The 56185-nt window shown below is 62.2% G+C and carries 53 protein-coding genes (1 of these 53 only partly in view); 22 read left to right on the top strand and 31 right to left on the bottom strand.

What is annotated here, in order from left to right; all coding sequences use genetic code 11:
- The first annotated feature begins 7 nt into the window (after positions 1-7).
- Together C7A17_RS01395 and C7A17_RS01390 are read left to right on the top strand one after the other, a co-directional pair.
- Complete coding sequence (locus tag C7A17_RS01395; protein ID WP_003245164.1) at positions 8-364, top strand: PilZ domain-containing protein; 357 nt, start codon at positions 8-10, stop codon at positions 362-364.
- 109 nt (positions 365-473) lie between these two features.
- On the top strand, positions 474-1256 hold the full coding sequence (locus C7A17_RS01390; protein WP_106736325.1) for a TatD family hydrolase: 783 nt from the start codon (positions 474-476) through the stop codon (positions 1254-1256).
- Between the two features lie 356 nt (positions 1257-1612).
- Here the strand turns inward: C7A17_RS01390 and C7A17_RS01385 are convergent, their stop codons facing one another.
- Complete coding sequence (locus tag C7A17_RS01385) at positions 1613-2746, bottom strand: aminotransferase class V-fold PLP-dependent enzyme (protein ID WP_106736324.1); 1134 nt, start codon at positions 2744-2746, stop codon at positions 1613-1615.
- Between the two features lie 75 nt (positions 2747-2821).
- Between C7A17_RS01385 and C7A17_RS01380 the strand changes: the two genes are divergently transcribed.
- Positions 2822-3445, top strand: a complete 624-nt coding sequence (locus C7A17_RS01380) for a TetR/AcrR family transcriptional regulator (RefSeq protein WP_106736323.1) — start codon at positions 2822-2824, stop codon at positions 3443-3445.
- Positions 3446-3532: 87 nt separating this feature from the next.
- Positions 3533-4501, top strand: coding sequence for a GTP 3',8-cyclase MoaA (locus C7A17_RS01375; protein WP_106736322.1), 969 nt, complete (start codon positions 3533-3535; stop codon positions 4499-4501).
- Between the two features lie 116 nt (positions 4502-4617).
- On the opposite strand, the gene C7A17_RS01370 is transcribed toward C7A17_RS01375, so the two are convergent.
- Together C7A17_RS01370 and C7A17_RS01365 are read right to left on the bottom strand one after the other, a co-directional pair.
- Entirely contained in the window at positions 4618-6000 is a 1383-nt protein-coding gene (locus tag C7A17_RS01370) for a DUF1329 domain-containing protein (protein WP_106736321.1), read from the bottom strand.
- 33 nt (positions 6001-6033) lie between these two features.
- The gene (locus tag C7A17_RS01365) at positions 6034-7950 is read right to left on the bottom strand and encodes a DUF1302 domain-containing protein (protein ID WP_106736320.1); all 1917 of its coding nucleotides are present in this window, start codon (positions 7948-7950) and stop codon (positions 6034-6036) included.
- 262 nt (positions 7951-8212) lie between these two features.
- Between C7A17_RS01365 and C7A17_RS01360 the strand changes: the two genes are divergently transcribed.
- Positions 8213-8836: a TetR/AcrR family transcriptional regulator gene (locus tag C7A17_RS01360; protein WP_106736319.1), complete on the top strand. Its 624-nt coding sequence runs from the start codon at positions 8213-8215 to the stop codon at positions 8834-8836.
- An 18-nt stretch (positions 8837-8854) separates the two neighbouring features.
- Here the strand turns inward: C7A17_RS01360 and betB are convergent, their stop codons facing one another.
- The 3 genes from betB to C7A17_RS01345 all read right to left on the bottom strand — a co-directional run bounded on the left by betB (position 8855) and on the right by C7A17_RS01345 (position 13090).
- Positions 8855-10327: a betaine-aldehyde dehydrogenase gene (betB, locus tag C7A17_RS01355; protein WP_106736318.1), complete on the bottom strand. Its 1473-nt coding sequence runs from the start codon at positions 10325-10327 to the stop codon at positions 8855-8857.
- Between the two features lie 20 nt (positions 10328-10347).
- Complete coding sequence (locus C7A17_RS01350; protein WP_106736317.1) at positions 10348-12099, bottom strand: N-acyl-D-amino-acid deacylase family protein; 1752 nt, start codon at positions 12097-12099, stop codon at positions 10348-10350.
- A gap of 79 nt (positions 12100-12178) precedes the next feature.
- A complete protein-coding gene (locus C7A17_RS01345) occupies positions 12179-13090 on the bottom strand; it encodes a LysR family transcriptional regulator (protein ID WP_106736316.1) in 912 nt (303 codons plus the stop codon).
- 381 nt (positions 13091-13471) lie between these two features.
- Between C7A17_RS01345 and argE the strand changes: the two genes are divergently transcribed.
- Both argE and C7A17_RS01335 read left to right on the top strand, forming a co-directional pair.
- Positions 13472-14647 carry an acetylornithine deacetylase gene (gene argE, locus C7A17_RS01340; protein ID WP_106736315.1) on the top strand — a complete coding sequence of 392 codons (1176 nt, stop codon included), beginning with the start codon at positions 13472-13474 and terminating at the stop codon, positions 14645-14647.
- A 53-nt stretch (positions 14648-14700) separates the two neighbouring features.
- Positions 14701-15978, top strand: coding sequence for an MFS transporter (locus C7A17_RS01335; RefSeq protein ID WP_106736314.1), 1278 nt, complete (start codon positions 14701-14703; stop codon positions 15976-15978).
- Positions 15979-16082: 104 nt separating this feature from the next.
- On the opposite strand, the gene C7A17_RS01330 is transcribed toward C7A17_RS01335, so the two are convergent.
- A complete protein-coding gene (locus C7A17_RS01330; RefSeq protein ID WP_158704628.1) occupies positions 16083-17009 on the bottom strand; it encodes an alpha/beta hydrolase in 927 nt (308 codons plus the stop codon).
- 358 nt (positions 17010-17367) lie between these two features.
- Between C7A17_RS01330 and C7A17_RS01325 the strand changes: the two genes are divergently transcribed.
- The 3 genes from C7A17_RS01325 (at position 17368) to C7A17_RS01315 (ending at position 19247) form a co-directional block, all read left to right on the top strand.
- A complete protein-coding gene (locus tag C7A17_RS01325) occupies positions 17368-17970 on the top strand; it encodes a DUF4823 domain-containing protein (protein WP_106736312.1) in 603 nt (200 codons plus the stop codon).
- Positions 17971-18056: 86 nt separating this feature from the next.
- Positions 18057-18626 carry a DUF1285 domain-containing protein gene (locus C7A17_RS01320; protein ID WP_106736311.1) on the top strand — a complete coding sequence of 190 codons (570 nt, stop codon included), beginning with the start codon at positions 18057-18059 and terminating at the stop codon, positions 18624-18626.
- A gap of 90 nt (positions 18627-18716) precedes the next feature.
- On the top strand, positions 18717-19247 hold the full coding sequence (locus C7A17_RS01315) for a GNAT family N-acetyltransferase (protein WP_106736310.1): 531 nt from the start codon (positions 18717-18719) through the stop codon (positions 19245-19247).
- 12 nt (positions 19248-19259) lie between these two features.
- On the opposite strand, the gene C7A17_RS01310 is transcribed toward C7A17_RS01315, so the two are convergent.
- A complete protein-coding gene (locus C7A17_RS01310) occupies positions 19260-21032 on the bottom strand; it encodes a S8/S53 family peptidase (protein ID WP_106736309.1) in 1773 nt (590 codons plus the stop codon).
- A 172-nt stretch (positions 21033-21204) separates the two neighbouring features.
- On the opposite strand from C7A17_RS01310, the gene C7A17_RS01305 reads away from it, so the two are divergent.
- A complete protein-coding gene (locus C7A17_RS01305; protein ID WP_106736308.1) occupies positions 21205-22344 on the top strand; it encodes an acetyltransferase domain-containing protein in 1140 nt (379 codons plus the stop codon).
- 46 nt (positions 22345-22390) lie between these two features.
- On the opposite strand, the gene C7A17_RS01300 is transcribed toward C7A17_RS01305, so the two are convergent.
- The 7 genes from C7A17_RS01300 to C7A17_RS01270 form a co-directional block, all read right to left on the bottom strand.
- Positions 22391-25342, bottom strand: a complete 2952-nt coding sequence (locus tag C7A17_RS01300) for an HD domain-containing phosphohydrolase (protein ID WP_106736307.1) — start codon at positions 25340-25342, stop codon at positions 22391-22393.
- 70 nt (positions 25343-25412) lie between these two features.
- Positions 25413-26477, bottom strand: coding sequence for an FUSC family protein (locus tag C7A17_RS01295; protein ID WP_106736306.1), 1065 nt, complete (start codon positions 26475-26477; stop codon positions 25413-25415).
- Positions 26474-27805: a deoxyguanosinetriphosphate triphosphohydrolase gene (locus C7A17_RS01290; RefSeq protein ID WP_106736305.1), complete on the bottom strand. Its 1332-nt coding sequence runs from the start codon at positions 27803-27805 to the stop codon at positions 26474-26476. The genes C7A17_RS01295 and C7A17_RS01290 overlap by 4 nt, the downstream gene beginning before the upstream one ends.
- Before the next feature lie 72 nt (positions 27806-27877).
- Positions 27878-29041 (bottom strand): EAL domain-containing protein, encoded by a 1164-nt coding sequence (locus C7A17_RS01285; RefSeq protein WP_106736304.1) that lies wholly within the window; start codon positions 29039-29041, stop codon positions 27878-27880.
- 100 nt (positions 29042-29141) lie between these two features.
- Positions 29142-29444, bottom strand: coding sequence for a P-loop NTPase family protein (locus C7A17_RS01280; protein ID WP_106736303.1), 303 nt, complete (start codon positions 29442-29444; stop codon positions 29142-29144).
- The gene (locus C7A17_RS01275; RefSeq protein WP_106742668.1) at positions 29441-29800 is read right to left on the bottom strand and encodes a phage holin family protein; all 360 of its coding nucleotides are present in this window, start codon (positions 29798-29800) and stop codon (positions 29441-29443) included. Before C7A17_RS01275 ends, C7A17_RS01280 begins: the two co-directional genes overlap by 4 nt.
- Positions 29801-29808: 8 nt before the next feature.
- The gene (locus tag C7A17_RS01270; RefSeq protein WP_106736302.1) at positions 29809-30126 is read right to left on the bottom strand and encodes an ElaB/YgaM/YqjD family protein; all 318 of its coding nucleotides are present in this window, start codon (positions 30124-30126) and stop codon (positions 29809-29811) included.
- A gap of 370 nt (positions 30127-30496) precedes the next feature.
- Between C7A17_RS01270 and C7A17_RS01265 the strand changes: the two genes are divergently transcribed.
- Complete coding sequence (locus tag C7A17_RS01265; RefSeq protein WP_106736301.1) at positions 30497-31705, top strand: ammonium transporter; 1209 nt, start codon at positions 30497-30499, stop codon at positions 31703-31705.
- A gap of 249 nt (positions 31706-31954) precedes the next feature.
- Here the strand turns inward: C7A17_RS01265 and C7A17_RS01260 are convergent, their stop codons facing one another.
- The 3 genes from C7A17_RS01260 to purM are packed head-to-tail and all read right to left on the bottom strand — an operon-like array spanning position 31955 to position 34382.
- Complete coding sequence (locus tag C7A17_RS01260; RefSeq protein ID WP_106736300.1) at positions 31955-32671, bottom strand: DUF3108 domain-containing protein; 717 nt, start codon at positions 32669-32671, stop codon at positions 31955-31957.
- An 8-nt stretch (positions 32672-32679) separates the two neighbouring features.
- Positions 32680-33324 carry a phosphoribosylglycinamide formyltransferase gene (gene purN, locus C7A17_RS01255; protein ID WP_106736299.1) on the bottom strand — a complete coding sequence of 215 codons (645 nt, stop codon included), beginning with the start codon at positions 33322-33324 and terminating at the stop codon, positions 32680-32682.
- Positions 33324-34382: a phosphoribosylformylglycinamidine cyclo-ligase gene (purM, locus tag C7A17_RS01250; RefSeq protein WP_106736298.1), complete on the bottom strand. Its 1059-nt coding sequence runs from the start codon at positions 34380-34382 to the stop codon at positions 33324-33326. Before purM ends, purN begins: the two co-directional genes overlap by 1 nt.
- 245 nt (positions 34383-34627) lie before the next feature.
- On the opposite strand from purM, the gene C7A17_RS01245 reads away from it, so the two are divergent.
- The 3 genes from C7A17_RS01245 (at position 34628) to hda (ending at position 37534) form a co-directional block, all read left to right on the top strand.
- On the top strand, positions 34628-35668 hold the full coding sequence (locus C7A17_RS01245) for a DUF2066 domain-containing protein (RefSeq protein WP_106736297.1): 1041 nt from the start codon (positions 34628-34630) through the stop codon (positions 35666-35668).
- A 73-nt stretch (positions 35669-35741) separates the two neighbouring features.
- Positions 35742-36833 (top strand): AI-2E family transporter, encoded by a 1092-nt coding sequence (locus tag C7A17_RS01240; protein WP_106736296.1) that lies wholly within the window; start codon positions 35742-35744, stop codon positions 36831-36833.
- Positions 36830-37534, top strand: coding sequence for a DnaA regulatory inactivator Hda (gene hda, locus C7A17_RS01235; RefSeq protein WP_106736295.1), 705 nt, complete (start codon positions 36830-36832; stop codon positions 37532-37534). The genes C7A17_RS01240 and hda overlap by 4 nt, the downstream gene beginning before the upstream one ends.
- Positions 37535-37561: 27 nt before the next feature.
- Here the strand turns inward: hda and C7A17_RS01230 are convergent, their stop codons facing one another.
- From C7A17_RS01230 to arsC, 4 genes are read right to left on the bottom strand one after another with little or no spacing between them, the layout of a single operon-like run.
- Complete coding sequence (locus tag C7A17_RS01230; protein WP_106736294.1) at positions 37562-38254, bottom strand: alpha/beta fold hydrolase; 693 nt, start codon at positions 38252-38254, stop codon at positions 37562-37564.
- Positions 38254-38664, bottom strand: coding sequence for a DUF2069 domain-containing protein (locus C7A17_RS01225; RefSeq protein ID WP_106736293.1), 411 nt, complete (start codon positions 38662-38664; stop codon positions 38254-38256). Before C7A17_RS01225 ends, C7A17_RS01230 begins: the two co-directional genes overlap by 1 nt.
- Positions 38665-38666: 2 nt before the next feature.
- Complete coding sequence (wrbA, locus tag C7A17_RS01220) at positions 38667-39263, bottom strand: NAD(P)H:quinone oxidoreductase (protein ID WP_106736292.1); 597 nt, start codon at positions 39261-39263, stop codon at positions 38667-38669.
- Entirely contained in the window at positions 39260-39613 is a 354-nt protein-coding gene (gene arsC, locus C7A17_RS01215; RefSeq protein ID WP_106742666.1) for an arsenate reductase (glutaredoxin), read from the bottom strand. Before arsC ends, wrbA begins: the two co-directional genes overlap by 4 nt.
- 270 nt (positions 39614-39883) lie before the next feature.
- On the opposite strand from arsC, the gene C7A17_RS01205 reads away from it, so the two are divergent.
- Positions 39884-41101 carry a YihY family inner membrane protein gene (locus tag C7A17_RS01205; RefSeq protein ID WP_106736291.1) on the top strand — a complete coding sequence of 406 codons (1218 nt, stop codon included), beginning with the start codon at positions 39884-39886 and terminating at the stop codon, positions 41099-41101.
- Between the two features lie 483 nt (positions 41102-41584).
- Here C7A17_RS01205 and C7A17_RS01195 read toward each other — a convergent pair whose 3' ends face one another.
- Both C7A17_RS01195 and C7A17_RS01190 read right to left on the bottom strand, forming a co-directional pair.
- Positions 41585-41977 carry a hypothetical protein gene (locus C7A17_RS01195; protein WP_106736289.1) on the bottom strand — a complete coding sequence of 131 codons (393 nt, stop codon included), beginning with the start codon at positions 41975-41977 and terminating at the stop codon, positions 41585-41587.
- A gap of 148 nt (positions 41978-42125) precedes the next feature.
- Positions 42126-43532: a pilus assembly protein PilZ gene (locus C7A17_RS01190; protein ID WP_106736288.1), complete on the bottom strand. Its 1407-nt coding sequence runs from the start codon at positions 43530-43532 to the stop codon at positions 42126-42128.
- Between the two features lie 30 nt (positions 43533-43562).
- On the opposite strand from C7A17_RS01190, the gene C7A17_RS01185 reads away from it, so the two are divergent.
- Entirely contained in the window at positions 43563-44039 is a 477-nt protein-coding gene (locus tag C7A17_RS01185) for a TlpA disulfide reductase family protein (protein WP_234035866.1), read from the top strand.
- Positions 44040-44125: 86 nt separating this feature from the next.
- On the opposite strand, the gene C7A17_RS01180 is transcribed toward C7A17_RS01185, so the two are convergent.
- The 5 genes from C7A17_RS01180 to C7A17_RS01160 are packed head-to-tail and all read right to left on the bottom strand — an operon-like array spanning position 44126 to position 48191.
- Positions 44126-44722: a cytochrome c3 family protein gene (locus C7A17_RS01180; protein ID WP_106736287.1), complete on the bottom strand. Its 597-nt coding sequence runs from the start codon at positions 44720-44722 to the stop codon at positions 44126-44128.
- Between the two features lie 9 nt (positions 44723-44731).
- A complete protein-coding gene (locus tag C7A17_RS01175) occupies positions 44732-45217 on the bottom strand; it encodes a nitrate reductase cytochrome c-type subunit (protein WP_106736286.1) in 486 nt (161 codons plus the stop codon).
- Positions 45218-45228: 11 nt separating this feature from the next.
- Positions 45229-47733: a nitrate reductase catalytic subunit NapA gene (gene napA / locus C7A17_RS01170; RefSeq protein WP_106736285.1), complete on the bottom strand. Its 2505-nt coding sequence runs from the start codon at positions 47731-47733 to the stop codon at positions 45229-45231.
- Positions 47730-47993: a chaperone NapD gene (locus C7A17_RS01165; RefSeq protein WP_106736284.1), complete on the bottom strand. Its 264-nt coding sequence runs from the start codon at positions 47991-47993 to the stop codon at positions 47730-47732. Before C7A17_RS01165 ends, napA begins: the two co-directional genes overlap by 4 nt.
- 30 nt (positions 47994-48023) lie before the next feature.
- Positions 48024-48191, bottom strand: a complete 168-nt coding sequence (locus C7A17_RS01160) for a periplasmic nitrate reductase, NapE protein (protein ID WP_106736283.1) — start codon at positions 48189-48191, stop codon at positions 48024-48026.
- Positions 48192-48370: 179 nt separating this feature from the next.
- Here C7A17_RS01160 and C7A17_RS01155 point away from each other — a divergent pair, with 179 nt between their 5' ends.
- The 4 genes from C7A17_RS01155 (at position 48371) to C7A17_RS01140 (ending at position 52586) form a co-directional block, all read left to right on the top strand.
- Complete coding sequence (locus tag C7A17_RS01155; protein ID WP_106736282.1) at positions 48371-49543, top strand: MFS transporter; 1173 nt, start codon at positions 48371-48373, stop codon at positions 49541-49543.
- Between the two features lie 111 nt (positions 49544-49654).
- Positions 49655-50260 (top strand): outer membrane beta-barrel protein, encoded by a 606-nt coding sequence (locus C7A17_RS01150; protein WP_106736281.1) that lies wholly within the window; start codon positions 49655-49657, stop codon positions 50258-50260.
- A 269-nt stretch (positions 50261-50529) separates the two neighbouring features.
- Complete coding sequence (locus C7A17_RS01145) at positions 50530-51207, top strand: response regulator transcription factor (protein ID WP_106736280.1); 678 nt, start codon at positions 50530-50532, stop codon at positions 51205-51207.
- A complete protein-coding gene (locus C7A17_RS01140; RefSeq protein WP_106736279.1) occupies positions 51204-52586 on the top strand; it encodes an ATP-binding protein in 1383 nt (460 codons plus the stop codon). The genes C7A17_RS01145 and C7A17_RS01140 overlap by 4 nt, the downstream gene beginning before the upstream one ends.
- A gap of 77 nt (positions 52587-52663) precedes the next feature.
- Here the strand turns inward: C7A17_RS01140 and C7A17_RS01135 are convergent, their stop codons facing one another.
- Both C7A17_RS01135 and C7A17_RS01130 read right to left on the bottom strand, forming a co-directional pair.
- Entirely contained in the window at positions 52664-53974 is a 1311-nt protein-coding gene (locus C7A17_RS01135) for a methyl-accepting chemotaxis protein (protein ID WP_106736278.1), read from the bottom strand.
- Positions 53975-54096: 122 nt separating this feature from the next.
- The gene (locus C7A17_RS01130) at positions 54097-55095 is read right to left on the bottom strand and encodes an AraC family transcriptional regulator (RefSeq protein ID WP_106736277.1); all 999 of its coding nucleotides are present in this window, start codon (positions 55093-55095) and stop codon (positions 54097-54099) included.
- Positions 55096-55436: 341 nt separating this feature from the next.
- Between C7A17_RS01130 and C7A17_RS01125 the strand changes: the two genes are divergently transcribed.
- A protein-coding gene (locus C7A17_RS01125; RefSeq protein ID WP_106736276.1) for a dicarboxylate/amino acid:cation symporter crosses the window boundary here: on the top strand, positions 55437-56185 show its 5' portion. 565 nt of this gene lie beyond the right edge of the window; only the first 749 of its 1314 coding nucleotides appear in the window; its start codon is at positions 55437-55439; its stop codon lies beyond the right edge, outside the window.

Here is a 56185-nt window from a genome sequence, read left to right as displayed (position 1 = left end):
TGCGCGAATGAGCCTGCCACCCAATCTGGGCCCCCGTAACGGAATTCTGTCCCTGACCATCAAGGACAAGTCCGTGCTCTATGCGGCGTACATGCCTTTTATCAAGAATGGCGGCCTCTTCATCCCCACCAACAAGAGCTACAAGCTCGGTGACGAAGTGTTCATGCTGCTCAATCTGATGGACGAGCCGGAGAAGATCCCGGTGGCCGGCAAGGTGGTGTGGATCACCCCGAAGGGCGCCCAGGGCAACCGCGCTGCCGGTGTCGGCGTGCAGTTCAATGACGGTGACAACACCGCGCGCAACAAGATCGAGACCTACCTGGCCGGTGCGCTGAAATCCGACCGCCCGACCCATACGATGTAACTCTTCTGGCCGCGAACTCGTATCGTCGCGGCTAAAGCCCCTCCCACACGACCAGGCATCCGCCGCTTTCGATTACAATTCGGGCTTTGTCATTGCCCGAGTTGTCGCTGTGCTGATCGATTCCCACTGCCACCTAGACCGTCTCGACCTTGCCGCCCATGGCGGTTCGCTGGATGCTGCCCTGGACGCGGCGCGTGCCGCAGGGGTTGGCCATTTCCTGTGTATCGGCGTGAGTGCCGACAACGCCGCAACGGTGAAGAACCTGGCCGAGCGTTACCCGGATGTCGATTGTTCGGTTGGTGTTCACCCACTGGATCTCGAGCCTGGTGCTGAGCCCGCTCTGGATTGGCTGCTCGGCGAGCTGGCGCACCCGAAGGTGGTCGCCATCGGCGAGACAGGGTTGGATTATCACTACGAGCCGGAGTCTGCCGCGTTGCAGCAGGCTTCGTTCCGGCTGCATCTGGACGCAGCGCGTATCACCGGCAAGCCGGTGATCGTGCATACCCGCGAAGCCCGCGCCGATACCCTGGCATTGCTGCGTGAAGCAGCGCTGCCGCAAGCCGGAGTACTGCACTGTTTCACCGAAGACTGGGAAATGGCCAAGGCGGCGCTGGATATCGGTTTCTATATTTCGCTGTCGGGCATCGTCACCTTCCGCAATGCCGAGGCCTTGCGTGAGGTGGCGCGTCAGGTGCCGGTCGACCGTCTGCTGGTGGAAACCGACTCGCCATATCTGGCACCGGTGCCGCATCGTGGCAAACCCAACCTGCCGCAATATGTGCGTGAAGTGGCCGAGTATTTGGCCGTGCTGCGTGGCGTGAGTTACGAGACGCTAGCCGAGCAGACCTCGAGCAACTTCAAACGCCTGTTCCCGCTGGCGAGTGTGGCCTGACGTACAGCGGGCCGTAGGGTGCGCTGTGCGCACCAAGCGATGTAAGGTATTGAATCGGCGGTGGGGTACACCGCGCCCGGACTCTGTGAAATCAACAACCGTGACAGGCGGCTAATCCACCCTACAGAAGCGGCGATCTGCTGAGCAAAAAAAACCCGGATTCTGGGGGATGAATCCGGGTCAAGACCATTAGGAGTAAATCAAGGTACGCGATCCACGGTACCTTGGCTGGCGGGGCACTTGGGGGGAGATGCCGCACACCAGTAAGTTCCAGTATTGGCCATGAGAGGCGAGCGTCCAGGCCGAATTGGGTGTTTTTTAAACAGATTTGGAATACCGCGGCCGCTGCTGAGTCCTCACCCTTTTGCCAGCTGGGTTAGAAGCCCCAGCGTTTCCTCGATCACCTGCTCAGTGGTATAGAAATGAGGCGACAGGCGGACACCTGGGCCACGCTGTACGCAGATCACCTGTTCCTCGCGCAGGCGCTGATACAGCGCCGGATTGTCCCAGCCCGCCAGGCTGAAGCTGAAAATGCCGGCGCGGCGCGCTGTGTCGAGAGGGCTATGGATCACCGCGCAGGGTAGTCTACGAATGCCATCGGTCAGACGCTGCACCCGTTCTTCCACCAGTGCGCCGACCTTGTCCATGCCGACCTCCTCGAGCAGCGACAGGCTCGCCTCCAGGGCGAAGGCGCCGAGCATGTTCGGGCTGCCGCACTCGAAGCGTCGTGCACTGCGCGCCGGTTGCCAGTCCGTGCGGGTGTAGTCACCGGCATGTTCGAGCATGTGCCAGCCGTATTCATGCAGCTTGAGTTGAGCGCGCACTTCACTGCGGCAATAGAAGACACCTAAGCCCTCCGGGCCGAGCATCCACTTGTGGCCGTCGGCCATGGCGAAGTCGCAGTCATAGGCCTGGACATCGAAGGGTAGGGCACCGAGCTGCTGGATGGCATCGATGCAGAACAGCACGCCGTGTTGGCGGCAGCCCCGGCCGAGACGCTGCAGATCCAGGCGCAGGCCGCTGGCGAACTGCACGGCGCTGATCGACAGCAAGCGTGTGCGTGGCGTGATGGCGGCGAGCAGGGCGGCTTCGGGGTCTGCGCCGCTCAGGTTGACCTCGACCACCTCCACGCCTTGAGCGGCCAATGCCAGCCAGACGATGCGGTTGGAGGGAAATTCCTCGTTGCTGATGATCACCTGGTCGCCCGCACGCCAGTCCAGACCAAAGGCCACGAAGGAAAGTGCTTCGGAGGTATTCTTGACCAGTGCGATATCGCCGGTACTTGATGCGTTCATCAGGCGCATAAGGCGTTCGCGTAGGCTACGCTCCAGTTTCAACCAGTCTGAATAGTCGCGTGCGCCACTGCTCACGTTCACTTCGGAGAACCGCCGAACCGCTTCAGCACTGCGTTTCGGCCAGGGAGCGACCGCCGCGTGGTTCAGATAGCGCAGTCCGTGTTCTTGGGGAAACTCATCATGAAATACGTACATGGTCGGATGATCCGTGCAATTTGGCCGCATTTGGGCATAATAAGCGGCTTCGATTTTTGACCCCATAGTCCCTTTATGCAGAAAGAACCCCGTAAGGTCCGCGAATTCCGTCGCCGCGAGCAAGAAATTCTCGATACCGCGCTGAAACTCTTCCTCGAGCAGGGAGAAGACAGCGTTACCGTCGAGATGATCGCTGATGCGGTCGGTATCGGCAAAGGCACTATCTACAAGCACTTCAAGTCCAAAGCGGAGATCTATCTGCGCCTGATGCTCGACTACGAGCGCGATCTCAACACGCTGCTGCATTCGGCTGATGTGGATCGCGACAAGGAAGCGCTGTCGCGTGCCTACTTCGAGTTCCGCATGCGCGACCCGCAGCGCTATCGCCTGTTCGACCGCCTGGAAGAGAAGGTGGTCAAGGGCAACCAGGTGCCGGAGATGGTCGAGCAGTTGCACAAGATCCGTGCTTCCAATTTCGAGCGCCTGACCCAGTTGATCAAGGGGCGCATCGCCGAAGGCAAGCTGGAAGACGTACCGCCGTACTTCCACTACTGCGCCGCCTGGGCGCTGGTGCATGGCGCCGTGGCGCTGTACCACTCGCCGTTCTGGAGCAACGTGCTCGAGGATCAGGAAGGCTTCTTCCAGTTCCTTATGGATATCGGCGTGCGGATGGGCAACAAGCGCAAGCGCGACGCCTGATCAGAGGCCGCTTTTCGTCTCATCGACCATGACCTGTCATGGTCGGTGGCGCGATATACTCCAGCCATTCCTCCTCTGGAGTTCTCCATGATCGTCGACCGCCAGGGCAGACGCTTTCGCAATCTTCGTGTCAGCCTGACTGCTGCCTGTAACTACGCCTGCACTTACTGTGTGCCGAACGGCAAGCGCCTGGTTGCTGCTCAGGACGAGCTCTCGGCCGACGCCATGGCACGTGGCGTGGCTTATCTGATCGAAGCCGCCGGCATCGAACGCCTGCGTATCACTGGTGGCGAGCCCCTGGTCAGCACGCGCCTGGAACCCTTCCTGTGCCAGGTCAGCCAGCTCGGCCTCGACGACATTAGCCTGACCACCAATGGCCAGTTGCTCGAGCGCAAGCTGCCGTTGCTGGTGGAGTGCGGTATCCGCCGCCTGAATGTTTCCCTCGATACCCTCGACGCTGACGCTTTTCGCAGCATTGCTCGCGGTGGCGACCTAGCCACCGTGCTCGCTGGCATGGAGGCGGCCCGCGAAGCCGGGATGAGGGTCAAGGTCAACATGGTGCCGCTGCGCGGACAGAACCTGGATCAGGTATTGCCGCTGCTGGAGTACTGCCTGGAACGTGGCTTCGAGTTGCGCTTCATCGAACTGATGCGCATGGGTCACCTGGCGCGCGATGGCAATGCATTCAACCAGCAGTTCGTCGGCTTGCCCGAGCTGCTGGAACTGATCGGCAGCCGTCACCAGTACGTCCAGGCCAGCGCGCCGGTGGATGCCACGGCGATGCGCTATGCCATTCCCGGTACGGGTCACTTTGGTGTGATCGCCAACGAGAGCGTACCGTTCTGCCGTACCTGCTCGCGCCTACGCCTGTCGTCTACCGGCTGGCTGCATGGCTGCCTGTCGTCGAGCAACCGCCACTTCGTTGGCGACCTGCTCGACAAGCCGCGCCATCAGGCCTTGCCGGCATTGCAGCGCCTGCTGGTCAAGGCGTTGGGCGACAAACAGGATCTGGCCTTCTCAGGTGGCGTCACGGTGATGAAGATCATCGGCGGTTGACGCTGCCTTCGCTGCCGCCTGCAGGCCGCAGCTGTTCCAAGCCCTTCTCAAAACAACGGCGCCGCGTCGCTATGCAAGCCTGACGCGGCGCCGTTGCGTTTCGTGCCTGCCTCGAATCAGCGGTTGCCCATCCGCTGCAGGTTGGCGGGTTTGAAGATGTCGCGTGAGGGGATCGGCTGGGTGAAGTCGAGCGTGCTGCTCTCTTCGTTTTCCAGCTTGTGCACCACGTAGCGACGCGATTGCAGGTCGTAGAACACGTCGATCGACGACCAGATGGTGGGCAGATCGTAGAAGTTGGTCAGGTAGCCCATGCCGACACGCCAGAGTTCGCCGCGGCTGTCGTAACGATCGGTCATCGCCACCTGCCAGCTGTCCTCATCGAAATACAAGGTGCGTTTGGAGTAGATGTGGCGCGCCGAACCTTTCAGGGTGCCTTCTACTACCCACACGCGGTGCAGTTCGAAGCGGGTCTGCTCGGGGGCGAGATGGCCGGGCTGGATCAGTTGCTTGTATTTGATCGACGGGCTGAGGATGCGGTAGTTGTTGTAGGGGATGTACATCTCCTTCTTGCCGACCAGCTTCCATTCGTAGCGATCCGGCGAGCCGTTGAACATGTCCCGGTCGTCCAGCGTCATCAGGTTGTCGGAGTTCTCTTCCGGCGTGTCATAGGCCAAGGTCGGGGCGCGGCGAACCCGGCGCACGCCCGGTACGTAGCCCCAGGCCATGCGTGGTTCCTTGACCTGATCCAGCGTTTCATAGAGCAGCGCCGCCTGGCCTGCGATGCGGGCAGGGCTGCGGGCCGAGGCCAGGTAGTAGAACAGGATGTTGTCGAGCTTCGCCGGATCGCCATCCTTGATGTAGTAGTTGAACAACACACGCTGATCGAAGGTGCTGAGGTTGTAGGCGCCGTTTGCCTGAACCGTGGCTTCGGAGAGGTTGCGCACTAGGTAGGTGCCGCGATAGCGCGCGATATGGTTCCACACCGCTTCCACGCCGCTCTGCGGGATGGGGAAGGGGATGCCGCCATAGGCATTGGTAAAGCCGTTGCCGCCGCCTACCAGGGTGGCGGTGGTGGCGTTCTTGCGGGTGTTGGCGTAGACCCAATCTGGCGCTGCCGCGGTGCGACGAGTCTGATAGACCGGGTAGGACAAGGTCTGTGGATAGGTTTTGAGCATGGCGATCTGGCCGTCCGAGAGCTTGTCCCGGTATTGCTCGAAGTTCTGCGCTGTGATGGTGAACAGCGGCTTGTCGTCCGGGAAGGGGTCGACATAGTGCTTGCCGGGTGTGAAGCCGGCTGGCGCGACGGTCAGGCCGCCATCCCAGGCCGGGATACTGCCGTCTGCGTTGCCGGCCTTTTCACCGCCCAGTGGGGTGAGTTCGCCGCCGAGGCGCTCGGCTTCCTGAGCGCTGATGGCTGCGTGCGCTATGCCAAGGCTGAGAGAGGCTGCCGTTGCCAATGCCAGCAGGCAGCGTTTGCTGGAGAGAAGTGAGGTGCGCATGATGGGTCTCGTAATGGGAATGCTTGGCTGTCGTTAGAACGAGTACTGCATGTCGAAGCTGACGTTGTCCCGGTCGCGGATCAGGTTGCTGGTGCCGGCGCCGGTGAATGCGGTGTATTGCAGGCCGGCTTCGAAGCGCCCCATGTAGTTGGCGCGCACGCCGACGGTGTAGGCCTTGCGGCCCTCCATGAAGCTGCCGGTCAGGTGTGAGTTGCCCTTGAAGTCGTAGCTGTGAACGATGAAAGGCGAGAGGTTCACCCCGGCGTACACGTCGTTCCAGGTGCCGCTCATGCTCACCGTGTAGCCATAGGACTCGCGGTCGATCGGGTTCGAGGCCGTGTCAGGCGAGCCGACGAACTTGCGTTTCTCCGCCGTTGGTGCGTAGCCGGTGTAGGTCAGGCTGCTGCCGTGCAGTTGCTCTGTGGCGACTTCCGCGACGCCGATCAGCGAGTCGAAACCCAGCGAAGGGCCGAAGTTGTAGATGGTGCCAAGCGAGGCGTTGAAGGCCTCGACGCGCTCGTAGTTGGCAACGCGCCCGCCGCGACACAGGCGCTGGTTTGCCACCTGGCCGCAGGCTGCGCTGTCTGCGACGTTGCCGTCGTAGATCGACGAGGTGCCGGCCAGGCCTTGAGTGAGCAGGTCGCCGAGGATGTCGTTGGTCGCGCTCACGGCAATCGGCATGTTGGGTTTGTAGGCCAGCTCGCCGAATACCGAGGCATTACCGACGGTGGTGCTGAAGCTGACGCCCATTACCCGCACGTCCTCGACGTACTTGCGGCGTACATTGGAATTCAGCGACATGTCGACGGTTGCCAGTGCTTGGGCGGTTTGGGCGCCGAGAATCGAACCCAGGGTGTTCATATCGACACCGCGGTAGCCGTCGAAGTCGACCTGCTGCACCGGTTCCTTGGTGTGGTAATTGACGTAGTAGAAACCGAAGTCGGTGTAGTTCAGCGATTCGGCGATGTAATGCAGGCTGATGCCGAACTGGCCACTGTCACGCGCCTCGGCATCGGAACCGACGTTGCCGACCTTGAAGGTGCCTGTGGTGGGGTCGATGTAGCGCGTGGCGTTGTGGGGGCCGGTGCCGATACCGCCAGGCAGGGCGCTGGCGAAGTCATAGGCGGCCAGGGCCGGGATCAGATCGGGGATGGTGGCATAGGCCGCTTCACCGCCAGCGCCGAAGATGTCGGTGGTGGAGTAGTACGAGCCCACCGGATCCATCGCGGTCTCTTTCCACTTGAACTGGTAATAGGCCTCGAGGTTGAGGCTTTCGGTCAGGCCGACGTTGAAGCTGAACGCCTCAACCGGCGTGATCACTTCCTTGATCTGTGCGCCGGGCAGTCGGTACTTCGTCGCGTTGAGTGGGTTAGCGACGCCGACGCCACGATAGAACAGGCCCTCGCCCCAGTTGAACACCTGCTTGCCAAGGCGCGCTGACAGGGGGCGCTCAAACACGTCCCAGGTGCCGTAAATGTAGGCATCGAGAATGTCGCCGGAGCGCCCTGCTGCGTGGCGCGTATCACGGGTAAAACTGTCGTTGTCCGGGTAGTTCTGACTGGGCTCGTTGTTGGGGTTGTTCTTGTTGAAGTCGGTACGCTTGTCCATGATCTGCGTGTCATAGAACGCCGTACCGCGCACGAAAACCCCGTAGTTCTGGTAGCGGGCTTCGAGCTCGGAGGTGACCTTGAAGACTTCCGAGGCCAGCCCGGTGTCGAAGTTACGGTTGCCGTCGTTGCCATTGATCGCGTCGTTATCCTTGGCCTGACCCTGGACTCGCCAGAACTGTCCGTACGACACGGTGGTGTCGAGGGTGCCAGAGACTTCTCCGTCAGCGAAACTGAATTCGATGGCATTGACGGCGGTGCTGAAGGAAAGTGCGGATGCCAGCCCGAGCAGTGCGAAGCCATGCTTCGTCTGATGCCGCCGAGCCAAGGAGTAGGTGGTCATGATACTGCTCCACAGGTGTTGTTGTTTTTGTGAAAGCGTGTCATCGCGGGTGCAAGGCGGGCCTCATCACGGCTGTGTTAATCTGACGACACGTGACATCAAGATTAATCTGAAGGCAGGTCATGTCAATTTGTTTTAGCGTGTTTCATTCTGTTTTATCAGGGGCTTTGTTGCGATAATTAGAGTCATTGCAGGTTCGCTGATGCCGACTTGCTTCGTCGAATCTATCTGACTACAAGTGAAACCATATTTGGGGTGTTGAATGAGCAAGGGAAGCGGAGCAGGGGAGCGATCCTATCGCGGTGTGAGCCAGGAGCAGCGGGTGAAAGTGCGCCGGGAGGCGTTCCTTCAGGCGGGGATTCATCTATTCGGTTCGGCCGGCTATCGGGCGACCACCGTTCGCGATCTGTGTGCCCATGCCAAGCTCACCGATCGTTACTTCTACGAGTCGTTCAGCGGTACTGAAGATCTGCTCTGCGAGGTCTACGCCCTGGTCATGGGCGAGATCGAGCAGCGTATCAGCGCGCAGGTGCAGGGGATCAGCGCCGGCACTGCGGATGAGCAGCGAGCTGTTCTTACGAGCTTCTTCGAATGCATGCGCGACCCTTACGTCGCGCGCATCGTGCTGGTCGAGGTACTGGGCGTGAGTGAGCGGGTCGATAACCTGTATCAGCAGAACAACCTGCGCTTCTGCAACATCTTCCTGAGCGGTATGGGGCGTCTGTATGGCGGTCTCAAACCGGTCGCATCGGAACTCTACGTGTGCATGGGCTTGCTCGGCGCGATCAACCAGATGGCGGTGTTCTGGCACCTGAGCAATTACCGCGACCCCATCGAGCAACTGGCCGAGAGCGCCAGGGCGATCATCGAGGGGTGCGCCAACTGAGGGCGCACCCGCATCGACTCAGTTCGGCGGGAACACCGAGCTGTAAGCCCCCAGCTCGACGAACACGGATTTGACCTTGGTGTGTTCGTACAGCGCATCGATGCCGTTTTCCTGGCCCAGGCCTGAGAGTTTCTGACCAGCCACCGGCATGTGCGCCGGTACCTGGCCCCAGGTGTTGATCCAGCAGATCCCTGCCTCCAGGGCGTGAACAATTCGGTGCGCGGTCGCCAGATCCTGGGTCACCACGCCGCCAGCCAGGCCCAGCTCCGAATCGTTGGCACGACGTAGCACTTCACTTTCGCTGTCGAAGCTCAGAATGCTCATCACTGGGCCGAAGATTTCCTCTCGGACGATGCGCATCGTGTCGGTGCAGTCGGTGAATACCGTCGGCAGCAGGTAGCTGCCCGAGGCCAGGGTTGCAGCGCTTGGTGCGTCGCCGCCGGTCAGCAGGCGTGCCTCTTCTTCGAGCCCGCTGCGGATGTATCCCATCACCTTTTCTCTGTGTTCCTGGCTGACCAGGGGACCAAAACGGGTGGCCGGGTCTGCCGGATCACCAATGGCGATCGCTCTGACGCGCGCCAGCAGTAGTTCCTCGAACCTGGCCTTGACGCTGCGGTGGACGAAGACGCGGGTGCCGCTGGTGCACACCTGGCCGCTGCTGAAGAAGTTGGCCATGGTGGCGATGTCCGCGGCACGCTCCAGATCGGCATCGGGCATGATGATCAGCGGTGATTTGCCGCCCAACTCCATGGTCGTCTTTTTCAGTGTGCCAGCGGCCGCACTCATGACCTTCATGCCTGTCGGGACGCTGCCGGTGAAGGACACCTTGGCGATCCCCGGATGCTCGATGAGCGCGCGGCCGACCTCATGGTTGCCCTGTAGCACGTTGAACAGGCCTGCGGGAACGCCGGCCTCCACCAGCAGTTCGGCCAGCCGGTGGGTGCTCAGCGGTGTCACTTCGCTCGGCTTGAACAGCATTGCGTTGCCGGCTGCCAGGGCAGGCGCCAGTTTCCACATCGCGATCTGCACCGGGTAATTCCAGGCGCCGATCCCGGCGACGACTCCCAGCGGTTCGCGGCGGGTGTAGGTGAACGCGCTGCCGTTCACCGGGGATTGGCGCCCCTCCAGCGCTGCTGCCAGCCCGGCGAAGTAACGCATCACCGCCACGCCGCCAGCGATATCGACGCGTGCGGTGTCGTGGATCGGTTTGCCGGTGTCGGCCGTTTCCAGGTGGGCGAGTTCCTCGTTGTGCCGGGCGATGAGGTTTGCGGCATCCAGCAGGATGCCGGTGCGTGCAGTCGGGTTCAGCGCTGCCCAGGTGCGTTGAGCTTGCGCGGCCTGGCGTACAGCCTTGTCGATCTGCGCCTTGCTTGCCTGCTGGACGTGTGCGAGCACCTCGCCGTTGGCGGGGTTGAGGGTGGTGAAGCTGTCGCCACCTTCCACCACATGGTGTTCGCCGCCAATGAACTGGCCGATCAGTTTGGTTTCCATCTATGTGGCTCCGTATTCGCTCAAGCGCAGGTTCTGTGGGCGGGCAGGAAGCGCCCATAGGATTGGGAGTGGCCCAGATCCTCGGCGTAGCCCTCGTCACGGCTGTAGGCGACGCGACCGTTGACCAGGGTGGCCAGCACGGCGCGGTCGTTGCGGTTGACCAGGCGCATCAGCGAGGTGTTCTCGATGCAGGCTTCCGTCACCTGGTCGAGGCTTTCGTCCAGGCCGCTCGGGTCGATGATGGCGATGTCCGCACGCGACCCTACGTACAGGTGTCCCGCATCCAGGCCGTACCAGTTGGCCAGTTCCGAGGTGACGCGGGCCACCGCTGCGCCGGTGCTCATGAACGATTTGCCGGTGCGCTCGGCGTCGTGCACGTACTTGAGCAGGCGCAGCGGGAAGTTGTAGAAAGCTAGGCCGCGAATATGTGCGCCTGAATCGGCGAAGCCGACGTGCACGTTCGGGCTCCTGATCAGGGTGCGCATCACGTCCTCGCGGTTGTTGCCCATCAGTACGGTCCAGACCAGGTCGGTCTTGTGGGTCACGGCGAGGTCGAGGAAGCAGTCCACCGGATCCTGCCCGCGCCGGGTGGCGACTTCGGCGAAGTTCTTGCCGATCAGCGATTGATCCGGGCAAGCGACGATGTAGGCGTCGGAGAAGTCGCGATGCCACAGGCCGATCTTCGAACCGCTCTGAATGTCGCGCTTGAACACCTGGCGAAACTCGGGTTTGGCGGCTTCCGCGTACTGATCGGCCTCGTTCTGGAAGTTACGCAGAATCAGGCCGCCTGAGAATTCATCGAAGTTGTTGAAGTTGAGGCCGGCGCTGTACACGCGCAGCGGGGCGGGCAGGAACTGCCACTTGAGATTGCCCTGCAGCAGCCAGTTGGAAATCCAGCCGCTGAGCCGCGCCTGCATGTGCAGCAGTGGTGCGACCTTCAGATCCAGTGCGGTCAGCAGCGTGGTTTTCAGCTTCGGGCGGAACCAGCCGGCAGTGGCGAACATCAGTCGTACCGCGCTGCTGGGTTCGGCCACATCCGGGGCGCCCTGGAGAATCGCGCCGCGCTTGCGCAGCGTAGCGAACAGGCGCTTGAACTCCTTCCAGCTGGCGAAGGTGGAGGGCAGTGGGCGCGACCAGGCACGCTCGCCAGCAACGCGGTCGATCTTGGTCTTCATCACGGACAAGCCGAGGAAACCATTGTCGAGCGCATCGTTGAGCAAGGTTTCCATGTGGCGCATCTCGGCTTCGCTGGGCGTGCGCTCGGTCGTTGCATCCAGCAGCCCCATGGCGGCGGAGCGAATGTCCGAGTGACCGATGTAGCAGGCCACGTTAGGGCCCAGCGGCAAGCCTTCGAGGAAGCTGCGGTACTCCGACGGAGTGCTCCACTGCTTCTTCTCCTTGAGCAGCGAGAGTACGTGGTCGTGAGGAATGGACTCGACTCGACTGAACAGATCCGCGCAGTCCTCAGCGCTGGCCGCCACCATGCTCAGCGAGCAGAGGCCGGTGGCCACCGTGGTGACGCCATGACGGATCGACTCCTTCAAGGCCGCGGACGTGAGGATTTCGGCATCGTAGTGCGAGTGCATTTCCAGGAAGCCTGGCATCACCCAGCAGCCCTTGGCATCAATTACATTCTGACAATTTTTGTCATCAGTAATGTTGCTTCCAACAGCTGCAATCTTTCCTGCCTTGATCGCGACGTCAGCCTTGACGCCATTTTCATTGACGCCATCGAAGACGATGCCGTTTCTGATGACCAAATCATAGTTCATTGTTCTTGTCCTGTAATTTGACTACAACTGACATCAGAATACAGGCGAAGCAATACCTGTCAATACACCGGGTGGTGGCTTATCGGAAGGCTTGCATCTGGCTCGTAAGTACCTGAAGCATCCGGCTGGAGGCCATGGACAGACGTCGGCCGGCACGCGTGATCAGGTGAGCCTCGGCTTCCAGGAACAGCGGATGGTCGATATCGCGGCAGAAAATCTCGCCGGATTTCAACTCGCTATCGATGGCGAACGCGGGAAGAAAGGCGATGCCCAATCCCGATTTGGCGAACTGTTTCAGGGTGGCGATGGAGTTGGTGGTCATCACCGGATCGAAGCGCACCTTCTCGGCGAATTCCAGTACATCCAGCAACTGGCGCACGCCATGGGTGGGGTAGGTGACGGCCAGCGGGTAGTTCAGCAGATCCCTGGCCTTGAGCGGCGTTTCCGAGCCGCGCAGCGGAGAGTCCGCGCCGAAGATGACCTTCATCGGTTGCTTGCGCACGGAGCGTGAAACCAGCTTGGGGTGGCTGGGCGGGTTATAGACCAAGCCGATCTCTGCCTCGTCTTCGAGCACCTTGCGGATCACCTCGTTGGTGCCTGCCGAGTCCAGGCTCAGCTTGATCCCCGGGTGCTCACGGCAGAATCGGCCGAGTGGGCCGGCCAGGATGTCGTTGATGAAGCCTTCACCCAGCACCACGCTGACGCGGCCCGAGCGCATTTCGCGCAGCGATTGCAGCCGCGCCTGCAAGTCCGCGATGTGGGCCTCCTGTTCACGGTGGAACTCCAGCACCTGCAGTCCGGCGTCCGTCACGGCGACGCCGCGACCGCGGCGTTCCAGCAGCGCCGTGCCCAGCTCGGCCTCGAGCAACTGAACCTGCCGGGTGACGGCTGATGGCGCTACGTTGAGCAGGTCGGCGGCTGCACGGATGCTGCCCAGGCGAGCCGCTTCGTAGAAGTACGCGATGCGGGAAAGATTCAGGGAGCTGGACATCGGATCGCCTCTGCGGTGTTCGAATTAAGAGAACAAAAAGCGAAATTCTGTTGATTGAAGTCACTCTTTCTCGATCCTAGCATCAGCCCCACACAAGCGGACAACACAAATTCCGCCAACTCTTCTGGGCCGATCATCATGCGAGCGAACCTTTCCGAGCGCATCAGGAACGAGGCTGAAATGCCCAGTCCAGAGGCTTCTATGGTTCTGTCGTCGGTACGTTTTTCAGCGCGTCGATGCCGTCTTGTTACGCCACTTTTGGCCAGGCACCGGGTTGCCCGGCACGCCAGCGAATTAAAACAACCACTCCATGACGCGCTCGTCCTCGACACCGCGTCGTGTTGACGGGCCTGCCGCATTTACCTGCTTAAGGGTCTTCAAATGCCATCCGAAACCTTCCTCACTGCCTACCCCTGGGTCGAGCGACTGATCCGCCTGGACACCACCAGTGCCTTGTCGAATCTGCACCTGATCGAGGAGGTGCGTGGCTATTTCTCGGCCCATGGCATCGACAGTGTGCTGACCTATGACGAGGACAGACGTAAGGCCAACCTGTTCGCCACGGTGCCGGCGCATGACGGCAGCGTGACCGGCGGGCTGGTGCTTTCCGGCCATACCGATGTCGTGCCGGTGAAGGGGCAGAACTGGACGTCCGATCCCTTCGTGCCTGCCGTGCGTGACGGCAAGTTGTATGGCCGTGGTGCCTGCGACATGAAGGGCTTCATCGGTGTGGCGCTGGAAATGTTGCCGGTGATGCTGGCATCGAAGCTGTCGGCGCCGCTGCATTTCGCGCTGTCCTACGACGAAGAAATAGGCTGCGCCGGTGCGCCGTCGATGGTGCGTGATCTGGTGGCGCGGGGTGTGGCACCCAAGGGTTGCGTGGTGGGCGAGCCGACCGGCATGGGTGTCGTCGTGGCGCACAAGGGCATCAACGCCTATCGCTGTTGCGTGCGTGGCCATGCGGCGCATTCGTCCCTGCAACCGCAGGGCATCAATGCCATCGAGTACGCGGCCCGGCTGATCACCTTCATCAGCGATCTGGCGCGTCAGTCGGCGGCCGAGGGCCCCTTCGACAATGGCTTCGATGTGCCCTACAGCACGGCGCAGACCGGCACCATCCAGGGCGGCATCGCCATCAATACCATTCCCGAGCACTGCGAATTCCAGTTCGAGTTTCGCAACCTGCCAGGTATCAACCCGGACGCCATTTTTGAGCGTATCGAGCAGTACGCGAAGCAGGTGCTGCAACCCGAGATGCAGGCTCGCATCGAGGGAACGGGGATCTCGTTCGAGACCATTTCCCGTGCCCCGGCGCTGGACAGCGGCGAGAAGGCAGCGCTCTGCGCCCTGATCGCCGGGCTGCGTCAGGACAGCGCCACGCGCCAGGTTTCCTACGCCACCGAGGCCGGATTGTTCCAGGAGGTCGGGGTGCCGACCATCGTCTGCGGCCCCGGCCATATCGCCCAGGCCCACAAGGCCGACGAATACGTCGCGCTCGAGCAACTGGCCGAGTGCGAGCGCTTCCTGCGTCAGTTGATCGCCAGCCAGAGCCTCTAGGCCCAGGGCTGCCGCTGCATTCCAGAAAACAAACACAACAGGTGGAGTCGAGCATGAACATCAGGCAGTCGGAGCTGGATACCGGCGCGGCGCATACGCTGCCGCAAACCCGGGTCAACGGCATTTTCATCGGCACCATGGCGCTGTCCTTGCTGGGGGGGTGGCTGTCCGTATTCGCCCCCATTCAGGTACTGCTCGCCCAGCAGATGGAGCTGATTGTCCCGCTGGGCAAGGAGGCCGCGCTGGGTATGGTGATGGGGTTGGGCTCGGCGGTGGCGCTGCTGGCGCAGCCGCTGATCGGCGCCATGTCTGACCGGACGACGCTCCGGCTAGGCCGGCGCCACCCCTGGAACCTGGCCGGGATCGCGCTGGGCGCGCTGGCGCTGGTGATGCTCGGTCAGCAGACCAGTCTCCCCGGCGTCCTGCTGTGGTGGGGCGTGGTGCAACTGGGTACGAGTGCGGTGCTGTGCTCGGTGACCGCTGCCGTGCCGGATCGCGTGCCGCTGCAGCAGCGTGCGACCGTCAGTGCCTGGAACGGCGTAACGCTGTCCCTGGCCGTGGTGATCGGCGCGATGCTGACGACCGTATTCACCTCGGGCATTGCCAGCGGTTACCTGCTGGTGGCGGTGGGCTTCGTGCTGTTTTCCACGCCTTTCATCCTGGCGACTCGCGACCAGTCGATTACCAAGGCATCGCTGCCACCCTTCAGCTTGTCCGGCTTGCTGAAAAGCTTCTGGATCAGCCCGAGGAAGCACCCCGATTTTGCCTGGGCCTGGTCGACGCGCTTTCTGGTCGGGCTGAGCAGTGCGACCGGCACCATGTTCTTTCTCTACTTCCTGCGCGATGGGTTGCAGTACGAGAAGCTGTTCCCCGGTGAACGCGCCGAGGACGGCTTGCTGATTCTGGTGCTGATCTACACGACGGCGGTGGTGGTATCGGCCTTCGTCAGCGCGATCATTTCCGACCGCACCGGACGTCGTCGGATCATTGTGGTTCTCGCCGGGCTGGTGATGGGCTGCGCGTCGCTGCTTCTGGCGTTCTGGCAGAGCTGGCCAATGGCAATGCTGTCTTCCACAGTGCTGGGGTTGGGCTATGGCGCCTATGTCGCGGTGGATCAGGCGCTGATCAGCCAGGTGCTGCCCAGCTCGTCCGACCATGCCAAGGATCTGGGCGTGATCAACATCGCCATCGTCGGGCCGCAGATCCTGGCGCCGATCATCTGCGCGTTGCTGATCACCCAACTGGGCGGCTATCACGCGTTGTACGCGTTCTCGGGGCTGGTCGGGATACTTGGCGGTTTGCTGGTGTTCAAGATCAAGAGTGTGCCGTGAGGTTGTACTCGTATAGCTAAAAGAAACGCCGCGACTCTCTTCGAGGATCGCGGCGTTTTTCGTGGGCGGCTGTCAGTGTTCGTGTCCTGTCATGCTCAATGCCGTCAGACGACGCTAGCGTCTTCGAGCGTGCGCCCATTCGCCCGCGCGGTTGTAAGCGCTTCCACTGCCAGGCGCATCTCCTCTCGTGCGCTGCGGCTGACGCCCATCATGTTGGCGAAACCGTGGATCAACCCCGGCGCTCGACGTCGTTGTGTGGCTGGAGCACAGGCCTTGAGCCGTGTGGCATAGCGTTCGCCTTCGTCGCGTAGCACATCGAATTCTGCGGTCGCGACATAGGCGGGCGGCAGGCCTTGCAGCGAGGTGGCGAGCAGCGGCGAAAGAGCGGGGTCGGCGTAATTGCCCTGCGGCGCATACAGCGCCTTGGCCCAATCCATCTGCGCTTCGCTGAGTACATAGCCGCTGCTGAAAAGGTGGTACGACTCGGATTTGTTCAGCACATCGAGTACCGGGTAGAACAGCAACTGAAAGTGCGGCATCGGCAGGTGCGAGCTTGTCAGTCGCTGGCACAGGGAGGCGGCGATATTACCGCCGGCACTGTCGCCGCCGACCGCGACGAAGCAGGCTTCGCTGCCTGGCAGCGACAGTGCAAATCGATAGGCGGTGAGCGCATCGTCCAGTGCCGCCGGGTAGGCATATTCAGGAGCGAGCCGATAGTCGACCGAGAGCACGCGAATGTCGGCGTGTCTGGCGATGAATCGGCAAATGGAGTCGCAGCTGTCCAGGCCGCCTGAGACCCAGGCACCGCCATGGAAGTAGATCAGGATTCCACTGGATGTCGGGGTTCCCCGGTAATACCGCGCCGGAATTTCTTCAGTCCTGCCCGGTATACGCAAGTCGCTGACGCTGTGTAGCGCAATCTCCGGGCCGCCGAACGTCCAGGCGTCGAGATCGGTCTGCGCCCGTACTTGGGCCATGGGACGGTTCTGTGGGCTGGCGGCTTCTATGTCGCCCATGAGGCGCAGGAACATCGACACCTCCGGACAAAGCCTGTGGCCGGGAAGATCCAGGCGACCCGCGCCTATCCGCTGCTGAATCGAGGCAGGCAATGCCCCCAGCGCTTGAACGGCAAACTTCATCAGGTGATGTGAGAAATTTCTGCGCATGAGGGGGAGCTATCCGAAGGTGAGCGAGGGTAGGGTTCCATCCTAGTTTCGCCGGCGAGTGGTGAACAATCGTCCGCTCTTCGCTGTTTTGTTCTGTTAATTCGAACGGCCTGCTAGGTGGGATAGCCGCGAGCGAGTCAGCCTTGATCGGGAGGCTGGCGCAGAACCTGCATTCCCTCCTTACCCGCCGGTTTTCCGTCACCGGCACGAGGAGGATTCATTCATGCGTAACCTGCTTCTACTGGTGGCGCTGCTGGGGCTGGCTGGCTGCATGAAGGTCAGCGACATGGCCAGTGGCGCCGAATACCATCTGCGCGATGCCGGGTTTCTCGACCATGGCCGCACCGAGCGCATGGCCTCGCGGCGCCTGCAGCAGGACTCCTTCATCTATATCGCTCAGGGCCACTTCGTGCCGCCGGGGCACGGCTATCCGCGGCCCAATGTGGTGGCCGAGGAAGCCTTCAAGGGCTTCGTCGAATACTTTCCGCTGGTGCGTCGTGCGCGCCAGCCGGCCGGCCTGGACGAGGCAATGACCGAAGCGCGCGCGGCAGGCGCGCACTATCTGTTGTACGCCCGCTTCGCCTATAGCGACGACCGCATCGGCACCATGGAGGAGTGGGAAGACCAGGAGGCCGTGGATCGCCTCGGTACCGACCGTGCGGTGATCCAGCTGATGTTGATCGAAACCAACACTCGCTATCTGGTGGACACCGCACGCATTCGCAGTCGCGGCGGATTCCTGACGTTCTACGACGTACAGCCGCAGGACATCATCGGCCCGCCACTGCGTGACTACGCGCGTAGCCTGCTGGGCGTGGCGAACTGACTAGGTACTGCGGCTGATGCTCCAGCGAGGGTAGGGTATCCTCGTCGGTCTGACCCGTTATGTCGGGCAACGGACGAGGAGAGAGCATGAGCGATCCAGGCAAGGCCGGCGACCTGCTGGCGCAGATCCCCAAGGGCGAAGGCAAGGGCCTACCCCCCGTGCACCTGTGGAACCCCGATTTCTGTGGCGATATCGACATGCGTATCGCCCGCGATGGCACCTGGTATTACCTGGGTACGCCCATCGGTCGCAAACCCATGGTGCGACTGTTTTCCACCATCATCCGCCGCGATGGCGACGACTACTTCCTGATCACGCCGGTGGAGAAGGTCGGTATCCAGGTCGAGGACGCTCCCTTCGTTGCCGTGACTCTGCAGGTCGAGGGGGAGGGCGAGGCGCAGGTGCTGCGTTTCACCACCAATGTTGAGGACGAAGTCGTGGCGGGTGCCGAGCATCCGATCCGTGTGGAGATCGATCCTGCGACACTTGAGCCCTCGCCGTACATTCTGGTGCGGCGTAACCTCGAAGCATTGATTCATCGCAACGTGTTCTACCAGCTGGTGGAACTGGCGGTGGAGCGTGAGGTCGACGGAGAACCCTGGTTGGGCGTGTGGAGTGGCGGGCAGTTCTATTCCATCGGGCCTGTGCCAGTCTGAGCGACCATGCCCAGCAGTACTGCCACGAGTGAGCCTGGGGGGAGGCGCCGGTGCGTATGACGCACCCTACGGATTTGACAGGAGACGCAGATGGATGAGCATCGCATCGAGACCGAACGCCTGACGCTACGCCCACCGCAACCGCAGGACGCGGCCGAGGTGCAGCGTTTGGCCGGAGATTTTCGCATTGCCGATGTCACCGGCAGCATTCCTCATCCCTATCCACCCGAGCTGGCGCAGCAGTGGATCAAGCGCTGTGCGCAGGACTGGGCCAGTGGCGTGGCGGCCCACTTCATCATCACCGAGTCCGATAGCGGCAGGCTGGTCGGCAGCATGGCGCTCAAGGACATCAGGCGAGGTGAAGCCGAGGTGGGCTACTGGATCGGCGTGCCGTACTGGAGCCGTGGTTACGCCAGCGAAGCCTGCAATGCGCTGGTGGATTTCGCCTTCCGCCAGCTGCGCCTGCGCCGCTTGCACGCCAGCCATCTGGCGCGCAATCCGCAGTCTGGCCGGGTGCTGTTCAAGGCCGGTTTCCGCCACCTGGGGCTGGGCCACAGCGAGTGCGGTTGTCAGGGCAAGGTCGAACCGGTCGAGCTCTACGAGCGGGTCTCCGGCGAGTAACCTGACTGCCTGTCAGCGCACCCGGTCGCGGCTCTGCACTGCCAGATCCAGCGCTTTCTGCATATCCAGCCGCGCCGAGCGGCCCACGTCCTTGTCGCTCATCTTGTAGTTGCGTTCCGACGGCAGGATGGGCGCGGTCAGGTCTTCGGCGTCCATCGGTTCGAAGTCGTAATCACCGCCAATGGTCATGGCGCTGCGGCGCAGCAACATGCGCACTTGTTCCGGTTGCAGGCGCGGGTTGATCGACAGCATGGCGGCGACTACGCCGGTCACCAGCGGTGTGGCGTAGGAGGTGCCGCAATGCACGTCGCCGGTGGCGTCGATCTCGCGAGTGGAGGCACGCGCGCAGGCCGCTGCGGTGATGTCGACGCGCATGTCGACATTCGACGAGTCGCGTTTGACCACATAGGTCGGGTCGTCGATTTCGACCTCTTTCTCCTTGCTGCGCTGATGTCCGCCGACCACCAGCAATTGCTCGGTGATGAAGGAGGAGGGCAGGCGGTATTCGTCCCGTCCGGAGTAGGACGAACCGTTGCCGGCCGAGTTGATCACCAGCACGTCCGGGTGCTCCTCACGCAACCACAGGAAGAACTCCTCCAGCAGTTCTTCGTAACCGCTCATGGCGATGCCGGAGCGCACCAGCGAGTCGATCTCGTCGCCTTCGACATTGCGTGTGCCGACCCGGTGAATGCCCCAACTCCAGTTGAGTACGCGTACGCCGTCCTCCACCAGATTGACCGACGCGGCGATATTGGCGGTGATGCCGGCGTCCGAGTTGCGCTCGACGATCACCTCGAAGCCCTGGCTGGCCTTGTCCAGCCCGCGCAGGAATCCGGTGTTGCCACCCTTGTCCCAGTGGGCGGCGAGAATACCGGCAACGGTGCTGCCATGGTTGTCCGGCTCGTCGGCATCGCGCGCATAGACGCAGGTGCGCGGTTTGCCGTCTGGGCAGGCGCCCAGGTAGTCGGCGAAGTCGGGCGCGTCGAAATCGACATTACGCTCGATCACGCCGACGCGGATCGGCTCGGCTTCGATAGGCGAGTCGCCTGCTGGTATGCGCCGCTGGTAATAGTTGACCGCATCCATGAAACGATTCGCCGCCCACTCCTCGGAGTTCTTCTCCGGTTTGCGTGCCGGCTTGCGCGCGGCTTCGCTTTCTTCACCGCGCTCCGGCGCGCTTTCTTCCACCACCACGGCGTCGACGCTGGTTTCGCTGCCAATGCGCAGCACCAGTGCATCGCGCTCGGTCAGGTTCTTCACCGGCAGGCGCAACTGGTAGACGTTCAAGGGTGGAATGGCGCCGACCACCTTGGCGTCATATTTCTTCGCCAGGCGTTTGGCCTCGTCGAGGCCGTCGTGGCTTTCCTCGATCAGCAGGCTGACCAGGTCGACGTAGGTGGTCAGGTCGTCCATGTTCTTCGCCACTTCATCCGGGCCGGCGGCGAGCACATGGCTGCGATGTCGCGACAGCCACACCGGGTTGCTGGCGCGTGAGCCGTCCTCCAGCCACAGCGGCGCGCTGCGGTGTTCGTCGCTGTTCAACTGCAGGCGTAGGCCGTCGCCACTGCGCTTCACCACCGAGGCGGGCAGGGTATCGCCGCCGAGCCGCAGCGTGGGCAGCTTCTCGCCAAGGCCACGTACCTGCAGGCACCAGTCCTGCCGCTCAGTGGCGAGCAGGTCGCCGCAGCGTTGCAGGCTCTGGATGCGCAGCGGTTCCTGCGCGCTGGCAAGAGGGCTCAGCACGGCCATGATCAGGGCAGAGAGAAGGGGGCGGTTGAGCGGCATGGGGCAGAGCCTCCGTGGCAAGTGTTCTGCCTTTTTCCGACTTTCTCCGCCGCGCTTCGTTCAGATGGGATATGCCGTGCTGGTCGCGTGAGAATGTGCGCATCGGTCACACCGCATCGTCGATAAATTGTTATATTATTACGTTTTTCACGTCCTTAATTCGAAGCCTTTCATGTCCTCCAATCGCCTGCTCTCGATCGATGCCCTGCGCGGCTTGGTCATCCTTTTCATGTTGCTCGATCACGTTCGCGAAACCTTCTACCTGCATCAGCAGGTGGGTGACCCGATGGACGTAACGGCTACGGAACCTGCGTTGTTCTTCAGTCGTACCCTGGCGCACCTGTGCGCGCCGGTATTCATTTTGCTCACCGGACTTTCGGCCTTCCTCTATGGCGAGAAGCAGATGAGTCGCGCGGCGACCAGTGCCTTTCTGTTCAAGCGCGGGCTGTTCCTCGTGGTACTGGAGCTCACTCTGGTCAACTTCGCCTGGACGTTCCAGTTCCCGCCCACGGTGATCTACCTGCAAGTGATCTGGGCCATTGGCCTGAGCATGTTGGCGCTGTCTCTGCTGCTGTGGCTGCCGCGCGCGCTGCTGGCCGTGCTGGGCCTGGTGCTGGTGGCCGGGCACAACCTGCTCGATGGCCTGCACTTTGCGCTGGAGTCGGCAATGCACGTGCCGTGGGCGGTGCTGCATGACCGTGGCTGGATCGAGTTCTCCGAAACGCTGCGCCTGCGCACCTCGTATCCAGTGTTGCCGTGGATCGGTGTGATCGCGCTGGGCTATGTGATCGGCCCGTGGTTTCGCTGGTCGAGCGCGCCTGAGCAACGCCTGCAGCATTTACGCACTGCTGGTTTCGGCGCGCTGGCACTGTTCGTGGTGCTGCGCCTGGTCAACGGCTATGGCGAGAAGCCCTGGGCGATCGAGGAGACCAGCCTGCAAACGCTGATGGCATTGTTCAACATCACCAAGTACCCGCCGTCGCTGCTGTTCCTGGCGTTGACACTGGGTCTTGGTCTGCTGCTGTTGGCGTATTTCGAGCGGCACAACGACGGCCGCATGGTAAGGGTTCTGGCCGTGTTCGGCAGTGCACCGATGTTCTTCTACCTGCTGCACCTGTACGTGCTGAAGCTGCTCTATATCGCTGCTTTTGCCATCTGTGGCGCGAACCAGGGGCATTATTTCGGCTTCGATTCGATGGCCTGGGTCTGGGCCGCCACGCTGCTGTTGGCGGTGCTGTTGTTCCCGCCCACGCAATGGTTTGCCCGGCTCAAGGCGCGCCGCCGGGATATTCGCTGGCTGAAATACCTCTGAGCGGCAGACCGTAGGCGCTGGGCGGGGCCTGTTTCCCCGCTCGCGCCTACGCGATTCCCGCTTTCTCCAGTAGGGCCTGTTCGTCCACCTCGTCGATCTGCTCGGCCTTCATGAAGCGTTCGGCGTAGCGCCGATGAATGCCGCTGCGCAGGAACAGGGCGAACAATTGCGGATCGATGTGCGCGCCCTTGCACATGCCGACCATGATGTTCAGCGCTTCGGACAGGGTCTTGCCCTTCTTGTAGGGGCGATCCACCGCGGTCAGCGCTTCGAAGATATCGGCAATCGCCATCATGCGTGCAGGCAGGCTCATCTGCTCGCGGGTCAGGCGCTTGGGATACCCGGTGCCGTCCATTTTCTCGTGATGGCCACCGGCGATTTCGGAGACGTTGCGCAGGTGCTTGGGGAAGGGCAGCCGGTCGAGCATCAGGATGGTCTGCACGATGTGATGGTTGATGATGTAGCGCTCTTCGGCCGTTAGCGTGCCGCGGGCGATGCTCAGGTTATGCAGTTCGCCACGGTTGAACTTGTACTGCGGCACGTCCAGTTTGAAACCCCAGCGATTGTCCGCCGTGATCGACTCCTGAGTCGCCCGCTCGATCAGGTGTTCGGGGCGGTCTGCCAGCAACGGCTCCTCCACCGGCAGGCTGGCGGCAGGAGATTGTTCCAGGCGTTTGCCTTCCTCCCAGGAAACCCCCAGCCGGTTGTCGAGGGTACGCAGCCAGCGCCGTCCGGCGATCTGCCCAAGGCGCGCCTGGTCGGCATCGGCCATGGCTTCACCGCCGAGGTTGATGCGGGCGATGAAGGCGAACTCGTCATCCAGGGTCGCCAGCAGTTGCTCGCGCAGGGCGGCCAGCACCGTTTCGTCGCCACCTTCGGCGCGGCCTTTCCAGTAAGCGATCCAGGCATCGCGCTTGAGCACCTCGAAGCGCATGCGCACTTCATGGATGCGGTCGTAGAGGGTTTCCAGCTTGGTCGCCTTGTCCACTACGTACTCGGGGGTGGTGACCTTGCCGCAATCGTGCAGCCAGGCGGCAATGTGTAGCGCCTCCCACTCCTCATCGCTGGGCTTGTAGTCACGAAATTCAGGGGCGTCGCTGTCGGCGGCGGCGCGCGCCAGCATCAGGGTGATTTCCGGAACGCGCTGGCAGTGGCCGCCGGTGTAGGGGCTCTTGGCGTCGATGGCGCCGGCGATCAACTGGATGAAGGCGTCGAGCAACTGTTTCTGCCTGGCCAGCAGGCGTTGGCTTTCGATGCACAGCGCGGCGCTGCCGGACACAGCATCGACGAAGGCCACGCGCTCTGGGCTGAGCATGCTTTCGCTGTTCTCGCCGGTATCGCGTTGCAGCAGCACCAGAACGCCCACTGTATCGCCCTGGCGGTTGTGCAGGCCGGCCGCGATCAGGTGCAGGCGCGGGCTGTCGACCATCGCCAACAGACGCCGGAAGATTCCGGCCTGATCGAAGCCGATGGAGGTGGCGCTGCTGGTGCCGCCGGTAGCGGGGCTACGTAGCCATTCAGGCAACTGCGGATCGTCATACCGGATACCGTGGAGGTCGGCCTCGCTGAGCGGGCGAGCCTGTCCGTCGATCACCAGTCCCTGCGGCTCCAGGCGGCCGGTGTCGCTGTCGAGCAGGTAGAGCAGACCGCCCTGGGCGCTGCTGATGGACACGGTGGCGTCCATCACGCGCTTGAGCAGCGTTTCGAAGTGGGTTTCGGCGGAGAGGCTGGCGGCAATATCGAGGAAGCTCGACAGCGTGTCTTTCATGCTGCTCATCGACACGGCCAGTTGGTCGACCTCCAGAATCGGCGAGCGGCCGCTGGCCGGGTGAGCGAAGTCGAAGCGGCGTATGGCCTGTGCTTCCTGTACCAGGCTGCGTAGCGGTTTGACCACCAGGCGCGAGGTCAGCCAGCCCAGGGGCAGGCACAGCAGCAGGGTGGTCAGGGTGATCAGGGCACCTTGCCAGCGAATGCGGTAGGCCTCGGCCAGCAGCTCCTGCTCGGGTACCAGCAATGCCAGGTGCAAGCCTTGCGGGCCGCCTTCCTGAATATGTCGGTGGGCCATGACCCAGCGCTGCTTGGCCAATTCGACGACGCCCTGATCCTGCTCGGTCAGGTCGCCCGCCAGCAGCTCGCCAAGCGCTGGGTTGAGCTCGCGCACCTTGACCAGCGACACCTTGCCGTCAACCTCCTTGAGCAGGCGGCTGCTGTCGATGTAGGCCACGGCATTGCCGTCGGCATCGGCCAGCACCACTTCACTGTTGGGTGTGACGCGATGGCTGGCCAGCGTGGCTGACAGGTCGTCCAGGGTCAGATCGGCGCCGAGTACGGTGGTCAGGCCGCTGCGCCTGGCCAGGGTGGTGCCGATTTCCTGCGTCGAGAAGAACAGGTAGGGCGCCGTGGTGATCTGTCCGCCATCGTTGCGCGCGCGCTTGAACCAGTCGCGCTCGCGTGGATCGTAGGGTTCGCTGAGCTTCTGGCGGCGGCTCAATTGATTCAGCGAGCCGTCGTAGAACAGGTAGTCGCTGGCGGTGCCGGTGGCGCTGCGGTCGATCGACCAGACCTGATAGGCCGCTTTGTCGGGGGCATCGAAGCGCTGCTTGAGCATGTCGCTGCGCAGCGGGCGAACCATGAAGAAATCACCATCCTCGTAACCCAGATAGACCGACGCCAGTTTCGGGTTGTCGCGCAGCGCCTGGACGAACAAAGGCAGCAGGGCCAGGCGATCCTCCAGGTTGTCGGCCTGGGTCGCCGCGTTCAGGGCCAGCAGGCTGAGCAGATGACGGATCGGTCGATAGGTGCTGTCCAGATCCTTCTGCACGTCGACCTGAATGCGTTCGAACAGCGTCTCACTGCTGGAAAAGATCAGGCGGCTGGTCTGCTGATAGTTGAACAGACCCAGCACCACGCCGGTAAACAGCAGGAGCAGGGTGAACAGAACGCTGATGTGGACGTGCAGGGGAAAGCGGCGTTCGCGGGGAACAGCGGTGTAGGGCATCGCACGTCACTCCTTGCTGGCGCTGCAGGCTCCAACAGCATAGTGAAGAGTGAGCGAATCTGCCGAAACGCTATAAAGGCTGCTGTGAACCGTCCTCGTTCTTGCTCGATTTGTTCAGCTGCAGGCGCAGCCCATGTACCAGCAAGGCCACCGTCAGGGTCAGGGCGACGCCAATCAGGGCGTTGAGCAGACGTACCTCGGCCAGGTGCCAGTCATGTGCCAGGCTCTCGGCCAGCAGTACGAAGCACAGCGTGGTCTGCAGCACGAAAAGCCCATAGTGATTGGCCTGCAACGCACGGCTGAGGGTCACCAGTACCAGCAGGGTCATCACCATCATCGGTGGGCTTTGCAGGCTGTGGCCGAAGAGGATCAGCAAACCAGCAGCAGCCAGACTGGCCAGGCTGGCTTGCAGGGCACGCACCAGGCTGCCCTGGAACTCCAGTTGCAAGGTGCTGATCACCGTCAGGGTCAGCCAGTAACCACGTGACAATCCGGCCAGGTTGACGATCAGCCCCGATGCGGCGAAAGCCAGCATGCATGCCAGGGCATGCAGACGCCATTGCTGGCGTGGCAGGCGTTGCGCGTGGCGCTTGAGTACCTTGAGGATGGCAAGAAAGCGCGGCATGTACGGCCACATGCGCAGGCCGTGGAGGCCTCGCAGACCGAAGGCCAGCAGCATCACCCAGAGTCCGCCGAGAATGAATAGCATGGCCACCGCATAGGGATTGTGCAGGTTGCCGATGCCGAACTGTCCCTGGCCGAGGCATAGACAGATACACAGGCCGATGCCCAGTTTGCCGGCCTCGCTTCCGAAGCGTTGCAGCCAGGCCAGCAGCAGGCCGAAGGCAGCGAAGATACTCAGACTGATCAGCGGGTGGCTGCCAGCCCAGAAACCGAGGCCGGCGCTGCAGGCGCCGAGACCGGTGAGCAGCAGCATGCGCAGCATGCCGAAGCGGTGCAGCGGGTTGGCCTGTGCGGCCTGGAAAGCGCCTGCCGAGGCCCAGAGAAAACCGCTGTGCGCGGTGGTCAGTCCGAGCAACAGCGGCAGGGCACAGCCTAGCCCGGCGACCACCGCCGGCCCCCAGGCCGGTGGCCCGGCATGCCAGGTGAAGCTGTTGCGAATCAGCGTTTTCATGGGTTTACGGAACGTCCGGTCATCTCCCTCGCCATTTCCGTAGCGTAGCTGTCGGTCATGCCGGCGATGAAGTCGATCACGCGCATGAACGAGCGGTACAGCGGCCAGCCCGGTTCGGGAGCGTAGTAGCTGAGCAGGTCGAGGATGCGACGATGCTTGAACGATGGCGCACGTCCGCCGTGTTGTTCCAGCACCGCACCGCAGAAGGCGTTGAGCAGGATCTCCAGGGTGGTGTAGGCGCCAATCTCATGCAGGGTCTTGCGCTTGTCGTGGAAGATCTTTTCCCGGGCCAGCGACTTGGCGCTCTGCACGCAGTGTTTCGCTGCGCCATGCATGTGCTCGACCAGATCGCCCTGCAGGCGGCCGGCAAGCAGGTCATGCTGCTGCTCGACGAAGGCGCCAGCGGCGGCATTGGTCAGGTGCTCGATGGCCTTGCCGCGCAGAATCGCCAGTTTGCGCCGACGCGAATCCTTGGGGCCAAGCTGGCGGTAGGTTTCCGGCAGGTCGTCGCCGACCAGATCGAGCAGTAGCGCTTCCACTTCGCTGTAATCGAGCAGCTCCATCTCCACGCCGTCTTCCAGGTCGATCAGGCCGTAGCAGATGTCGTCCGCCGCCTCCATCAGGTAAACCAGTGGGTGACGCGCCCAACGCTGTGCTTCCAGTTGCGGCAGTTCCAGCTTGGCGGCGATCTGCTCGAGCAATGGCAGTTCGCTCTGGTAGCAGCCGAACTTGTGTTTTTTGTAGCCCAGCGCTTCTGCGTGGCGGGCTGTCCAGGGGTATTTCAGGTAGGTGCCGAGAGTGGCGTAGGTCAGCCGCGTACCGCCATCGAACTGGTGGTACTCCAGTTGCGTGAGCACGCGAAAGCCCTGGGCATTACCTTCGAAATTGAGAAAGTCGGAGCGCTCGGCGTCGCTCATAGCGTCCAGCCAACCGCGGCCGGCAGCCTGCTGGAACCAGTGGCGAATGGCGTCCTCGCCGGAGTGACCGAAGGGAGGATTGCCGATGTCGTGGGCCAGACAGGCCGACTGTACGACCATGCCCAGATCGCTCGGTGTACACCAGTCCGGCAGGTCGTCGCGCAGCATCTCACCGACGCGCATGGCCAGCGAGCGGCCAACGCAGCTGACCTCCAGCGAATGGGTCAGGCGGGTATGAATGTGGTCGTTGCTCGACACCGGGTGCACCTGGGTCTTGCGGCCCAGGCGGCGGAAGGCGCCAGAGAAGATGATGCGGTCGTGATCCTTGTGGAAGGGGCTACGCCCCAGTTCTGCCGAGCTGGGTGCGGGCTTGCCGAGACGTTCACGGGTGAGCAGGGTGTGCCAATCCAAGGCCGATCCTCGCCGGGTTGATCCAGGCCCCTAGCTTGGGTGTTCGGGCAGCAGCCTGCAAGCCTGGGTTGCCTAAAGGCCCGCGGCGTCGATATCGACCAGCAGCAGGCGGCGGCCGTTGTCGATGAACTGGCCGGCGGTCAGGCAGTATTGGTTGCTGGTGGCGTCGCGGTAGGTGGTGGACAGTGTCAGGCGACGTTCTTCCCAACCTTCTGCAAGCAATTGATAGAAGTAAGGGCGCCATGACCAGTTGTGCCCGAGGTAGCGGTCATCGGCCTGCCAGCTCTGCTTGCGCCATTCCAGGTTCGGCGTGAGCTGGGTGCCGTGGCGGTCGCATTGATAGATGCGCAGCAACCAGGGGTAATTGTCCGGAGCTTTCAGGCTGGTTGCTGGCGCGCCGCTTTCGGCCCACAGCCTGAGTTCGCTCATCAGTTCCGCCAGTTGTTGGCGCAGGCTGACCAGGCGTGCGCGCTCGGCGAGTTTCTGCTGCACGTAACTGTCACGCAGACGGGCGAAACGCCCGACGAAGGCATCGCTGGCGAACAGCGCTTCTTCTGGCTTGGCGAACAGGAAGCCCTGCACGTAGCGGGCACCGCACTCCAGGGCGAAGTTCAGCTCGGCTTCGGTTTCCACACCCTCGGCGATGATCCAGCAGCCGGTCTTTTCCGCCATCTGCGCCAGTGCCTTCACCACTTCGCCGCTCGGCCCGCCACGTGCGGCCTCCTGGAACAGGCGCATGTCGAGTTTGAGAATGTCCGGTTGCAGCGCCAACACACGGTCGAGCTGCGAGTAGCCGGCGCCGAAATCGTCGATGGCGATGCGCGCACCGGCTTCGCGGTAGCGCGACACCACGTCGGGAAGGCGCTGGCTGGCGCCGCCGAGTTCGGTGATCTCGAAGACAATGCGCGCTGGATCGATGCCGCTGCGCTGCAGTTGAATCAGGCTGGGCAAAGGCTGCGCCGGGCGCAGGCGGCTGATCCAGCGTGGTGATATGTTGAGGCTGAGGAACCAGTCGGACGGTGCCTGATGGAAACGGCTCAGGGCATCTTCGCGCACTTGGCGGTCGAGGCGGCGCAGCGCGGCGGGTGGGGTTTTCGGATCGGCGAAAAGCGGCCCGGCCGAATGAGCCTGGCCATTGCCATCGCGCAGTCGAGCCAGCGCCTCGACACCCGCGATACGACCGGTGGCGGTGTCGATGAAGGGTTGGAAGACGGCAAACGGCAGTCCGTCGAGCACCTGGAATCCTTAGCAGCGAGCGGTTGATCCGCCAACGTGGCGGTTTGACAGCTCAACCTAGCAAGATTGCGGCCAGCCAAGGTCTAGACCAATGTCGTACTCAGTCGATGCCGCTTTGCCGGCGCCGGAGGAGTGGCGCGATGATCAGTGCCAGGCGTAGCCAGCGCCGCCAGCCTCGCTTGCCGCCGAGCAACCCAGCCAAAGCCAGTGCACCACCGGTGAGCAGAAATGGTGCATTGCCCTGGCGCAGGCGCTGGCCATAGTCGCGCACCTGCTTGAGTGGTTGAGTGATCTGCAGCACTTCATGGCGAAGCTCCTGGCGGTGCATTTCCAGGCGCATGCGCAGTACGGCCTTGCGCAATTCGCGGCGTGAGGCACCGGGGGGCAGGATGGGAGTCGTCATGGCAGTAGTTGCTCGCGGTCGCGTTGCAGTTCTTCGAGGCTGGCGCTGAAGGGGGGCGCTGCGTTGCGCAGGCTGAGTAGCAGCCAAGTGCCGCAGCCCAGCAGGCCGAAGCCATAGAACAGGCACAGGCCTGTAGCTACCGCCAAGCGATGACTGTCCCAGTAGATGATCAGCAGCAGGGCGGAAAGGCCAATCAGCAGGAGCAGGGCGAAAGCCAGGCACAGCCCGCCCAGAAGCAGGGCCCGCAATGCCTGGTTGCGCTGGTCTTCGAGTTCGTGGGCCAGCAGCGCCACGTGGCCTTGGAGCAAGCCCAGCAGGGCTGCTCCCAGGCGCCGTGGCGATGGCCCGTTGGAGATGGGCGTTGTCAACGTCGGCTGATCAGCAGGCCGAGCACCAGGCCAACGGCGGCCGAAAGACCCAGCGCCTGCCAAGGATGTTTGTGTACGTAATCCTCGGTGGCATCGACGGCGATCTTGCCCTGTTCGCGCAGGCCGGCTTCGGCGTTGTGCAGGGTTTCACGAGCGCGACCCAGGCTGCTGCGGATATCGTCGCGCAGTGCCTCGGCTTGCTCGCCGGCCAGGCTGGCGGAGTGCTGGAGGAGTTTCTCGGTGTCGCTGACCAGAGCCTGGAATTCGTCCAGCAGGGCGTCCTTGGTGCTTGGAGTAGCGGCTTTACGTGCCATGGTGAGCAATCCTCTGCGTTGAGTATGTATGCCTTACGAGTGCGCTGGAGCGCCAGGGTTCCACAAGAATAGTCTGAAAGTGACCGTGTTGGCGTTTGGTACAGCGCTTGCATTTTGCTGGTGCGTGACGCTCGTTGGGTGCTCTGTGATGGTGCCTTTCGAGGTTGGCCCAGGATGGCGCGCATGATGAATAACTCATTAATTTATAAGAAATAAATACCAAATTTCCGGTTTCTGGATGCGCCATTCTGGAGCCTCCTGCCGGTGCGTTCGAGGGCATCTTTCAAATGTCTGCTGCATTGCGGTGCAGAAAGCCATTGATGTGCCTTCGTTTGGTGCTTTTTCTTCACTGCCGGAGTGTCCTTCCTAGATGGAAAACATCAACAGTGCCGTGGCCACTTTGATCCACGGTTCCAATACCCTGTTCATTCTGCTGGGTGCGATCATGGTACTGGCTATGCACGCGGGCTTCGCCTTTCTCGAGGTCGGTACGGTGCGGCAGAAGAACCAGGTCAATGCCTTGTCGAAGATCCTTTCCGACTTTGCCATCTCGGCCCTGGCCTATTTCTTCATCGGCTACTGGATCGCCTACGGCATCAACTTCCTCGAGCCGGCTGCAGTGCTTACCGAGAACCACGGTTATGGGCTGGTGAAGTTCTTCTTCCTGCTGACCTTTGCCGCGGCGATTCCGGCGATCATCTCTGGTGGCATCGCCGAACGTGCCAAGTTCGGTCCGCAGCTCTGCGCCACGGCGTTGATCGTGGCATTCGTCTATCCCTTCTTCGAAGGCATGATCTGGAACGGCAACTACGGCTTGCAGGCCTGGCTCGAAGCGCGTTTCGGCGCCGGCTTCCATGATTTCGCCGGTTCCGTGGTGGTACATGCCATGGGCGGCTGGCTGGCGTTTGGCGCCGTGTTGCTGCTTGGTCGTCGCAATGGCCGTTATCGTGACGGCAAACTGGTTGCCATGGCGCCGTCGAACATTCCGTTTCTGGCGTTGGGGTCGTGGATCCTGATCATCGGCTGGTTCGGCTTCAACGTGATGAGTGCGCAGACGCTCGAAGGTGTCAGCGGTCTGGTGGCGGTCAACTCGCTGATGGCCATGGTCGGCGGAACCGTCGCGGCGCTGCTGGTAGGGCGTAATGACCCGGGCTTTCTGCACAACGGGCCGTTGGCCGGCCTGGTGGCGATCTGCGCCGGCTCCGATCTGATGCATCCGATTGGCGCGCTGGTGACCGGCGCCGTGGCCGGTGCGCTGTTCGTCTGGGCATTCACCGCCACGCAGGTGAAGTGGAAGATCGACGATGTGCTGGGTGTCTGGCCGCTACATGGCTTGTGCGGCATCTGGGGTGGGATTGCCTGCGGTATCTTCGGGATGCAGGCTCTCGGCGGTCTGGGCGGTGTGAGCCTGGCCAGTCAGTTGATCGGTACCGCGCTGGGCGTGGCGGTGGCGTTGTTGGGTGGTTTTCTGGTGTATGGCCTGCTCAAGGTCTCGCTGGGCATTCGTCTGAGCCAGGAGGAGGAGTACAACGGTGCTGACCTGTCGATTCACAAGATCGGCGCGGTAAGCCAGGACTGAGAAGCCATGGGGCGCTGTCTGTCAGCGTCTATGGCGAATGAAATGTCGGGCGTTGGCCTGATGTCGATCTGATAAGGCGTAATACCTGCCACGGATGGCCTTTGTAGGCGCGCGCGTGGCCGCCCAGGTTGTGCGCACCGAAATGTCTTTGGTGCGCACGGCGCACCCTACGTAACTGAGCTGTCTGTCAACGTTTGCGGCGGGCAATAAAAAACCGGGCGTTGGCCCGGTTTTTCGTTTGCTTGTGGATCAGTCGCGACGACCTTCCACCGCCTTGCCGTCGACCGTGCCCTCCTTGAGCATGATCTGGTATTCCTTGCCGTCGGTTTCCACCTGATGCAGGCGAACCAGCAGGTGGCCCCAATCCTTGGCGAACCACAGAACGGTCTTGCGGGTGCTTTGCGTGGGGTCGCGTACGCGCTCGACCTTGATTGCGTCGATCAGGCCGGCCTTGGTGCGCACTACTTCTTCGCCCAGCACGCGGAAGTCATAGGTTTCGATCTCGTCACCGTCGACCACCTGATAGCTGACGCTCTTCTTGCCGGCAGCGACGTCCTGTTGCAGGGCGATCTGGTAGGTCGACTTGTCCAGCAGGCCACGGTTGAGCGGGAGGCGCACGGCGTCACCACGATCCGTACCGATCACCTGCTTTTGCTCCCAGTCGAAGTCCTGCTCGACCTTCTTGCCTTTGCCCAGGCCACTGCGGTTGAGGCGGTAGGTCAGTGGCAGCAAGACCTGGTTGTCGACGCGAAAGGTACTTTCTTCGGTGAGGCCGGCGACGAGCATCGAGGCTTCGAAGTTGAGCGTCCAGCGGCCGTCGTCCTCGCGCTTGAGGCTGCGCTCGGCGCTACCGCTGACCGGCAACTGCTTCCAGTCAGCGGTGTAGCTGGCAGAGAAGGGCTGCAGTTCATCGGCAAGGGCGGGCAGGCTGAACAGAGTCAGGGCGAGCAGCAGGGCACGACGCATAGAGTCTCCTAGGTTCGAATCGGGTGGCCGCTGGCGGGCAGCGGCTTACCATCCAGCATTGCGCCTTGAGCGCCAAGACGCAAGCGGCCTTCGGCAAACCAGCGTACGGCCAGCGGATAGATACGGTGTTCCTGCTGGTGTACGCGGCGAGCCAGGCTTTCGGCTGTGTCGTCTGCCTTCACCGGCAGCACAGCTTGTACGACCAGAGGGCCACCATCGAGTTCCTCGGTGACGAAGTGCACGCTGCAGCCGTGCTCGGCGTCGCCGGCCTCAAGAGCCCGCTGATGAGTATGCAAACCTTTGTGCTTGGGTAGCAGCGAGGGATGGATATTCAGCAGGCGGCCGTTGTAGTGCTGGACGAAGCCAGGCGTGAGGATGCGCATGAAGCCGGCGAGCAGCACCAGATCCGGCTGGTGGGCGTCGATTGCCTGGATCAGGGCTGCGTCGAATGCCTCTCTGCCACCGAACTGCTTGTGATCAAGCAGTTCGGTGGCGATGCCGGCCTGTTTCGCACGCTCCAGGCCGAAGGCATCGGCGCGGTTGCAGACCACCGCAGCGATGCGGGCCGGGTTGCCGTCGTGGGCGATGCTGTCGATCAGCGCCTGCAGATTACTGCCTGATCCGGAGATCAGGACGACGACATTGCAGGGCATCAGTGGGCTTTCAGGTTGTTCAGCTGAACCTGGGCCGCGCCTTCTGCCGCTTCGGTGATCTGGCCGATGACCCATGGCGCTTCGCCGCTGGCACGCAGGCTGGAGAGGGCGGTTTCGACCTGATCCTGAGCCACGCAGATGACCATGCCGACGCCGCAGTTCAGCACGCGGTGCATCTCGTGCTCGTCGACGTTGCCTTGTTGCTGCAGCCAGTCGAATACGGCTGGGCGCGTCCAGCTGGCCACGTCGATGACGGCCTGGGCGCCTTTGGGCAGTACGCGCGGGATGTTGTCCAGCAGACCGCCGCCAGTGATGTGGGCCATGGCCTTGACCGCGCCAGTGTCCTTGATCAGTTTGAGCAGCGGCTTGACGTAGATGCGGGTCGGCGCCATCAGCAGGTCAGCCAGAGCCTTGCCGTCCAGTTGTACTTGCTCGATGTCGGCGCCGGAGACTTCGATGATCTTGCGGATCAGCGAGTAGCCGTTGGAGTGTGGGCCGGAGGAGGGCAGGGCGATCAGGGTGTCGCCGGTGACGACCTTGGAGCCGTCGATGATCTCGGCCTTTTCCACTACGCCGACGCAGAAACCGGCCAGGTCGTAGTCTTCGCCTTCGTACATGCCCGGCATCTCGGCAGTTTCACCGCCGACCAGGGAGCAGCCTGCCAGTTCACAGCCGGCACCGATGCCGGTGACCACGGTGGCGGCCACGTCGACGTTGAGCTTGCCAGTGGCGTAGTAGTCGAGGAAGAACAGCGGCTCGGCACCGCAGACCACCAGGTCGTTGACGCACATGGCGACCAGATCCTGGCCGATGCTGTCGTGCTTGTTCAGGTTCAGCGCCAGGCGCAGCTTGGTGCCGACGCCGTCGGTGCCGGACACCAGAACCGGCTGTTTGTAGCCGGCGGGGATCTCGCACAGGGCGCCGAAGCCACCCAGGCCACCCATGACTTCCGGACGGGCAGTGCGCTTGGCGACGCCTTTGATGCGCTCGACCAGGGCCTCACCGGCATCGATGTCGACGCCTGCGTCCTTGTAGCTGATGGAGGGTTGCTTGCTCATAGATCCGGGCCTTTGAATGGGGAGTTCGTGTAGGCGCCGACGTGGCGCAGGCTCATCCAAGGAGCCCGGCGCGCGTACCGGCTGGCGAAGGCGCGCGATTTTATCAGGCTTGCCCGGTAGCGGCCACTCGCACGCGTGCGCTTCGTCGCAGGCACTGGCTCTGGTTGCCGGGGCTTGAGCGGCTGTTTAAGGTATAGGCCTTTGCGCACGGCTGCCGTGCCACTATCCCTTTGCGAGAGCCCGCCATGCGCCTGTCTGTCCGCCTGATGTTCTTCTGTCTGTCGCTGCTGAGCCTGCCGGCCCTGGCTGCGCCGGTCGCTGGTTTGTATCAGGTGCGTGAGGCCGTTGCAGATCAGCAGCCGGAAAGCCGTGATGCCGCCATGCAGAAGGCCTTGCAGACGCTGGTGCAACGTCTCACCGGGGATGCCAAGGCCTTGCAGAGTGCCGGGCTGGAGGGGCTGCGCAAGGATCCGCAGCAGATCGTCAGTCAGTATGGTTTCGAAGGCGATGCGCTGGTCGTCGAATTCGATCCAGCCAGTACCGATCGTCAGTTGCGCCAGGCCGGTCTGGCCCTCTGGGGCGCCAATCGTCCGGCCATCCTTACCTGGTGGCTCAATGAATCTCCCGAAGGCAGCCAACTGATCGGCGAAAGCCAGAGCGCAGCGGCGGGGCTGCGTGACGCCGCTCAGCATCGCGGTTTGCCCTTGCGTCTGCCGTTGGCCGATCTGAGCGAGCAACTGGTAGCCACGGGCGATGCATTGATGGCCAATGACCCGCAAGCGCTGCGAGAGGCTTCCGAACGTTACGGCGCCGATGCCTTGCTGGCAGTGCAGGCGACCGAGAGCGGCGGCAGCTGGCAGGCGACCTGGCGTTTGTGGCTGGGTGACGAACGTGAGCAGGGCAAGGCTGAGGCGGCCGATCAGGCGGCGCTGGCCGATGCGGTGATGCTGGCGGTGGCTGAGCGTCTGGCTCCGCGATTTTTGGTCAAGCCCGGCGCAGCGCAGAGCCTGACGTTGGTGATCGAAGGCGCTGATCTGGGTCGCTTCGCCGCTCTGGAGCGCCTGCTCGAGCCGTTTGCTGCACGTTTGCAGGAGATCGACGGCCAGCGTCTGGTCTATCAGGTCAGTGCCAGTCCGGAGCAACTGCGCGCGCAATTGGCGCTGGGGCAGTTGCAGGAAGTCACCGAACCGCTCGACGCCAGCGAGCCGGTAGAAAATCCAGCGAATGCCGGTGAACAGGCTCCACAGGTGAAGCCGCGCAGCGATGAGATGCGCTTCCGCTGGTAGAATTTCTGCAGGGCCAATCACAGCCCCGTTACGCGGCGCCTTCCTGGCGCCGTTTCGCATCGAGGACGCGAGCATGACCGATTCCACCCGTTGGCTATGGATGGCTGGGCTGTTTCTGCTCGGCTGGCTGTTGTACTTGTTGCATCCAATTCTGTCCCCCTTCCTGATCGGCATTCTGCTGGCCTATCTCGGCGATCCCCTGGTCGACCGCCTGGAGCGCCATCGCCTGTCGCGCACCGGCGGCGTGATCGTGGTATTCACCCTGTTCGCCCTGGTGTTGCTGATTCTGCTGCTGGTACTGGTGCCCATGCTGGGGCGGCAGTTGGTGCGCCTGTATCAGCTGGCGCCGGAAATGCTCGATTGGCTGCAGGGCACGGCTTTGCCCTGGTCGCAATCGCATCTGGGTTTGCAGGATGATCTGCTGCAGGTCGATCAGCTCAAACAGGTCTTTACCGACAACATCGGCAAGACTACCGACGTGCTCAAGGCCGTGCTGTCCCAGGCCACGTCTTCGGGGCTGGCGTTGCTCGCCTGGTTGGGCAATCTGCTGCTGATTCCGGTGGTGAGCTTTTACCTGATGCGCGACTGGGACGTGCTGGTCGAGCGCGTGCGCCGTTTGCTGCCGCGTCAGCGCGAGGGGTTGATCGTCAAACTGGCCGGCGAATGCCACGAAGTGCTCGGCGCCTTCCTGCGTGGCCAATTGCTGGTGATGCTGGCGCTCAGCATCATCTACGCCACTGGGTTGATGCTGGTGGGCCTGGAGCTGGGACTGCTGATCGGCGTGCTGGCTGGCCTGGCGAGCATCGTGCCTTATATGGGCTTCATCGTCGGTATCGGGGCGGCGCTGACTGCCGCGCTGTTCCAGTTCGGCCTCGACCCGTATCCGCTGATCGGTATCGGCGTAGTGTTCATGATCGGCCAACTGCTCGAAGGCATGGTGCTGACGCCCATGCTGGTGGGGGATCGCATCGGCCTGCACCCGGTCGCGGTGATCTTCGCGATCCTCGCGGGCGGCCAGTTGTTTGGCTTCACTGGTGTGCTGCTGGCATTGCCGGTTGCTGCCGTGATCATGGTTTTGCTGCGTCATGCTCATGATTTATATAAACTTTCCGGCCTTTACGGAGAGTCCAACAGCGGTTCCGACGAGCCGCCGAGTCCTGCATGAAACCAATCCAGCTGCCTCTGGGGGTGCGTCTGCGTGATGACGCCACCTTCGCCAACTACTACCCCGGCGCCAATGCCGCGGCTCTGGGCTACGTCGAGCGCTTGTGCGAGGCCGATGCCGGCTGGACGGAAAGCCTGATCTATCTATGGGGCGCCGAAGGCGTAGGGCGTAGCCACTTGCTGCAGGCAGCCTGCTTGCGTTTCGAGCAGCGTGGTGAGGCAGTGGTGTATCTGCCGCTCGGCGAGGTGGTGCAGCACGGCCCGGAGTTGCTCGATAACCTGGAGCTCTGTGAGCTGGTCTGCCTCGATGACCTCGATGCAGTGGCTGGACGCAGTGACTGGGAAGAAGGGCTGTTTCACCTGTTCAATCGCCTGCGTGACAGCGGCCGGCGCCTGCTGCTGGCCGGCACCATGTCGCCGCGTGAGCTGCCGATCCAGTTGCCTGACCTCAAGTCGCGCTTGACCCTGGCCCTGGTTTTCCAACTGCACGAACTGTCCGACGAGGACAAACTGCGCGCCTTGCAGTTACGCGCCTCGCGCCGTGGCCTGCAGATGAGCGATGACGTCGGGCGTTTCATCCTTACCCGTGGTGAGCGCAGCATGAGCGCGCTGTTCGAGTTGCTCGAGCGCCTCGACCAGGCTTCGTTGCAGGCCCAGCGCAAGCTGACCATTCCTTTCCTCAAGGAAACCCTGGGCTGGTAGAGGTGAGGGGCGGGCGCTGAGGTGGCCCTAGCCCTGTCGCGCTTTCCCCGGCTCGTGTTCCGCCATGAAGCGGCGAATCGCCGCCGCGCAGGCTCGTGGTTGCGTCTGCAGAACGAAGTGCGGGCCTCCCAGGCGCACTTGGCGTAGATCGTCGCAGTAATCGGCCAGGCGCTTGGCGGTCTTGGTCGTGACCAGTCGATCCTGCTGTGGCCACAGGTGCAGCGCCGGCAAGGCGAGGGGTTGCTGCGGTGCGTGCAGTGTTGCCAGGCTGGCAAGGCGAGCGCGCACCAGTGACTGATCCAGCCGGCGGATTTCCCCTTGCACAAGCCTGAGCTCTGCGTCGCTGGCCTGGTGGCCGAGACACAGGGTGCGAAGTATCCAGGGGCGTGTCGCCAGTGCCAGAGGTATGGGCAAGTGCCTGAGCAAGGCCAGAGGCGCGAAAGGGCTGGTCAGGAATGAGGCAGCGAAGATAAGGCCGCGCAAGCCTTCTGGGTTTAGCAATGCCAGGCGGTAGGCCAGCGGCCCGGAGAAAGATTCACCCAGCAGCATGAAGGGCATGTGGCCCAGCTCATGGATCAGCCTGTCGGCCAGGCTGTCGTAATCCTGCGGCCCCTGCTCCGGCAGTGGGAGCGCCTGATAGTCGATGTCCTGAAGCTCGTCGAGCAATGGCGTGAAGAGGTGGCTGCTGCCGTTCAGGCCCGGCAGCAGCACCAGGCGCATCAGACTTCCCCAGCCAACTTGCGGTCGTACTGGAAACGCCAGCGGGTGTAGAGCAGCGCGCTGCAGAACAGGCCGAAGCTGATCACCGCTTCCAGCACGCCGAACAGCGCGCGCGCCGGGTCGATGGCGGCGAGTACGCCCTGGATGAAGTAGATGTTGACCACGAAGCAGGCCCAGGCATGAGCGCGCGCGTTGCCCATCAACAAACCTGGGGCGAGCAGAACCAGCGGCAGCAGTTGGATGGCCAATACCACCGAGATGCGCGCGCCATGCAGGTCGGCGAAGACCAGGTTCCACACCAGCACCAGGCTCAGCAAGGCGATGAAGCTGAACAGGCTCAGAGCGCGGCTGAGCTTCAGTCGCGGTTGCAGCCATTCGAGGCTGGGCAATGGTTTTTTCGCTCGGGCCACGATCAGTGCTCCAGTTTGCCGGCGATTTTCGCCAGGCGTTGGCCGAGTGCGCGGCACAGGGCGGTTTCATGTTCGTCCAGTGCGCGTTTCCCGTCGCCGCCAGCATGGTGGCTGGGGCCGTAGGGGGTACCGCCGCCGCGGGTTTCGAGCAGTGCCGATTCGCTGTAGGGCAGGCCGCAGAGCAGCATGCCGTGGTGCAGCAGGGGCAGCATCATCGACAGCAGGGTGGTTTCCTGGCCACCGTGCAGGCTGGCGGTGGAGGTGAACACGCCAGCGGGCTTGCCCACCAGTTCACCGGTCAGCCACAGGTTGCTGGTGCCATCGAGGAAGTATTTCAGCGGCGCAGCCATGTTGCCGAAACGGGTCGGGCTGCCCAGCGCGAGGCCTGAGCAGTTCTTCAGGTCATCCAGGGTGGCGTACATGGCGCCGTCATCCGGCACGCTCGACGCGACGGCCTCGCATTCGCTGGACACCGCAGGCACCGTGCGCAGGCGTGCCTCCAGGCCGGCCATCTCGACGCCACGGGCAATCTGTCTGGCCATCTGCGCGGTAGCGCCGTGGCGACTGTAGTAGAGCACCAGAATATAGGGTGTGCTCATGCCAGCAGCTCCAGCACTTTTTCCGGCGGGCGACCAATCACGGCCTTGTCGCCGGCGATCAGAATCGGGCGTTCGATCAGCTTGGGATGCTTGACCATGGCCTCGATCAGTTGCGCCTCGCTCAAGCTGGCGTCGCCCAGGCCCAGTTCCTTGTACTCGTCTTCACCCGTACGCAGCAGGTCGCGGGCGGCAATGCCCAGCTTACCCAACAGGCTCTTGAGCTCGGCGGTGCTGGGGGGCGTCTCCAGATAGCGCACGACAGCTGGCTGCAGCCCACGGGCTTCGAGCAGTTCCAGGGCCCCGCGGGATTTGGAGCAGCGCGGGTTGTGATAGAGGGTCAGGTCGGTCATGGTGGCTCGCATCCGGCTTGAAGTGGCGGCTATTCTAACCGCCTGATCCATAGATGCACGCAAGCGGCTAATGGGTACCTCTAAAAACTACCTGCGTTGTCATCACTGCGTTAAAAATAAGCTCAAAATGCTCATTTACAGCTCGTAAACTCCGCTTTTTCGCTTGTTTTTGCCTTGTGCTGACGGCCTCGCCTACGTTTTTAGAGGCGCCCTAGTGCGACCTTTTCACGCGGTGCATTGTCTGAACGTTTTTGGGGCTAAGGAGAGGTCATGCGGGGGCGTTTGAAGGACTGGATGGGGTTCTGGTTTAGCCTGTATCAGCGTTTCGTGGAGAACCGTGGCGCCGGCAACGCGGCGGCGCTGACCTACACCACGCTGTTCGCTGTAGTGCCGATGATGACCGTTACCTTCGCCATGCTCTCGGCGATCCCGGCATTCAAAGGTGTGGGCGAGGACATCCAGGGATTCATCTTCCACAATTTCGTGCCGTCCACTGGCGAGACGGTGCAGGAGTATCTGCGCGAGTTCACCACCCAGGCACGACAGCTGACCTGGTTTGGCGTGGGGCTGCTGGCCGTTACCGCGTTCCTCATGCTGGTGACCATCGAGAAGACCTTCAACGTGATCTGGCGGGTGCGTCAGCCACGCCGCGGCATGTCCAGCTTCCTGCTTTACTGGGCGATTCTCAGCCTCGGGCCGCTGCTGCTCGGTGCGGGGTTCGCGGTGAGTACCTACATCGCTTCGCTGTCGCTGATCTCCGGGCCTGATGCGGTAGTCGGCGCCAAGACGCTGCTCTCTTTCGCACCGCTGTTGTCCAGCATTGCGGCGTTCACCTTGCTGTACGCGGCGGTGCCCAACACCCGTGTGCCTTTGCCGCATGCGCTACTTGGCGGGTTGTTCAGCGCCATCCTGTTCGAGGTCGCCAAGGCGTTGTTCGGCCTTTATGTGCGCCTCTTTCCCGGCTATCACCTGATCTATGGCGCCTTCGCCACGGTGCCGTTGTTCCTGGTGTGGATCTATTTGTCCTGGCTGATCGTCTTGCTTGGCGCCGAAATGGTGTATGGCCTGTCGCAGCCCCGCCACTGGCGCCGTGAGCCCATCCCCAAGGCCTTGATTCTGCTGGTTATGCTGCGCCTGTTGCTGAAGCGCCAACAGAAGGGCGAGGCGCTGCACTATGGCGACATGCAACGTGCTGGCTGGCGTTTGCCTGAGGATGAATGGAGTCAGGTGCTGGACTTCCTTGAGCGCGAACACCTGGCCTGCAAAGCCAGTGGCGGGGGCTGGGTGTTGTGCCGGGACCTGCACAATTTCTCCCTGCACCAACTGCTCGAGTGCAGCCCATGGCCGCTGCCGAGTCTGTCGCAGTTGCCGGCGCAACTCGACGAGCCCTGGTACCCGGCATTGCGCGAGGCGCTTGAGCGTTTGCAGGTCGAGAGAGAGGAGCAGTTCGGGGCCAGCCTTGCCGAATGGCTGCCGGGCAAGCGATGAGTGCGTGATCGTCAAGCCAGGTCTCGAATGCCGGATGTGCTCTGATAGAGCTGATTGGTAATCGGAGTGACAAAAAACGTCATTTTACGGCGCTGACATTCTGCGAGGTGGCCTTGGTCGGCAACCTGGCGTCAGAGAATTCGCTACATATGGACTGGCACGCTTCTGGCAATGACAGGAACGATTGCTATCGAACTGCCAGCAGGGCAGGGATCGCTAAGGAATGAAGCAGTAATGACGGGCGATAAACGAGTGATTCACCTTCATCGGCGAGACCCGCAGGAAGCGCTGGCGCGGCTCAACCGCATCACCGGTTTGCGATTCGCGCGCTGGCCGGAATCGTTGCTCGACCATGTCGCTCCCGAGAACGTGCCGCAACCTGCCGATGAGACGACTCAGCCGCCTTCGCCTTGCCCAGGCGTCTCCTCGGGCTGAAACCAGAAAACGCGACACTGCTCGGGGGTTCGATTTTCCGCGTCCGCTTCAGGCCATTGCCTGGCGATTCTCGCTGTTGGCCAGCTCGACGGCCTGAACGAAGAATTCCTCGACTACCAGACTTTGCGCCGGGACTGCCGAGCGCAGTCGTACCTGCATGTCTTCGATCTTCTGCCGTACGGGCATGCGGGCGATGCCCGAGAGCAGGATCTTGCCGTGTGCGTTGACCTTGCCGTGGTCGACATTGACTTCGCGGCGCTTGTCGCCGTCGCGATAACTGACCAGTAGCGATACCGGCAGATTGGCCAGCCCCGGCAGCTGTAACCAGGCGGCTACATTGTATTCGGCTACGCGTCCTTCGTAGGGAGTGACCAACAGGCGAGCGGCGTCGACGATGCGCGAAGGCACGGAGCCGATCAGCTTGTCTTGCGCTTGGGACATGGTGGAGTTCCGGGCTGGGTGAGACTTCAGTGCCAGGAATTATAAGCAGCCCCCAGCCAGCGAAACTGTGCGCTCGGCAGACAGCGGGCGTGACTGGGGTCGCAGTTTCGCCCAGTCGAAGCTCGTCTGCCCTAGCGCACTGCGGATATCAGGCCAGGCGTAGCGGGTGACGAGTGACCGAGGGCGTCTCCAGATTGCTCTCGGGCAGCGGCAGAATCGCCTGGTTGTGCACGCTGACCAGTTGCAGCCAGAGATTCTCGCCGTTGCTGAACTGGCCTTTGGGTAGCCACAGGCCATGGTGCCAGCCATTGCCCGGCGCCGGGGTGCTTTGCAGTACGCCCGGATGGGTTTGCGCGTTTGGCGCGCGCCGCAGCCAGACCGGGCGTGGCAGGCCCTTGAGATAGCGCAGGCCCAGGTGCAGACCCTCGCTGCCGAGATGACGCCAGCACACCAGGGCGAGCGTCGGCGTGCTATTGGTCAACAGCAGTACCAATTGTCCGACTTGCAGCAGACTTCCTTCGTTGGTATTGCACAGCAGCCTTGCGCCGCCGGGGCTGGCGTCGAGAATCTGGGCTTCGGTACGTTGCGGCAGTTTGTCCAGCAACTGCGCGTGAATCGCCGACAGGCCGACGACAAGGTCGCACTGTCCCGCGAATTCGGCGCGCTCGTGGCGACGTTGCTGGCGGCCCAGCCAGTGCTGACGTACGCGTTCGAGGAGCTGGCGCTCCTGCGGGCTCTGGAGGGGAGCGGGCTCATGCAGGGCGATCAGCAGGGCGCCGAGCTCGAAGCGCCGCAGATTGGCCGGTTCGCCTTTGATGTTCTGATCTAACGTCAGGCAGGCCTGGGATTCGCTGAGATCGACCACGGGGCCTGCGCTGTCGTCTTCTTCATCCCAGGCCTGCAATCGTGCCAGGTCGGCGAGTGGCGCAAGGGCGCTGAACAGGGTCATGCATTCGCCTTCGGCGAGATGGAAGGGGTTGCTCAGGGCCAGGAGCAGCATCTGCTGGTAGAGGCCTCGCAGCGTGCTTGCCGGCTTCGGTTGGAAGGCCGCTGCGACGGGTTCGTCCAGGCATTGCTGGTGTTCGCCGATCCAGTAAAGCAGATGGCTGTCGCGCCAAAGAGTTGCCGGAGGCTCCTGATACAGCTGGTAATGACGCAGCAACTGCTGCGCGAGAAAATGCTGGGCCATGTACAGGCACCAGGCCAGGTGCGGAAGCGACGGCTGGCGGCCCTGGAGAATCTGCAGCAGCAGCCGCTTGAAGCCGATCGCCAGTTCGCCGCACAGGCGCACGAACAAGGTGCAGGGGACATGGGTGTGATTCACCAGCGCGGCGTAGTGGCGATACTCGTCACTGAAGTTTTGCAGCGCTCGCTGTCTTTCCAGTAAGGTCAGGCCACTGCGATTGAGCGTGAACAACAGGCCGAGTACTTGCTGCAGGCCGTTGTCGAGCTCCAGATGGCGTGCGCTGGCTAGCCGTTCGACGATTTCCGCCGGCGATACACTGCTGTCCTCGCGGATGTCCGGTACTTCCAGGCGCAGGGCATCCAGCGTCATATCAACCCCGAGTGGACGAGGATCGAATACATGGGCTTACGGCTCCGGATTGTCGGCAAGGCTGTCTTGGGTATCTGCGCCGCCTTATTGCTGGCGGCATGTGCCGAGGATTTCGGCCCTGATCAGCATGGACGAAAGGTAACGGCTGACAGCCTGGATGGCCAGTGGCTAGTCATTAATTATTGGGCTGAGTGGTGCGCGCCTTGTCGTACTGAAATTCCCGAGCTAAACGCCCTGGAAGAAGAGCTGCAGAAACACTCGGCTCGGGTGATCGGGGTGAACTTCGACGCATTGCAGGGCGAGGATCTCAAGCGGGCTGCGGATAGCTTCAAGATCCGTTTCACTGTTCTCGCGCAAGACCCTGCGGCGCGTTTCGGGCTGCCGCACAACGACGTGCTGCCGGTGACCTACATCGTCGATGACAAGGGCCGTATGCGTGAACGCCTGGTCGGCGAGCAGACCGCCACTGGCGTGCTCGCCCACTTGCAGCGCCTGCGCGGCGAATAGAGGTGTGTAGGGGGCGCCGTGCGCACCACGGCCTGCTCGGTACGTACTACTTGGGTGGCCCCGCAATCTCTAAGCGTCGCTGATGCTTACCAGCCCGGCACCCCGCTCATGTTGGGCAGGTGGTGGGCGATGCCCTTGTGGCAGTCGATGCAAGTGGCTTCGCCACTGGCCAGTGCGCTGGAGTGCATCTGCCGGGCTCGCTGGCTCTGCTTGGTGAAGTCCATGTAGTCGAAGTTGTGGCAGTTGCGGCATTCCAGCGAGTCGTTGGCCTTGAGCCGAGCCCATTCATGCTCGGCCAGCTCGCGGCGTTTCTCGAGGAATTTCTCGCGTGTGTTGATGGTGCCGAAGATCTTGCCCCAGACCTCCTTCGAGGCCTGCATCTTGCGCGCGATCTTGTCCGTCCACTGATGCGGTACATGACAGTCAGGGCAGGTGGCGCGTACCCCGGAACGATTGCTGTAGTGGATGGTGTCCTGCAACTCGACGAACACGTTGTCGCGCATTTCGTGGCAGGAAATACAAAATTGCTCGGTGTTGGTCGCTTCCAGTGCGGTATTGAAGCCGCCCCAGAAGATGATCCCGGCGATGAATCCGCCCAGGCTGAGAAAGCCCAGGCTGTAATGCACGCTCGGTCGACGCAGGATGCCCCAGTAATCCTTGAGCAGGGTCAGTAGTGACTTCATGGGGCCACCTCAGGGCTTCGCCGCGCCGGCGGCTTCGTCTTCGAGCAGGTGATCGATGTTGCGAAAATCATTGCCTATCAGCGGCTTCACCTCCTGCTGGGTCACGTGGCACTGGGTGCAGAAGTAGCGCCGTGGAGATACCGCGGCCAGCGCCTGGCCGTCACGATCCATGTAGTGCGTGATGCTGATCATCGGCGCCTGGCTGCGTGCGCTGCCGGCACGGCTGTGGCAGCTCAGGCACTTGTTGCCGTTGGCGTCGACCTGATAGCCGCGAATGCTGTGCGGGATGGTCGGCGGCTGTTCCGGGTAATTGCGTTCGCGCTTGATGTCCTTGTTCTCTTCATTACCGAGCACGGGGGCCGGGAATTCCTGAGTGATGGTGCCGCCGGGGCGACGACCATCTGGCGCAGGGGCATCGAGGGGGTAGTTCAATTCGCTGGCAACGGCCATACCGAAGGCACAGACGAGCAGCAGGGGCAGAAAACGCAGGCTCATGACAGTGCTCCTCAGGCCAGGCTGATCAGTTCGATCTTCACCGCACATTTCTTGTAGTCGGTCTGTTTGGAGATCGGGTCGGTGGCGTCCAGCGTGACCTTGTTGATCAGTTTGTTGGCATCGAAGAACGGCACGAAAACCAGGCCGCGCGGTGGCTTGTTACGGCCGCGGGTCTCGATGCGTGCACGCATTTCGCCGCGCCGGCTGATCACCTTGACCTCGCTGCCGCGCCGGGCCTTGAGTGCCTTGGCATCTTCCGGATGCATGTACACCAGTGCGTCGGGCACTGCACGGTGCAACTCCTCGACGCGTTGGGTCATGCTGCCGGTGTGCCAGTGCTCCAGCACTCGGCCGGTGCTGAGCCAGAAGGGATAATCGTCGTCAGGTGCTTCGGCTGCCGGTTCGTAGGGCAAGGCGAAGATCAGCGCACGTTTGTCCGGGTAACCGTAGAACTGTACGCCGCTGCCTTTTTCCACGTAAGGATCGAGGCCTTCGCGATAGCGCCAGCGCGTCTCCTGTCCATCCACTACCGGCCAGCGCAGACCGCGGGCAGAGTGGTAGCTGTCGAAGGGAGCCAGATCGTGGGCATGGCCACGGCCGAACTGGGCGTATTCCTCGAACAGGCCTTTCTGCAGATAAAAGCCGAAGGCCTTTGCTTCGTCGTTGGAGTAGCCGGCCTCGATCTGCTCGACGGGAAACTGGTCGACCTGGCCGTTGGTGAACAGCACCTGATAGAGCGTCTTGCCCTTGTGCTGGGGCGACTTGGCCAGCAGTTCGGCAGGCCAGACTTCATCGGTGGTGAAGCGCTTGGAGAATTCCACCAGTTGCCACAGGTCGGACTTGGCCTCGCCTGGGGCATGCACCAGTTGGTGCCAGAACTGCGTGCGGCGCTCGGCGTTGCCGTAGGCACCTTCCTTTTCCACCCACATGGCGCTGGGCAGGATCAGGTCGGCAGCCTGGGCGGAAACCGTCGGGTAAACGTCGGAGACGATGACGAATGCTCCCGGGTTGCGCCAGCCCGGCAGAACCTCCTGCATGATGTTGGGGCCAGCCTGCATGTTGTTGCTGACCTGGGTCCAGTAGACCTTGAGCACGCCGTCCTTGAGCTTGCGGCTCTGCTCCACGGCATGGAAACCGGGTTTTTCCTGAATGGTGCCGGCCGGCAGTTTCCAGATTTTCTCGGCAGTGGCCCGGTGTTTTGGGTTGGTCACCACCATGTCGGCTGGCAGACGATGGGAGAAGGTGCCGACTTCGCGCGCGGTGCCGCAGGCCGATGGTTGGCCGGTCAGCGAGAAAGGGCTGTTGCCCGGCTCGCTGATCTTGCCAGTCAGCAAATGGATGTTGTAGATCAGGTTGTTGGCCCACACACCGCGGGTGTGCTGGTTGAAACCCATGGTCCAGAACGACACCACCTTGCGTTTCGGGTCGGCGTACAACTCGGCCAGCGACTTGAGGCGCTCGGCTGGCACGCCGCTTTCCTTGGCGGTGCGCTCCAGGGTGTAGGGTTTGACGAAGGCCGCGAAGTCCTCGAACGACATGTCGCTCCAGGTATTGGCCTTGCTGGCGTTCTTGGCCTGCATTTCCAGCGGGTTGTCGGCGCGCAGGCCGTAACCGATGTCGTCGGTGCCCTTGGCGAACTTGGTGTGCTTGCTGACGAATGCCTTGTTCACCGCGCCGGTTTCAATGATGTGGTTGGCGATGTAGTTGAGGATCAGCAGATCGGTCTGCGGTTTGAACACCATGGGAATGTCGGCCAGATCGAAGCTGCGGTGCTCGAAGGTGGACAGCACCGCGACCTTGGTATTCGGCTGGCTGAGGCGGCGGTCGGTGACCCGGCTCCAGAGAATCGGATGCATCTCGGCCATGTTCGAGCCCCACAGCACGAAAGCGTCGGCGGCTTCGATGTCGTCGTAGCAACCCATCGGCTCGTCCATGCCGAAAGTGCGCATGAATCCCATCACGGCAGAGGCCATGCAGTGGCGTGCATTGGGGTCGATGTTGTTGGAGCGAAAACCGGCCTTCATCAGTTTGTTGGCGGCGTAGCCTTCCCACACTGTCCACTGGCCGGAGCCGAACATGCCGACAGCCTCGGGGCCGTGCTCACGCAATGCCTCCTTGGTCTTCTGCTCCATGATGTCGAAGGCCTGTTCCCAACTCACCGGCTGGAACTCGCCCTGCTTGTCGTACACGCCGTTCTTCATGCGCAACAGGGGTTGGTTGAGGCGGTCGACGCCATACATGATCTTCGACAGGAAGTAGCCCTTGACGCAGTTCAGGCCGCGATTGACCTCTGCCTTGACGTCGCCGTGGGTCGCCACCACGCGGTTGTCGCGGGTCGCCACCATCACGCTGCAGCCGGTACCGCAGAAACGGCAGGGCGCCTTGTTCCAGTCCAGGCGGGTCATGTCCGCTTCGGTGATCAGGTTGCTGGCGGCACTGATGAAGGGCAAACCGGCGGCGGCTGCGGCGATGGCAGCGGCGTTGGCTTTGGCAAAGTCACGGCGGGAAAGCTTCACTCTGATTCTCCCTCTAGGGTGAGGAGTTCGTGGTAGACCAACGCAGTGTTGAGAACGCCCGGCAGGCTGTTGATCTGATCGATTCTTTCGAGGATGTGGCGCTCATGCTGGGTTTCCAGGACCACCACCAGCTTGCCTTGAGGGCTCTCCTGGTGAAGTTCCAGGCCATCGAGCTGGCGCAGATTGGTTTTGACTGCGTCGAGCAGTTCAGGGCGGATGTGGATCAGCAGGCTGGCTATATGCACGGTTTCTTCGGCCATCTTGCGTGGCTCCATTGTTTTATGTGGGCGTCAGTGGGGCGGGCCGGGGGGACCCAAAAGCATCTGCATGAACCAGATGAAAAATCCGTAGCCACCCACCAGGGCGATCGAGAGAAGGGGAAAGAGGCAGACGACGAGGAAAACGAACAGGCGGGTTTCCTTGCCTTTCGACGCGCGGCGTTCAGGCGTGTTGTCCATGCGCTTGGCTCCGTTTCATTCAACGTTCAGGCTAGACCTTAGTTTTATTAAGGGCAAAGCGTGTTGAGCTGGGTCAGGGTTGGGTTACTTCAATGATGGTGTGGCGCGAGATCGACAGATCGATAGCGTGCTAATATTTGTGCCGTTACCTGCACCATGTCCCGTGAGTTCCGTTCCTGATGTCCGCTTCCCATCTCACCCGCGGCAGTGCCGCCTATCGGCGTGCCACTCTGGCGCTGTTCTGCGCCGGTTTCGCTACCTTTGCCATGCTCTATTGCGTGCAGCCACTGCTGCCGCTGCTGGCGGCGCATTTTCGCGTTTCCGCGGCCAGTAGCAGCCTGGCGCTATCTTTGACGACCCTGAGCCTGGCGCTGTGCCTGCTGGTATCCGGCGCGCTGGCGGAGAGTTGGGGGCGCAAGCCGGTGATGGCGGCGGCGCTGGGGCTGGCGGCGATGCTGGGTATCGCCTGCGCATTGGTGGAGGAGTGGGGCAGTTTGCTGATTCTGCGGGCGCTGCTCGGGCTGGCGTTGAGTGGGCTACCGGCATTGGCCATGGCCTACGTGGGCGAGGAGTTCGATCCCGAAGCGTTGCCGGCAGCCATGGGGCTGTATATCGGCGGCACGGCGCTGGGCGGCTTGCTCGGTCGTCTGCTGGCGGGCCTGCTCAGCGATCTTGGCGGATGGCCATGGGCCTTGGGAGGGATCGCCGGACTCGGTCTGCTGGCGCTTGGGCTGTTTCTCTGGCTGTTGCCGCCGTCACGCCATTTCACTGCTCAACCGCTGTCGCTGCGCGGGTTACTGCGCAATTTCGTTCTGCACTTGGGTAACCCGCATTTGCGGGTGTTGTTCGCCCTGGCTTTCCTGTTGATGGGCGGCTTCGTTGCCTTGTTCAACTATGTGGGGTTTCGCCTGGCCGCCGAGCCTTTCAATCTCTCGGCCACGGTGATCGGTCTGCTGTTCACCGTTTACCTGCTGGGCATCTTCAGTGCGGGTTGGGCCGGGCGCCTGGTACCGCGCTTCGGCGCGCGGCAGGTTCTGCATGGCGGCATAGGCCTGATGTTGCTGGGGGTGGCGCTTTGTGCCACTCCTTGGTTGAGTTCGGCGGTGGTCGGGCTGGCACTGTTCACTCTGGGTTTCTTCGCCGCGCATGCGGTCGCCAGCGGTCAGGTCGGGGCTCACGCGCAGGGGGCCAAGGCACAGGCTTCGGCGCTTTATCTGTGCGCTTATTACCTGGGTTCCAGCCTGGTTGGCTATGTCGGTGGGTATGTCTGGGAGCATGTCGGTTGGTGGGCATTGCTCGCCGTCCTGGCGTCATTGTTCATGCTCGCTGCGGCTTTGGTGCGGCGTTTGTAGCTGTTTGCCGCTCGTTCAGTGCAGGTTCAAGGAGGGTTCAGCGGCGATTCAGTACTCTTCCTGCAGACTCGTTGTCGAGTTGATCACAACCGAAACGAGAGGAACGATTCGATGAAAGCCACCCTGAACCGTATTGCATTCGCTACCTGCCTGGCCCTCGGCGCTACTGCTGCTCAGGCCAATGACAACTTCGTCGGCCTGACCTGGGGCCAGACCGACAACAACATCCAGAAGTCCAATGCGCTGAATGCCAACCTGGGCAATCCCAAGCTGGACAAGGTAATCAATGGCACCGGTACCTGGGGCGTGCGTGCGGGCCAGAAGACTGCTGATGGGCGTTATTACGCGACCTACGAGCACGTTTCCGACAGTAATAATGGCTACAAGCTGCGCCAGCAGAACCTGCTTGGCAGCTATGACATGTTCGTACCGCTCGGTGACAACAACACCAAGCTGTTCGGTGGTGTGACTGCGGGCCTGGTCAAGCTGGAACAGAACAGCCGTGGTTTCTCGCGTGACAGCAACGTTGGCTACGCGGCAGGCCTGCAGGCCGGTATCCTGCAGGAACTGAACAGCAACACGTCGATCGAAGCCGGCTATCGTTATCTGCGTACCAATGCCAGCACAGAAATGGCGCCGCATGGCGAGGGCAAGGCCGGGTCGCTGGATCTGCACAGCACCTCGCAGCTCTACCTTGGTGCCAACTTCGCCTTCTGACGGAGGCTTCGTTTCACCTGGCCGGGCATCAGTCCGTGTGAAAACGTAGTGAGCGAAGGTCAGGCAAGGCGCAACGACCAGCGGGAGTAACAACCCAAGGTTGGCCCGAAGGGTAAGCGCCAGCGAGTCAAAACCGGCGAAGAGGGCGCAGTTTACGAGTTGTAAATGAGCACTCTGAGCCGGTTTTTAACGCAGCATGGCCGAGCGCAGTAGTTTTCACGCCGACTGATTTGCTCGGCCTTCGTACAACTGAGAGAAGGGGGAGTGTCATGAAATTGTTGGTGGTGGAGGATGAGGCGCTGCTGCGTCACCATCTGTTCACTCGCCTCAGTGAGAACGGGCATGTGGTGGACGCTGTGCGAACCGCCGAAGAGGCGCTGTATCGGGCCGAGTCGTTCAATCATGACCTGGCTCTGGTCGACCTCGGTCTGCCGGGCATGAGCGGCATCGATCTGATCCGTGAGCTGCGTAGCCAGGACAAGAACTTCCCGATCCTGATTCTCACCGCGCGGGGCAACTGGCAGGACAAGGTCGAAGGGCTTTCCTGCGGTGCTGACGATTACGTGGTCAAGCCGTTCCAGTTCGAGGAACTGGAGGCGCGCCTGAATGCCTTGTTGCGGCGATCTTCCGGGTTCACCAAGTCGACCATCGAGGCCGGCAATCTGGTGCTCGATCTCAATCGCAAACAGGCGACCGTCGATGAGCAGTCGCTGCAGCTCACTGCATACGAATACCGAATTCTCGAATACCTCATGCTCCATCACCAGCAGGTGGTGGCCAAGGAGCGGCTGATGGAGCAGCTCTATCCGGGTGATGATGAGCGTGACCCCAATGTCATCGAGGTGCTGGTCGGCCGCCTGCGGCGCAAACTGGAGACCGTACTGAACGACAAGCCGATCGAAACCGTGCGTGGCCAGGGCTACATATTCAACGAGCGCTGCAAGTGAGGCGAGCGCGCGCCGTTCTGCGCAAGCTGCGGATTCGCCTCGGTTCGCTGCGTCTACGCCTGATGCTGGCCAGCGCAGCGCTGGCGATGCTGTTCATGTTGTTGCTGATGCCGGTGCTGCAGGGCGTGTTTCTCATGGCCCTGGAGCAGACGGTGGAAAAGCGCCTGGCCTCCGATGCTGCTGCCCTGATTTCGGCCGCGCGCATTCATGATGGCCAGCTGCATATGCCGGACAAGATGCCGGACGAGGAATTCGACAACCTCGACTCGCACTTGCTGGGTTTTATCTTCGATCGCGAGGGCAAGCTGATCTGGCGCTCGCGCTCCTCCATCGATGAGTTGGTGCGCTACCTGCCGCGCTACGATGGCCGCGGCCACGAGTTCGTGCGCATCCGTGACGAGAATGGCCAGGAGTATTTCGTCTACGACATCGAGGTCGATCTGGTGCGCGGCGACAAGACGGCCTTGAGCATCGTCACCATGCAGCCGACCCGCGAATACCAGACGCTGTTCGACGGTTTTGCCTGGCAATTGCGCCTGTGGCTGGGGATCGCGCTGCTGGTTCTGCTCGGCCTGCTCTGGTTCGGACTGACCTGGGGGTTTCGCAGCCTGCGAGGGCTCAGCGACGAGCTCGATGGTGTGGAGGCGGGAACCCGCCAGCGCCTCAGTGATGATCACCCGCGCGAGCTGCTGCGCCTGACCAATTCGTTGAACCGCCTGCTCGACAGTGAACGTCGTCAGCGCGAGCGTTATCGCGATTCTCTGGAGGACCTCGCCCATAGCCTGAAGACGCCGCTCAGCGTGCTGCAGGGCATGGGGGAAACCCTGGCGGTGCAACCGGAGAACCGGGAGCAGGCGCAGCTGATGCAGGCGCAGATCGAGCGCATGAGCCAGCAGGTCGGCTATCAGCTGCAGCGTGCCAGCCTGCGTCGTAGCGGCCTGGTGCGCCACCGTGAACGGGTGTGGCCGCTGCTCGATGGCCTGTGTCGCTCGCTGGACAAGGTCTACCGCGACAAGCGCGTGGAAGCGACGCTGGATGTACCCGAGCATAGCCAGATCACCATGGAGCGCGGCGCGCTGATGGAACTGCTCGGTAACCTGCTGGAGAACGCCTACCGGCTATGTCTGCATCGTGTGCACATTCGCCTGGAGCCGCTGGCCGGTGGCTGCCTGATCACCATCGAGGACGATGGGCCTGGTGTGCCGCCGGATCAACGTGCGCGCGTGCTGCAGCGCGGCGAACGCCTGGATGCGCAGAATCCGGGGCAGGGTATCGGCCTGGCGGTGGTCGAGGACATCGTCGAGAGCTACGACGGTGAGCTGAGCCTGGAAGAGTCGGAGTTGGGCGGGGCGTGTTTCCGGGTGCGTTTGTACGATTGAGGCTGTAGGGCGCGCCGCGCGCACCGCTGTTTTCCACGGTGCGCATGGCGCAGCCTACCTTTGCCTTGTCGTCGTGCTCAGAGCTGCGTCGCGAAACGCTCCACGGCCTTGACCACGCGCTGCGCGCCATCTTGGATTTCTTCGATGACCTGACCGGCCTGGGCGGACAGTTCCAGGCCAAGTTCGGCCTGGCTCTTGCCGCGGTCGATGATCTCCACGGCGCGTTCGGCGAGTTGCTGGTTCTGCTCGACCACACTGGTGATTTCCACGGTAGCGGCGCTGGTGCGCGAGGCCAGTTGGCGAACTTCGTCGGCGACCACGGCGAAGCCGCGGCCCTGCTCGCCGGCGCGCGCCGCCTCGATGGCCGCATTGAGTGCCAGCAGGTTGGTCTGTTCGGCAATGCTGCTGATGTTCTTGACGATGGAGCCGATCAGTTGGGACTGCTTGTCCAGCGCTTCGATGCCTTGCGCGGCTTCCTGCATGCGGTTGGCCAGTTCATGCATGGCGTTGAGCATCTGCTGCACCACGGCGGCGCCATTTCGCGCGCTGCTATCGGTGCCTTTAGAGGTGTCGAAGGCGATACCAGCCGCTTCGGCCACTTCCGCCTCACGCATGACCTGATCGGTGATCACGGTGGCGAACTTGACCACCTTGTACAGCCGGTTGTTGGCATCGGTAATGGGGTTGTAGGAGGCTTCCAGCCAGACATCGCGACCGAGGCTGTCCACGCGCTTGAAGCGGTCGACGACGAATTCGCCACGGCGCAGCTTGTCCCAGAACGCTTTGTATTGCGGTGACTTGGCCTCAGCCGGATCGCAGAAGATGTTGTGATGCTTGCCTTGAACTTGCGCCAGGGTGTAGCCCATCGCGTCGAGGAAGGGCTTGTTGGCGGTAAGCACCACGCCATCGAGGTTGAACTCGATCACGGCGGTGGAACGCTGCAATGCCTTGATCAGGTTCTCGTGCTCGCGCGAGGACTCGATGGTACGAGTCAGGTCGCTGGCAAACAGCGAGAACTGCTTGATTCGTCCCTGGCTGTCGCGAATAGGTTGCAGGATCGAGCGCAACCACGCCTCTTCACCATTGCCACGCTTGAGGCGAATGACGCCAGCCAGGTGCTCGCCACGTTCCAGGGCATGGCGGACACGGTGATGGAAGTCCAGATTGCGCACGTGATCGGGAATCATCTCCAGCAGGTTCCGGCCGTGCAGTTGTTCGGCACGGTAGAGCATTTCCTGCTCGAAGTTGCGGTTGACCGATTCGATGCGACCCTGTGGATCCAGATACAGGGCGAGCATTTCCTCGTTCAGGCTGGAACGTACCTGTTCGATGGACGCCAGTTCTTCACGCAGGGCTTGCAGCTCTTGTTTCAGGCGGGTGGCGAACATCGCTGGGATTCTCTGGATTGGGCTGGGAGTTATGTCGGCCTTGCCTGGCGATTGTTTAAGACAAAATCCATTGAATGTCCGGGTGATTGTTGCGATTTATGGCAGCTTCGCCAGGGCCTTTCTCAGCCTTCCTGGGCTCGATAGGCGCCTGGCGTCAGTCCTGTCCATTTCTTGAAGGCGCGGTGGAAAGCCGAAGGTTCGGAGAAACCGAGTTGCTCGGCGATGTCCTGGATCGCCAGTTCATCTCGGCCCAGGTGATAGATGGCCAAGTCGCGCCGCAGATGATCCTTGAGCTCCTGGAAGCTGGTGCCTTCTTCGCGCAAATGGCGACGCAGCGTTTGTGGGCTGGTGTGCAGGTGTTGGGCGACGTGTTCCAGGTCGGCCCAGGTGCGACAGTCCCGGCCCAGCAGGCGGCGGATCTGGCTGGTCAGGCTGTCGCCGCCATCTGGGCGTGCCAGCAGATCGGCGGGGGAATGTTGGAGAAACTGCTTGAGCGTACGTTCGTCCTGCAGCAGTGGCATGCTCAGGTAGCGGGCATGGAACAGCAGGCTGGTCTGTCCGGCGGAGAACCGCCGGCTACTGGGGAACAGCAGTTCGTACTCGGCGGCGTGCTCCGGTTCGGGGTAGGCGAAGGTGGCCTCTTCCAGGCGAATGCGCTGGCCGATCAGCCAACTGCCGAGGCGGTGCCAGATCACCAGCAGGCTTTCCACCAGGAAGTGATCCGGATCCCACAGGGTGCTGTCGTCGACGCTCAGCCGCGCCCAGTCGCCTTCACGCTGCAGGCGGATCACCGGTGCGTCCGGGAACAGGCCGTAGAACAGCGCGCCGCGGCTCAGCGCCTTTTCCAGGCTGCGGCAGTGGATGATGGCGTGCCCCATCATGGCGAAGGTGCCGCGTCGGCTCGGCTGGCGCCCGAAGCCCAGGTACTCGTCATCCAGTGCTTCCCAGAGCAACTGCATCAGCCGAGCGAACTGCTCGGGGGCAATGCGTGCGCGGGGTTCCTGAAGGATCGCCGGCTGGATGCCGGCGCCGCGCAGAATGCCCTCGCAGGCCAGGTTCTGGCGCTGGGCGCCGCGCAGAGCGGCGCGGACGAAATGGCTGGCGATGGTGCGTTCGCGCATGGGCAGGCCCGTCGAGGTGGTCGCCGATGGTAGCCAGAGCAGCCTGCACCCAACAAGTCACCTGCATGACCCGTGTGCGGATGGATATCCGCCAGGCCCTGGCATCTGGTCGTGCGGAAAACCGCCACAGATGAAATTATTGCTTGGCTATCTAAATATATAAATTATTGTTTTTATTGGTTTTTTTATATTTTTTCGGAGTGGCATGCGGCTTGCGATAAGGCGAGCAAGGCTGCGGTTCACGCGCCTCGACAATAAACCCCTCCAGATGGAGGGAACATGCTTACAAAAGGGCTACGCAGTATCGGAAGGATGCACTGCGTGGTCACTGAGGAACTGCCATGACGACCGACGTTATCCGTCAACCGTTCTACAAAATGCTCTACGTACAGGTTCTGGTCGCAATCACCATCGGCATCCTGCTCGGCCACTTCTACCCGGAAACCGGTGTAGCGCTGAAGCCGCTCGGCGATGGTTTCGTCAAGCTGATCAAGATGGTCATTGCCCCGATCATCTTCTGCACCGTGGTCAGCGGCATCGCGGGCATGCAGGACATGAAAGCGGTTGGTAAAACCGGTGGTTATGCACTGCTGTACTTCGAAATCGTGTCCACCATCGCCCTGATCATCGGTCTGATCGTGGTCAACGTGGTGCAGCCAGGCGCTGGCATGCATATCGATCCGAGCACCCTGGACGCCAGCAAGATCGCAGCCTATGCCCAGGCAGGCGAGGCGCAGAGCACCATCGGCTTCCTGCTCAACGTGATCCCGTCCACTGTGGTCGGCGCCTTCGCCAATGGCGACATCCTGCAGGTGCTGTTCTTCTCGGTACTGTTCGCCTTCGCCCTGCAGCGCATGGGTGATTTCGGCAAGCCGGTGCTGGAGTTCATCGACCGCATCGCTCACGTGATGTTCGGCATCATCAACATGATCATGAAGCTGGCGCCCATCGGTGCCTTCGGTGCCATGGCCTTCACCATCGGTCAGTACGGTGTCGGCTCGCTGGTGCAGCTCGGTCAGTTGATGATCTGCTTCTACATCACCTGCGTGTTCTTCGTGCTGGTGGTGCTCGGCGGTATCGCCCGTGCCCA

Origin of the sequence: Pseudomonas mendocina, assembly GCF_003008615.1 — a bacterium.
Classification (GTDB): Bacteria; Pseudomonadota; Gammaproteobacteria; order Pseudomonadales; family Pseudomonadaceae; genus Aquipseudomonas; species Aquipseudomonas mendocina_C.
This window is presented reverse-complemented; position numbering and strand designations above follow the sequence as displayed.

Coding starts and splice junctions, on each gene's coding strand:
- C7A17_RS01360 (WP_106736319.1), top strand. CDS start 8,213: ATGAGCAAGGGAAGCGGAGCAGGGGAGCGATCCTATCGCGGTGTGAGC.
- C7A17_RS01130 (WP_106736277.1), bottom strand. CDS start 55,095: ATGCGCGAACGCACCATCGCCAGCCATTTCGTCCGCGCCGCTCTGCGC.
- argE (WP_106736315.1), top strand. CDS start 13,472: ATGCCATCCGAAACCTTCCTCACTGCCTACCCCTGGGTCGAGCGACTG.
- C7A17_RS01190 (WP_106736288.1), bottom strand. CDS start 43,532: ATGACGCTGGATGCCCTGCGCCTGGAAGTACCGGACATCCGCGAGGAC.
- C7A17_RS01305 (WP_106736308.1), top strand. CDS start 21,205: ATGTCCTCCAATCGCCTGCTCTCGATCGATGCCCTGCGCGGCTTGGTC.
- C7A17_RS01240 (WP_106736296.1), top strand. CDS start 35,742: ATGACCGATTCCACCCGTTGGCTATGGATGGCTGGGCTGTTTCTGCTC.
- C7A17_RS01310 (WP_106736309.1), bottom strand. CDS start 21,032: ATGCCGCTCAACCGCCCCCTTCTCTCTGCCCTGATCATGGCCGTGCTG.
- C7A17_RS01175 (WP_106736286.1), bottom strand. CDS start 45,217: ATGAGCCTGCGTTTTCTGCCCCTGCTGCTCGTCTGTGCCTTCGGTATG.
- C7A17_RS01135 (WP_106736278.1), bottom strand. CDS start 53,974: ATGTTCGCCACCCGCCTGAAACAAGAGCTGCAAGCCCTGCGTGAAGAA.
- C7A17_RS01370 (WP_106736321.1), bottom strand. CDS start 6,000: ATGCGCACCTCACTTCTCTCCAGCAAACGCTGCCTGCTGGCATTGGCA.
- C7A17_RS01270 (WP_106736302.1), bottom strand. CDS start 30,126: ATGGCACGTAAAGCCGCTACTCCAAGCACCAAGGACGCCCTGCTGGAC.
- betB (WP_106736318.1), bottom strand. CDS start 10,327: ATGGAAACCAAACTGATCGGCCAGTTCATTGGCGGCGAACACCATGTG.
- purN (WP_106736299.1), bottom strand. CDS start 33,324: ATGCCCTGCAATGTCGTCGTCCTGATCTCCGGATCAGGCAGTAATCTG.
- C7A17_RS01165 (WP_106736284.1), bottom strand. CDS start 47,993: ATGGCCGAAGAAACCGTGCATATAGCCAGCCTGCTGATCCACATCCGC.
- C7A17_RS01260 (WP_106736300.1), bottom strand. CDS start 32,671: ATGCGTCGTGCCCTGCTGCTCGCCCTGACTCTGTTCAGCCTGCCCGCC.
- C7A17_RS01185 (WP_234035866.1), top strand. CDS start 43,563: ATGGGCTTACGGCTCCGGATTGTCGGCAAGGCTGTCTTGGGTATCTGC.
- C7A17_RS01155 (WP_106736282.1), top strand. CDS start 48,371: ATGTCCGCTTCCCATCTCACCCGCGGCAGTGCCGCCTATCGGCGTGCC.
- C7A17_RS01195 (WP_106736289.1), bottom strand. CDS start 41,977: ATGTCCCAAGCGCAAGACAAGCTGATCGGCTCCGTGCCTTCGCGCATC.
- C7A17_RS01330 (WP_158704628.1), bottom strand. CDS start 17,009: ATGTTCCTGCGCCTCATGGGCGACATAGAAGCCGCCAGCCCACAGAAC.
- C7A17_RS01245 (WP_106736297.1), top strand. CDS start 34,628: ATGCGCCTGTCTGTCCGCCTGATGTTCTTCTGTCTGTCGCTGCTGAGC.
- C7A17_RS01295 (WP_106736306.1), bottom strand. CDS start 26,477: ATGAAAACGCTGATTCGCAACAGCTTCACCTGGCATGCCGGGCCACCG.
- C7A17_RS01205 (WP_106736291.1), top strand. CDS start 39,884: ATGCGGGGGCGTTTGAAGGACTGGATGGGGTTCTGGTTTAGCCTGTAT.
- C7A17_RS01380 (WP_106736323.1), top strand. CDS start 2,822: ATGCAGAAAGAACCCCGTAAGGTCCGCGAATTCCGTCGCCGCGAGCAA.
- C7A17_RS01280 (WP_106736303.1), bottom strand. CDS start 29,444: ATGACGACTCCCATCCTGCCCCCCGGTGCCTCACGCCGCGAATTGCGC.
- C7A17_RS01150 (WP_106736281.1), top strand. CDS start 49,655: ATGAAAGCCACCCTGAACCGTATTGCATTCGCTACCTGCCTGGCCCTC.
- C7A17_RS01180 (WP_106736287.1), bottom strand. CDS start 44,722: ATGAAGTCACTACTGACCCTGCTCAAGGATTACTGGGGCATCCTGCGT.
- C7A17_RS01350 (WP_106736317.1), bottom strand. CDS start 12,099: ATGAACTATGATTTGGTCATCAGAAACGGCATCGTCTTCGATGGCGTC.
- C7A17_RS01300 (WP_106736307.1), bottom strand. CDS start 25,342: ATGCCCTACACCGCTGTTCCCCGCGAACGCCGCTTTCCCCTGCACGTC.
- C7A17_RS01160 (WP_106736283.1), bottom strand. CDS start 48,191: ATGGACAACACGCCTGAACGCCGCGCGTCGAAAGGCAAGGAAACCCGC.
- C7A17_RS01265 (WP_106736301.1), top strand. CDS start 30,497: ATGGAAAACATCAACAGTGCCGTGGCCACTTTGATCCACGGTTCCAAT.
- C7A17_RS01385 (WP_106736324.1), bottom strand. CDS start 2,746: ATGTACGTATTTCATGATGAGTTTCCCCAAGAACACGGACTGCGCTAT.
- C7A17_RS01345 (WP_106736316.1), bottom strand. CDS start 13,090: ATGTCCAGCTCCCTGAATCTTTCCCGCATCGCGTACTTCTACGAAGCG.
- purM (WP_106736298.1), bottom strand. CDS start 34,382: ATGAGCAAGCAACCCTCCATCAGCTACAAGGACGCAGGCGTCGACATC.
- C7A17_RS01325 (WP_106736312.1), top strand. CDS start 17,368: ATGCGTAACCTGCTTCTACTGGTGGCGCTGCTGGGGCTGGCTGGCTGC.
- C7A17_RS01365 (WP_106736320.1), bottom strand. CDS start 7,950: ATGACCACCTACTCCTTGGCTCGGCGGCATCAGACGAAGCATGGCTTC.
- C7A17_RS01145 (WP_106736280.1), top strand. CDS start 50,530: ATGAAATTGTTGGTGGTGGAGGATGAGGCGCTGCTGCGTCACCATCTG.
- C7A17_RS01320 (WP_106736311.1), top strand. CDS start 18,057: ATGAGCGATCCAGGCAAGGCCGGCGACCTGCTGGCGCAGATCCCCAAG.
- C7A17_RS01375 (WP_106736322.1), top strand. CDS start 3,533: ATGATCGTCGACCGCCAGGGCAGACGCTTTCGCAATCTTCGTGTCAGC.
- arsC (WP_106742666.1), bottom strand. CDS start 39,613: ATGACCGACCTGACCCTCTATCACAACCCGCGCTGCTCCAAATCCCGC.
- C7A17_RS01315 (WP_106736310.1), top strand. CDS start 18,717: ATGGATGAGCATCGCATCGAGACCGAACGCCTGACGCTACGCCCACCG.
- C7A17_RS01230 (WP_106736294.1), bottom strand. CDS start 38,254: ATGCGCCTGGTGCTGCTGCCGGGCCTGAACGGCAGCAGCCACCTCTTC.
- wrbA (WP_106736292.1), bottom strand. CDS start 39,263: ATGAGCACACCCTATATTCTGGTGCTCTACTACAGTCGCCACGGCGCT.
- C7A17_RS01335 (WP_106736314.1), top strand. CDS start 14,701: ATGAACATCAGGCAGTCGGAGCTGGATACCGGCGCGGCGCATACGCTG.
- hda (WP_106736295.1), top strand. CDS start 36,830: ATGAAACCAATCCAGCTGCCTCTGGGGGTGCGTCTGCGTGATGACGCC.
- C7A17_RS01395 (WP_003245164.1), top strand. CDS start 8: ATGAGCCTGCCACCCAATCTGGGCCCCCGTAACGGAATTCTGTCCCTG.